The organism is Streptomyces sp. NBC_00078 (assembly GCF_026343335.1).
GTDB lineage: Bacteria > Actinomycetota > Actinomycetes > Streptomycetales > Streptomycetaceae > Streptomyces.
On sequence record NZ_JAPELX010000001.1, the window covers coordinates 3,775,227 to 3,831,674 of the forward strand.

Here is a 56,448-nt window from a genome sequence, read left to right on the forward strand (position 1 = left end):
GGTGAAGGTGCTCCCGCGCAGGCGCCGCTCGATCACGGTCGCCTCCTTCGTCGCCGCGCTCCTGTCCGTCCCGGCCGCCGCGGTCTGCTTCACGCTGATCTACGCCGTCGGCGGCACCACGGACGTCTCCATCGGCAAGGTCGCCACCGCGATGATCGGCGTACACGTACTGATCGGGATCGGCGAGGCGGCGATCACGGGGCTGACCGTGGGTGCGGTGATCGCCGTACGCCCCGATCTCGTGTACGGCGCGCGCGGCCTGGAGCAGAAACTCAAGCTGCGGGTGAACGGCGAACTCGTGGACGCTCCCCCGTCCGGCCCGGCGCCCGTCGCGGCGCGCACCTCCCGCCGCGCGCTGTGGGTCACCGGCCTTGTCACCTCCCTCGTACTGGCCGGCTTCGTCAGCTTCTACGCCTCCTCGAACCCCGACGGCCTGATGAAGGTCGCCCATGACAAGGGCATCGACAGCAGGGAACAGAAGCACGCGTCGGACGGCTCCCCGCTCGCCGGCTACGGCGTCAAGGACATCACCGACGCGGGCCTCTCCCGCGGCCTCGCGGGCGTGATCGGCGTCGGTGTGACCGTCGTCGCGGGCAGCACCGTGTTCTGGGCGGTGCGCAGGCGCCGTACGGGCGACGTGTCCCCCACCAGCACGGGCGCCGTCTGACGTGGGCGCCGGACACGCGCACAAGCTCTACCGGCACGGGCACTCGCCGGTGCACGCCCTGCCGCCGCACACCAAGCTGGCCGCCGCGTTCGCGTTCGTGGTGGTCGTGGTGTCGACGCCGCGGGAGGCGGTGTGGGCGTTCGGCCTGTACGCCGTACTGCTCGCCGTGGTCGCGTACCTCGCGCGCGTGCCGGCCGGTTTCCTGCTGAAGCGGCTGCTGATCGAGGTGCCGTTCGTCGCGTTCGCGGTACTGATGCCGTTCGTGGCGGAGGGCGAGCGGGTGGATTTCCTGAACCTGTCGCTGAGCGTGAACGGCCTGTGGGGCGCGTGGAACGTGCTCGCCAAGGGCACGCTGGGCGTCGCCGCCTCGGTGCTGCTCGCCTCCACCACGGAGCTGCGCGAACTCCTGCTGGGACTGCAGCGGCTGAAGCTCCCGCCGCTGCTCGTGCAGATCGCGTCCTTCATGATCCGCTACGGCGATGTCATCACCGACGAGATGCGGCGGATGCGGATCGCCCGGGAGTCGCGGGGCTTCGAGGCGCGGGGCGTGCGGCACTGGGGCGTGCTGGCGAAGTCGGCCGGCGCCCTGTTCATCCGCTCCTACGAGCGCGGGGAGCGCGTGCACCTGGCCATGGTCAGCCGCGGTTACGCCGGTTCGATGCCGGTGATCGACGAGGTGACCGCGGACCGGGCGCAGTGGTCGTACGCTCTCGCGCTCCCCTGCGCCGCCCTCGTCGTCTGCCTGCTGGGATGGACCCTGTGACTACTGACCGTGCTGCTTCCCTGGAGGTCTCGGGCCTCGCGTTCGCCTACCCAGACGGCCACCAGGCCCTGTTCGGCGTGGACTTCTCCCTCGCGCGCGGCGAGCGGGTCGCGCTGCTCGGCCCGAACGGAGCCGGCAAGACGACCCTCGTGCTCCACCTCAACGGCATCCTGACCGGCGGCGCGGGCTCGGTGCACGTCGCCGGACTGCCCGTCGGGAAACAGCACATGGCCGAGATCCGGCGCCGGGTCGGCATCGTCTTCCAGGACCCGGACGACCAGCTGTTCATGCCGACGGTCCGCGAGGACGTGGCGTTCGGCCCGGCCGCGGCCGGGCTGACGGGCCCGGCACTGGAGGAGCGGGTCGACCGGGCGCTGGCCCGGGTGGGCATGGCGGAGTTCAAGGACCGGCCCCCGCACCACCTCTCCTTCGGGCAGCGGCGCCGGGTGGCCGTGGCGACCGTGCTCGCGATGGAGCCGGAGATCCTCGTGCTGGACGAGCCCTCCTCCAACCTCGACCCGGCCTCCCGTCGCGAACTGGCCGACATCCTGCGCTCGTTGGACGTCACCGTCCTCATGGTCACCCACGACCTGCCGTACGCCCTTGAGCTGTGCCCCCGCTCCATGATCCTCAGCGGGGGCGTGATCGCGGCGGATGGCAGGACGGCCGAGCTGCTGGCCGACGAGGACCTGATGCGCGCCCACCGCCTGGAGCTGCCCTTCGGTTTCGACCCGCGGTCCGTGACAATGGGCGCGTGACGAACGAGGACCACACGGCGGCCTCTCTGCTGCTCGACGACCAGTTGTGCTTCGCGCTGTACGCGGCCCAGCGGGCGGTGACGTCCTCCTACCGTCCGCTCCTCGACGAACTCGGCCTCACCTACCCGCAGTACCTGGTCCTGCTCGTCCTGTGGGAGCGCGGCGAGAGCACGGTCAAGGCACTGGCGGCCGCCCTGCGGCTCGACTACGGCACGCTCTCGCCACTGCTGAAGCGGCTGGAGTCGGCGGGACTGGTGCGCCGGGAGCGCGCGGCGCACGACGAGCGCTCGGTGCTGGTCGCGTGCACGGGGCGCGGGGAGGAACTGCGGAAGCGCGCGGCCTGCGTACCGGGAGCGCTGCTCGCGGCGACCGGGCTCGACGCGCGGGAGGTCGCGCGTCTGCGCGAGGAGCTGTGGCGGCTGGCGGCGCGGGCCGAAGCGGCGTCGAACCGCTGATCTCGCGTTACCCGCGGTTGCTACCCCCTGGTAAGAGCAGTATCCCTACCGGTCAGTACCTTGTGCACGATGTATTTGCGCGCACTCGTTCTGGGGGGCAGTCATGAGCGACGACACCACCGTCGACACCCGGCCGACGAAAATCATGTACGTCGCCGAGGCGACCGCACATGGCGGCCGGGACGGCTACGTCACCAGCCAGGACGGCCAGATCGAGCTGAAGGTCGCGATGCCCCGGGCGCTCGGCGGCGACGGGAACGGCACCAACCCGGAGCAGCTCTTCGCCGCCGGGTACAGCTCCTGCTTCCACAACGCGCTGGTGCTGGTCGGCCGCCGTTTCGGCTTCGACCTCACCGGCTCCACCGTCGCGGCGAAGGTCGGCATCGGCCCGAACGGGCAGCGCGGCTACGGCCTCGCGGTCGCCCTCAGCGTCTCGCTGCCCGTGCTGGACGCCGATGTCGCGGCGAAGCTCGTGGACGCGGCGCACGAGGTGTGCCCGTACTCGAACGCGACGCGCGGCAACATCGACGTAACGATCCTGTTGGGCTAGCGACACCGGGGAATCGCAGGCTGAGTGGGGGCGTTGCCCACACAGTCGCAGGTCATCCGGAAGGAAGTACGGGCGTGGACGTGAACGGTGCGGTGGCCGAGGGCTTCGAGCCGGTCAGGCAGGCGTTCGTGCGGAACTTCGAGGTGCTCGGAGACCGGGGCGCGGCCGTCGCCGTCTACCGGGACGGGCACAAGGTCGTCGACCTGTGGGGCGGCACGAAGCACGTAGACGGTGCCGCCGGTGCCGCCGGTGCCGAGCCGTGGCAGCAGGGCACCGCCCAGATCGTGCGCTCGGCGACCAAGGGCGTCGCCGCCGCCGTACTCCTGCTGCTGTGCCAGCGCGGGGAGCTGGACCTGGACGCGCCTGTCGGCGATCACTGGCCGGAGTTCAAGGCGGCGGGCAAGGAGCGGACGCGGGTGTGGCACCTGCTCGCGCACCGGGCGGGCGTGCCCGTGCTGGACCGCCCGCTGACCCCCGCCGAGGCCGCGGACCCCGCTCTGGGTGCCGCGGCGGTCGCCGCGCAGGCTCCGGTGTGGGAGCCCGGCACGGACCACGGGTACCACGCGCAGACGTACAGCTGGCTGACGGGCGAGCTGGTGCGGCGGGTCACCGGGCGGGGCATCGGCGAGTGGATCGCGGAGGAGATCGCGGGCCGGATCGGCGCGGACCTGTGGCTCGGGCTGCCGCAGTCCGAGGTCTCACGCGTGGGCCGGGTGGCCCAGGTCGAGCCGCCTGCGGACCTCAGCGGCCTGAAGACACGCCCCACGCGGGCGGTCGCCGACGCCTACGCGGACAGGACCTCCCTCACGCGCCGCGCCTTCGCCGCGATCACCCCGCTGCCCGACGAGAACGACCCCGCCTACCGCGCCGCCGCCCTGCCCGCCTCCAACGGCATCGCGACGGCGGAGGGGCTGGCGCGCTTCTACGCCTCCCTGATCGGCGAAGTGGACGGCGGGACACGCCTGTTCACGCCGGAGACGGTGGAACTGGCGCGCGGCGAACGCAGTGCGGGAACGGACCGGGTGCTCGTGGTGAACACCCGGTTCGGCCTCGGCTACATGCTGCACGGAACGGCGTCCCCGCTCCTCGCGCCCACCTCCTTCGGCCACCCCGGCCGCGGCGGCGCCCTCGGCTTCGCCGACCCCGAATCCGGCATCGCCTTCGGCTATGTGACGAACGGCTTCAGGAAGAGCGTGACGGCGGATCCACGGGCGCAGGCGCTGGTACGGGCGGTACGCCAGTCCCTCTAGACGTTGATCGAGTGCGAGGTCCGCCCGGACGCCGAGTCGATCTCGCCGTGCGCCTTGGCGAGCATCTGCATCGCGAGTTCGTTCAGTGCCCGCGCGCCTGCGATCTCCTCACCCACCCTCGGCTGACGTGCGTCGGTGTGGTGGCGGCTCGCGTGACCGTGGGCGCGTACCTCGGTCCCGTCGGGCAGCCGCACCATCGCGACCGCCCGCGTGTGCGTCTCGTCCTCCTGGAACTCCAGCTCGACGTGCCATCCCACTGCGGTGTGCATCATGACGATCACCTCCGGAAGACCTGCTTCCAGAGTGCTCCTCGGCGCGTCCGCACGCACCACTGCCGGCCCGGCTGCCGGCCCTGCGGCTATCGGCCCCTCCGGACTATCCGTCCTTCCGAAGCCGTGGGGCAGCGCACTGCGCCACGGCGTTCGGAAGGCCGCCCGGAGCCGGGGCTCAGGCCCGCACCAGCTCCCGGTCCTCGTCCGGGTCCGTTTCCCTGGAACCGCCGTCGCCCGGGGACTTCAGCCCCTCGCCCTCGATGTCCACGTTGGGCACGGCCCGGTCCAGCCACTTCGGCAGCCACCAGGCCTTCTTGCCGAGCAGCGCCAGCACCGCCGGGACGATCGCCATCCGGACGACGAACGCGTCGAAGAAGACCGCGATCGCGAGTCCGAAGCCGATCATCTTGATCATGGACTCGCCGGAGGTGATGAAGCCGCCGAAGACGGCGATCATGATGGCCGCGGCAGCGGCCACGACCCGCGCGCTGTGCCGGAAGCCGGTCACGATGGCCTGGGCCGGCGACTCACCGTGGACGTACGCCTCCCGCATGCGGGTCACCAGGAACACCTCGTAGTCCATCGCGAGACCGAAGACCACGCCCACCATGAAGATCGGCATCATCGACATGATCGGGCCGGTCTGCTCGACGCCGATCAGTCCGCCGAGCCAGCCCCACTGGAAGACCGCGACCACGGCACCGAGCGCGGCGAGCACGCTGAGCAGGAAGCCGAGGGCGGCCTTCAGCGGGACCAGGACGGAGCGGAAGACCGCGATCAGGAGGAGGAAGGCGAGGCCCACCACCAGGCCCAGATACGGGGTCAACGCGTCGTTGAGCTTCTGGGAGAAGTCGATGTTCATCGCCGTGGTGCCGGTCACCAGCACCTTCGCGCCGGTGTCCGCCCTGATGTCTGCGCCCTTGTCACGGATGGCGTGCACCAGGTCCTCGGTCTGCACCGAGGACGGCTTGGACGAGGGGATCACGGTGATCGTCGCGGTGTCGCCGGCCTTGTTGAACAGCGCCGGGGTCACCGTCCCGACATCCTTCAGGCCCTTGATCCGGTCGGTCACCGTGGTGGCCGCGGCCTTGGGGGCGTCGCTGCCCTTGGCGTCGACGACCATCATCAGCGGCCCGTTGAAGCCCGGGCCGAAGCCCTCCGAGAGCAGGTCGTAGGCCCGGCGCTGGGTCGTGGACGTCGGCTGCGAGCCGTCGTCGGGCAGGCCCAGCTCCAGTTGGGAGGCCGGGACGGCTATCGTCCCCAGGCCGACCACACCGAGCAGCAGCACGGCGGCCGGCCGGCGGATGACGAAGCTCGCCCAGCGGGCACCCAGGCCGGGCCTGGCCGGCTTCCCTGACGTGCCGTCGTTTCCGACGGCGCCGCGCTTCCCGCGCTTCTCGCCCGCCGCCCTGATCCGCTTGCCCGCATATCCGAGGAGCGCCGGGACCATGGTCAGCGCGATGAGGACGGCCACCACGACCGTGCCGGCCGCCGCGAGGCCCATCTTCGTCAGCATCGGGACGTTGACGACCGCGAGGCCGGCCAGGGCGATCACCACAGTGAGCCCCGCGAAGACCACCGCCGAGCCGGCCGTGCCGGTGGCCCGGCCGATGGCCTCCTCGCGGTCACGGCCCTCGGCGAGCTCGCTGCGGTAGCGGGAGACGATGAACAGCGCGTAGTCGATACCGACCGCGAGACCGATCATCAAGGCCAGCGTGGACGTGGTGTCACCGAGGTCGAGTGTCTTGGCGAGGGCGGTGATGGTGGAGACGCCGATACCGACGCCGATGACCGCGGTCAGCAGCGGCAGTCCGGCCGCGACCAGCGAGCCCAGGGTGATGACAAGGACGACCGCGGCGATGGCGAGGCCGACGATCTCGCCGGCCGCACCCGGCCCGGCCCCGGCCTGCAGCGCGTCACCGCCGATCTCGACGGTCAGGCCGGCCTTCCGCGCATGCTTCCCGGCGTCCTCCAGGGCGTCCCGGGAGGTGTCCTTCAGTTCCATGCCGGAGACCTTGTACTTCACCGACGTATAGGCGACCGTGCCGTCCTTGCTGACGGCGTGCGCCTGGTAGGGGTCGGTGACGGAGACGACCTCGGAGCCGTCTCCCAGCTCCTTCGCCGTCCTCTCGACGGTCGCCCTGCTGTCGGCGTCGGTCATCTTCCCGCCGACGGGCGCCTTGAACACGATGCGCGCGGTCGCACCGTCGGCACTCATCCCCGGGAAGCGCTGTTCCAGCAGGTCGAAGGCCTTCTGGGCCTCGGTGCCGGGGATGGAGAAGGACGTCGAGCCCGCGGCGGGGGCGCCGGCCGCGCCGACTCCGGCGAGGGTCAGCAGCGCCACCCATATCAGGGCGACGAAATGGCGTCGCCTGAAGGCGAGCCGGCCGAGTTTGTAGAGGAACGTGGCCACGTGGGCGTACTCCCGGTCAGGTCGTGGGTCAGTCAGAGCAGGGGTGGTCAGCCCGGCGGGGAGGCAGGGGTGACCGTCCCGACGACGTGAGCGGTGACGTCAGGTGGTGAGGTGGAGGCGGGGATCGATCAGGTGGTGGGCACGCCGAGGGCGGGGAGGACCACGGCGTCGATGTACGAGAGGAGGAACTCCTGTGTCGGCGGCAGCTCGTCGAGCATGGTGCGGGCGGCGAACCCGCCGAGCATCATGTGCATCATGTAGTCGATCGCCGGGTTGTCCGCACGGACCTCACCCCGGTCGACCGCCCGCTGCACGATTCGACGGAACTCCACCATCTCCGGCTCGACGAGATGTTCCTTGAACGCCTTCAGGAGATCCGGGTTGCTGTGCACTGCCATGGCCAGACCCCGCATCAGCGCGGAGTTCTGCTCCATCTCGCAGTCGTCCGAACGCATCGTGAGGGCGTGCAGGTCGCCCTTGAGCGACCCGGTGTCGATGCCACCGAGCCCGATGCCGCCCGGCTTGGTGTGCCGCACCGCCTTGGCCACCAGCTCGGCCTTGCCGCCCCACTGGCGGTAGAGGGTCGCCTTGCTGGACTTGGTGCGGGCGGCCACGGCGTCCATGGTGAGGGCGTCGTAGCCGACTTCCCTGAGCAGGTCGAGCACGGCCTCGTACAGCTCGGCCTCGCGCTCGGGCGTGATCCGACTGCGACGCGCTGTTGCGACCTCAGTCATGCCACTCACCTTCCGGCTCGGGGTGCGTCCTTCTCGTATGCCCACGAAGATACCCTGAATGCAAACGAAACGAAACCGTTTCGTACGTGTGGTGGCTCACGTGTGTGAAGGACCCATAAGTTGCTGGGCCCCATTCACCGGAAAAGCATGGGGAGGTGAGCTATCTGCGCCTGCCGCACCTGAGCGGCGACCACTTGTGCTTCGTGGCCGAGGACGACCTCTGGCTGGCCCCCCTCGACGGCCCGGGACGCGCCTGGCGCCTGACCGTCGACCGTACGAAGATCGGCCACCCCCGCTTCTCGCCGGACGGCACCACGATCGCGTACACGAGCTGGCGGAGTCTGGTCCCCGAGATCCATGTGGTGCCGGTGGACGGCGGACCCGGCCGGCAGCTCACCTACTGGGGCTCGGCCGACACCCAGGTCTGCGGCTGGGACCCGGGCGGCACCATCCTCGCCGTCGCCTCCCACGGCGAGCCCTTCTCCTATTTCACCTGGGCCTACAAGGTGTCCCCCGACGGCGACGCCGGGCGCAAGCTGCCCTGGGGCCCGGTCTCCGACATCCAGGTCGCCGAGATCGACGGCGAGCGCAGGACCCTCCTCCTCACGGGCACCCCGCCGCACGAGCCCGCCGCCTGGAAGCGCTACCGGGGCGGGGCGACGGGCCGGCTGTGGCTGCACGGCGAGCGGCTGCTGCCCGACCTCGAAGGCCACCTCCACTCCCCCATGTTCGTCGGCGGCCGTATCGCCTTCCTGTCCGACCACGAGGGCGTCGGCAACCTCTACTCCTGCGCCCACGACGGCTCCGGCCTGCGCCGCCACACCGACCATGACGCGTTCTACGCCCGGCACGCCGCGAGCGACGGCACCCGGGTGGTGTACCAGTGCGCCGGCGATCTGTGGATCGTCGACGACCTCGCCGCCGACTCCGTACCGCGCCGCGTGGACGTACGGCTGAGCGGGCCGCGCGCGGGCCGCCGCAGCTACCAGGTCCCGGCATCCCAGCACGTGGACGGCATCTCGGTGGACGAGACGGGCCGCGCGAGCGCCGTTGTCGTACGCGGCAGCCTGTACTGGCTCACCCACCGCGACGGCCCGGCCCGAACGATCACCGACACCCCGGGGGTACGGGTCCGGCTCCCGGAGATGCTCGGCTCGGCCGGCCAGGTCGCGTATGTGACGGACGCGGAGGGCCAGGACGCGATCGAGATCGCCTACCTCCCGCGGGCCACCGGCGACCGCGAGCCCCGGCGGCTGGCCTCCGGCGAGCTGGGCCGCGTCCTGGAGCTGGTGTCCGACCCGAAGGGCGAGCGCCTCGCCATCGCCTCGCACGACGGACGGCTGCTGCTCATCACCGTGCCCGACGATGCGGCTGCCGCCGCGGGGACCGAGGATTCGGGCGGCGAGGTGACCGAGCTGATCCACTCGGTCAACGGGCCGGTGCGGGACCTCGCCTTCTCGCCGGACGGGGCGTGGCTGACGTGGTCGCACCCGGGGATCGGCAGGTCGCTGAGGCAGATCAAGATGGCCCGGATCTCCGCAACCGGCACAGGGGACCCTCTGATCGTCGACGTCACCAACGGCCGCTTCGAGGACGAGAACCCGGTGTTCACGAGAGACGGCCGCTATCTGGCGTTCCTGTCCTGGCGCGGCTTCGACCCGGTCTACGACGTCCACACCGGGGACCTGTCCTTCCCGCTCGGCTGCCGGCCCTATCTGGTGCCGTTGAGTTCGGCCACCCCCTCCCCCTTCGCCCTGAACCCCGAAGGACGGCCGGCCGCCGGAGGCCTGGACCCGGTGGAGGACGAGGAGGGCGGCGACGGCGCGGTCACGGTCGAGGTCGAGGGGCTGGAAAGCCGGGTCACCCCCTTCCCGGTGCCCGCCTCCAAGTACTCGGCGCTGTTTCCGGTGGCGGGCGGCGGGCTGGTCTGGCTGCGCTGGCCGATCTCGGGGGCGCTCGGCGAGACGTTCGCCCATCCGGACGACACCACCGGCCGCCCGACCCTCGAACACTTCAACATCAGCAAGGCGAAGAAGTCCGAACTCGTCGAGCACCTGGACTGGTTCGCGATCAGCGGCGACGGAAGCCGGCTGGTCGTGGTCGACGAGGGCGACCTGCGGGCCGTCCCGGCCGGCGAGTCCGGGGACGGCGACACGACGGTCTGGATCGACCTGCGCCGCATCCTGCACGAGGTCTGCCCGGCCGCCGAGTGGCGCCAGTCGTACGAGGAGGCCGGGCGTCTCATCCGCGCGTACTTCTGGGACCCGGGGATGTGCGGCATCGACTGGGACGCGGTGCTCGACCAGTACCGTCCGCTGCTCGAACGGGTCGCGTCCCCGGACGAGTTCGCCGACCTCCTGCGCGAAGTCCTGGGCGAGCTGGGCACCTCCCACGCCTACGTCACCGCCGCACGCCGCAACGAGGGCCCACCGCACTACCAGCGTCTGCAGGGCCTGCTCGGCGCCAACCTCGTACGCAGGGACGAGGGTTGGTTGGTCAAGCGGATCCTGCCGGGCGAATCGTCGGACTCCAAGGCGCGCTCACCGCTGGCGGGCACGGGGATCCGGGAGGGGGCCGTGCTGACCCACGTCGACGGCCGCCCGGTGGACCCGGCGAGGGGCCCGTACCCGCTCCTGGCCGGTTCGGGAGGCACCACGGTGGAGCTGACGTTCACGCCGGCCCAGGGCGAGGCGGGCCGCGCGCGCCGGGTGGCGGTCGTCCCGCTGATCGACGAGCGCCCCCTGCGCTACCAGGACTGGGTGGCCAAACGCCGGGCGGTCGTACGGGAGTTGAGCGGCGGCCGGTGCGGCTATCTGCACATCCCGGACATGGGCGGCTCGGGCTGGGCCCAGTTCAACCGGGACCTGCGGCTGGAGGTGTCGAGGCCCGCCCTCATCGTCGACGTACGCGGCAACGCGGGCGGCCACATCAGTGAGCTCGTCGTGGAGAAGCTGACCCGCACGATCCTGGGCTGGGACCTGACCCGCAACGCCCAGCCGGTGTCGTACGCCTCGAACGCGCCGAGAGGTCCGGTGGTGGCGTTGGCGGACGAGGCGACGTCCTCCGACGGCGACATGATCACCGCGGCCATCAAGCTCCTCGAACTCGGCCCCGTCATCGGCCAGCGCACCTGGGGCGGAGTGGTAGGCATGACCGGCCGCCACCGGCTCGGCGACGGCACGGTCATCACGGTCCCGATGAACGCGGCCTGGTTCGACGCGTACGGCTGGGGCGTCGAGAACCGGGGCGTGACACCCGACCTGGAGATCCTGCGCACCCCGCTGGACTGGGCCGAGGGCCGCCACGCCCAACTGGACGACGCGGTCCAGCTGGCCGTGGAACTACTGGAGTCGAACCCCCCGGCGACGCCCCCGGACTACAGCGACGTCCCCGACCGTTCAAGGCCGAAGCTCCCCCCGCGCCGCTGACGGAGCGGCGCCGGCAACGCACCCCGCACCGGACGGGCAAAAGTGGGGTGCCCCAGAAGTCAGGGCACCCCACTCTCATCGGCTCAGGCCGGTGCTACATGTCGTAGTCCGGGTCGAGCCGGTCCTGCTCCTCACGCCGCATCCGCTCCGTCTCCTCGTCACGCATGCGCTCCTGACCCGGCCGGCCAGGCTCCTGGCCCTGTCGGCCATGCTCCTGGCCCTGTCGGCCGCGCTCCTGACCCGTCCGGCCAGGCTCCTGGCTCTGCCGGCCACGCTCCTGACCCTGCTCCCGCGCCTGCTGGGCCTTCTGCTTGGCCTGCTGCTGCCACTGCTCCGACTTGTCCTGGAACTGGTCCTTCATACCCATGTGGGTTCACTCCCGTGGTGGGTGAGGGGAAGGCCCTTGACCGGGCCTCGACCAGATTCACACGGGCGGACACAGTGCGCATTTCGATCAACTACGGTGCGTAGCGCGGAACTCCTCGTCCGCCGCCCCACCTGCACCGACGAGCCCCGATCGCATGCCCTCCAACCGCGCCCCGAACCGCTTCATCTCCCGCTGGCCCACCGTCCCGATCAAGCCCGGCAGATATCCCCGCACGCCCTGCATCCCGCGCAGCCACCACTGCCCGTACACATGACTCGACCGCCGCTCGATCCCGGCGACGAGCCGGTCCACCGCGGGCCCCAGCGGATACGTCCTGTTGGACGGCCACGGCAGCCGCTGCCGCAGCTCCCGCATGACCTCGTCCTGATCGGCGCCCCGCACCATGTCCGTGTCGGTCCATGACAGGTAACCGACGCCGACCCGCACGCCCTTGTGGCCGACCTCGGCCCGCAGGCTGTGCGCGTACGCCTCCACACCGGACTTGGAGGCGCAGTACGCGGTCATCATGGGCGCCGGGGTGATCGCGGCGAGCGACGCGATCTGCAGCAGATAGCCGCGGCTCTCCATCAGCACCGGCAAGAACGCCCGCGCCGTGACCGCCGACCCGATCAGATTGACCTCGATCACCCGCCGCCAGGCCTCCGGATCGGAGTCGACGAAGGGACCGCCGGTCGCGACACCCGCGTTCGCGACCACGAGGTCGACCTTCCCGAACCGCTCCTTGACCTCGCGCGCCACCCGCGTCATCGCCTCATGGTCCGTCACATCGGCGTACCAGTGGCCGCTGTCGCCGTGCAGCCGCTCGGCGACCTGCTTGAGGGCGTCCGGCTCCAGCCCGACCAGCGCCACCTTGGCCCCGCGCGCGGACAGTTTGCGGGCGAGCAGCTCCCCGACACCGCGCGCGGCACCGGTGACGACCGCGACCTGCCCCTCCAGACTCACCCTGCTCATGCGCCCTCCTTGGTGGTCGCGTACGTCGTCACGAGGTCCCGGATCCGGCCCGTGACCAGCTCCGGCGCCTCCACCGGGGTCATATGGCCGAGCCCCGGCAGTTCGGTGCTGCCCACACAGTTCGGCAGCGCGGCGACCAGCGCCCGCGCCTGCACGGGCGGCGTGAGCCGGTCGGCTGTTCCGACGACGACGATTGTCGGCACCCTCAACTCCCGTACGCCATGGTCGAGATCGAGCAGGTGGAGCACCTTCGACCAGGTGTGCCGCACCTTGCGGGGACACGCGTGCACGATCCGCGCGCACGCCTCCACCATGTGCGGCGCCGAACCCGGCCCCATCGTCCCGTACTTGAGGATCCGCCGCGCGAGAGGCGTGACCGGCCCGAGCGGGGCCCGCGCGCCGAGGATGTGCCTGGTCAGCCAGGTCCGCAGCCGACCGGGCCGGAGGGGGACGACCGTCGACTCGGCGACCAGCCGCGAGGAACCCGTGCTGCACAGCAGGACGGCGGCCGCGTGTTCCCGGAAGACGGCTCTCCCGGACGCCGCCATCACCGTCATGCCGCCCATGGAATGGCCGACGACCACGGCCTTCTCCCCGGGCGCCAGGGTCGCTTCCAGTACGGCTTCGAGGTCGTCCGCGAGGGCCTCCGTACTGCACGCCGGGCTCGCCGGGCTGCGTCCGTGGCCGCGCTGGTCGTAGGCGATCACGCGATGGTCGGCCGCGAGGTCCCGTATCTGCGCGGCCCAGAAGGCGGTGGAGCAGGTCCAGCCGTGAGCGAGGACGACGGCGGGCGCACCGTCGGGCCCGTGCACCTCGACGTGCAGACGGGCACCGTCGGCCGATTCGGCGACGAGCTCACGGGCGGGGGCGGGCGGGGCGTACGGCCCGGACGAAACGTTCATGAGCCGGCTCACGCGTCCACCCCCACGCTCTTCGCACTCTCCCCGCTGCCCCCACTGCCCCCACTGCCCCCGCTGTCCCCGTCCCCGCTCTTGGCGGGCACGCGCAGGAGTTCGTACTCCGTAAGGTCCACCTGCCGGGTTGCCCGCCGGAACTCGGTCGTCGTACCGGGCCAGATGGTGGTGTTACGGCCGCTCGCGTCGAGGTACCAGCTGGTGCAGCCGCCGGTGTTCCACACCGTCCGCTTCATGCGCTCGTGCACCCGCCGGTTCCAGGCGGCGACGGCACCGGGCCGGGCGTCGAGGGCCGCGCGTCCCCCGAGGACGCCCAACTGCCGTACGAAATCCGCCATGTAGTTGAGCTGCGACTCGATCATCAGGATCATCGACGAGTTCCCGAGCCCGGTGTTGGGTCCGATGATGGTCATCCAGTTGGGGAACCCGGCCGCGGAGGCGCCGCGCAGGGCCTCCATGCCGCCCTTCCAGGCCTCGGCGAGAGTCCTGCCGTCGGCGCCCACGACCCGGTCGGCGATCGGCATGTCGGTGACGTGGAACCCCGTACCGAAGATGATCGCGTCGACCTCGGCCTCACTCCCGTCGGCGGCGACGACGGTCGAACCGCGGATCTCGCTCAAGCCGCTCGCCACGACGTCGACGTTCGGACGGGCGAGCGCCGGATAGTACGCGCTGCTCAGCAGGATCCGCTTGCAGCCGATGCGGTAGTCGGGGGTGAGCTTGGCGCGCAGGGCCGGGTCCTTGATGGCCCGCGCCATGTTCCGCTTGGCCAACCGCTCCACGAAACCCAGCTCGTCGGGGTGCTTGGTGAAGGCCTGGACCTGCAACTCCCGTATGCCCCAGAGCAGTCCGCGCCGGGCCTGCGCGGTGAAGGGCAGCGCGCGGTGCAGCGCCCGCTCGGCACCGGTGATGGCGCGGTCGACGCGGGGCATGACCCAGGGCGGGGTGCGCTGGAAGAGGGTCAGCCGGGCGACGTCCGGCTGGATGCTGGGCACGATCTGGATGGCGGAGGCGCCGGTCCCCACCATCGCGACGCGCTTGCCGCGCAGGTCGTGGTCGTGGTCCCAGCGGGCGGAGTGGAAGACCTTGCCCGGGAAGGAGTCGAGCCCCGGAATCTCGGGGATCCTGGGGTCGGAGAGCGGCCCGGTGGCGGAGACGACGATGTCCGCGGACAGCCGCCCGCCGCTGGTCTCGATCTCCCAGCGCAGCCGCTCACCGTCCCAGGTCATCACCTTCACTTCGGAGTTGAAGCGAAGGTGCGGCCTGAGGTGGAAGACGTCCGTGACGTGCTCCAGATAGGCCCGGATGTGCTGCTGCCCGGAGAAGGTGCGCGGCCAGTCGGGATTGGGCGCGAAGGAGAACGAGTACAGATGGGACGGCACATCGCACGCACACCCCGGATAGCTGTTGTCCCGCCAGGTCCCGCCGACACTGTCGGCCCGCTCCAGCACGACGAAGTCGGTGATCCCCTCGCGCCGCAGCCGCACGGCGGCCCCCAGCCCGCCGAATCCGGACCCGATCACCGCCACGCGTACATGTTCGTGCTCGGCCATCCCGTAGCCTCCACGCCTCGCTCTTCGGACTCCGCCAGTGAACACTGGCGCAATGGGGAGCGTAGAGCAGCTCCGTACCGATGGGTAGGGGTCGGGGGAAAGCGTTCACATCAGCGGCTGCCGCCGCGGGTACCGGCGGTACAACATAGGCTGCGTCACGTGGCAGGGGACGACGGACGACGCGAGTACCGCATGGAGGAGCTGGCCGGGCTGGCCGGCATCACGGTGCGCACCCTGCGCTTCTACCGCGAACGCAAGCTGATCCCGCCGCCCCGCCGCGAGGGCCGCATCGCCTGGTACGACGATCACCACCTGGCCCGCCTGCGCACGATCGCGGCGCTCCTGGAACGCGGCCACACCCTCACCGGCATCGCGGAACTGGCGGAGGCCCTCGACCACGGCCGCGACATGGCCGCCGTCCTCGGCGTCACTCCCACCGAGGAGGAGCCCGTCCGCCTCACCCCCGAGGAACTCGCCGCCCGCTTCGAGGGCGAGGTCACCCCTGAGAACCTCGCGGCCGCGATGGCGCTCGGCTACCTCGGCACCGACGGCGACGAGATCGTCCACATCAGCCGCCGCCTCCTGGACGTCTCCTCGGCCCTGGTCCGCGAGGGCATCCCCCTCGCGGAGGTCCTCAAGGCGGGCGCCCGCGTCCGCGAACATGTCGACGCCCTGGCAGAGATGTTCGCCGAACTCGTCCTGCACCACGCCCACGAGGACGACCTCCAGCGCCTGCGCCCCCTGGCCCGGAGCGTGGTGGAGGCGGAGCTTTCGCTGGCGCTGGACCGGCGGTTGCGCAAGCGGGACCCGAGCCGGGACTGACGGAACGGCTCGCCTACAGGTCGTACACCGCGGTCACGGGCGCATGGTCCGACCACCGCTCGTCATGCGTGGCCGCCCGCTCGACGTAGGCCTTGACGGCCCTGGCTGCGAGACCGGGCGTCGAGACCTGGTAGTCGATCCGCCATCCTGAATCGTTGTCGAAAGCCCGCCCCCGGTAAGACCACCAGGTGTACGGCCCCTCGACATCGGGATGCAGCGCCCGCACCACATCCACATACCCTGCGCCCTCGTCCCCGTCCGCCGCGTCGAAGACCCGCCCCAGCCACTCCCGTTCCTCCGGCAGGAAGCCGGAGTTCTTGGTGTTGCCACGCCAGTTCTTGAGGTCGGCCCGCTGGTGGGCGATGTTCCAGTCGCCGCAGACGACCACCTCGCGCCCGTCGGCGGCGGCCCGCCGTCGCAGCGTCTTCAGATGGGCGAGGAACTCGTCCATGAAGCGGAGCTTCTCGTCCTGGCGCTCGGTGCCGACCTCGCCGGAGGGGAGGTAGAGGGAGGCGACCGTGACGCCCGGCAGGTCGACCTCGACGTACCGCCCGGCGGCGTCGAACTCGGCGGACCCGAAGCCGACCTGGATGCGGTCGGGTTCGCGCCGGGTATAGAGGGAGACGCCGGCGCGGCCCTTGGCGGCGGCCGGCGCGTGCACCACGTGCCAGCCGTCGGGCGTGCGCACATGCTCGGGCAGCTGCCCCGGCTCGGCGCGCACCTCCTGCAGGCAGAGCACATCGGCGGAGGTCCCGGCGAACCACTCCACGAAGCCCTTCTTCGCGGCGGCGCGCAGTCCATTGACGTTGACGGAGGTCACAGTGAGCACGCGGGCACGATACCGGCACACTGGACGGAGTCCGGATTCCACAGTATGCATAGGTGTACGATCTCCGACATGAATATACGCCGCGTCTCTTTCGAGCACCCGGACGCCGTGAAGCTGAACGACCAGGTCCAGGCCGAGTACCACGTGCGCTACGGCGACGGCGGAGACGCGACCTCCCTGGACCCGGCGGACTTCGAGCCGCCGAACGGCGTGTACTTCATCGTGTACGACGAGAACGACAGCCCCGTCGCCACGGGCGGCTGGCGTGCCCAGGACACGAACGACGAGGGCAACCGCGACGGCGATGCCGAGGTCAAGCGGATGTACGTGGTGGACGGCGCCCGCGGACGCGGCCTCGCCCGGCGCATCCTGGCCGCTCTGGAGGAGGACGCCTCCAGAGCCGGCCGGCTGCGCATGGTCCTGGAGACGGGCACGAAGCAGCCGGAGGCCATTGCCCTCTACACGTCCAGCGGTTACGAGCCGTGCGAGAAGTTCGGTTACTACCGGCACTACGACTCCAGCCGGTGCTTCGCCAAGCAGCTGGGCGCGATCGGCTCCTGAGGCCGGCCAGTGGGCCGGTACCGCCGGGGCACGGGGGCCACCCGCTGACGGAACATCAACCGAAACCATCGGCCAAAACAAAGATCCCGTCCGATCAACCGATCGGACGGGATCTCCTCAACTCCCCCGAGTCTCCTCGGGATAGTTGTTGCGGTGGACCTGAGGGGATTCGAACCCCTGGCCCCCTCGATGCGAACGAGGTGCGCTACCGGACTGCGCCACAGGCCCTTGCAACGAGAGAAACTCTAGCACCCCGATCCGCGTGCTTGAAAATCCGTTCCGGCCCGGCTGAGGGCAGCGGCACAGGTGGGGGCGGGGACTACTCGTTGGCGGCCCGCCGCCGGTCGCCTTCCTCGTACTGATCGAACAGCGGTGTACGACCGCGCTCCCGTGCCCGCCGCGCGGAAGCCGCACGGCGGGCGTCACAGCGCCCGTCGTCGTCGGCCCTCTCCTCCGCGGGGGCCTCCGCGCCCGGCTCCGCGACGTCCCGGTGCTCGGCGCCGGGGCCCGTCTGTGCCTCCTGGTCCCGGGCGACGGAACTCGACCGGGCCGAGCTCCACGCGTCAGGGGCTCCGAGGTCCACCTCCGCGGTGGCCCGCGGCGCGACCGGCGCGGTCACGTACGTCGGCAGCGGCACCGGCACCGGGTCCCAGCTGTCGCCGCGCCCTGGCCGTCGCTGCCGCTCGCGCTGCTGGTCGACCCACTCGGCGTGGTCGGTCTGCTCGACGAGGGCGCGGCGGTCGGCGGCGAGCGCGGACAGCCCGGGGTCGGTTTCCTGCTCTGGCCCCTCCTCCGGTTCGTCGGCGTCCACCTCGGCGGCGGCAGCGCGCCGGCGCGGCTGACGCGAGCGCTCCCGGAGCCGCTGTGCGGCGGCCTCGGCGTGGCGCCGGTCCATCTGGTAGGCGAAACGGCGTCGCTCCTGGGAGCGCAGGTACGCGATGTAGCCGCTGAGCAGCACGGCGGGTACGCCGGGCGCCCAGAGGAACGCGAGGCCTCCGACCGCGGCGACGATCGTGCCGAACGTGAACGCGATGAAGAGCATCACGGTGGTACGCCGGCGGCGCGCGAGCACCTTGGTACGCCGGGCACGCGCCGCGGCCGCTTCCTCCGAGGGCGTGCGCCGAGGGGCGGGTGCCCGCTTGCGTACAGGCGCGGGGGCCGCTGCGGGCGCCGGTGCTTCCACCTGTTCGCGTGCTGGTTTGGGATGTCCTGGCGCCTGCGCCGGTGCCTCCGCGCGCACCTCGGCGCGTGCCTGCGGGCGGGCCGGAGGCATGGCGAAGGCCCGGACGTCCACCGAATCGGTGACGGCGTCCGGTCGACGGGCGCTGGGCTCCTCCTCTTCGGTGGAGCGCGCCTGCAGGTCCTTGGCGTATCGGCGCTCCATACCCGCCCGTCCGGACAGGAGCCGGATGGCGGTGCTGAAGCGTTCCGTCGGACGGGCCTCGTTCAGCTCGTCCTGCCTACGGAGCCACATCGGCACCAAGTAGGCGGCCCAGGCCCCGACAATGACTGCGTAGATGAGGCCGCTGCTGCTCACGCCTCACACGGTAGAGGGGTTTGCGTGAGGCCATCTGCCAATTGAGCCGGTGTGTCGCACGATCTGGCTGATATTTCGAACTTTTTTTGTGACCGATGCGATCAGCGGCCCACCGAGGGCGTGAATTTAATGCCCCGAGGTGGTCGCCGCCCGATCAATTTCGAACACTTATTCAATTCTACGAACGCGCCAAGGACGGGCTATGCGGGATTCCCCCGCGTGCGTGCCCGTTGCCAGCGGCTCAGCAGCCCGTCCGGAACCTCTTCCGCGGTCAGTGCGAAGACCAGGTGGTCGCGCCAGGCTCCGTCGATGTGGAGATAACGCGGCCTGAGGCCCTCGTCACGGAATCCGAGTTTCTCCACGACCCGGCGGCTGGGCCCGTTCTCGGGTCGAATGCAGACCTCGATGCGGTGCAGACCGACGGCCCGGAAACAGTGGTCCACGACGAGTGCCACGGCCGTCGGCATCACGCCGCGGCCGGCCACCGACTCGTCCACCCAGTAACCGATGTGGCCCGAGCACATCGAACCCCAGGTGATTCCGGCGACCGTCAACTGCCCGACCAGCCGCCCCTGGTACTCGATGACGAACGGCAGCATCCGGCCGGAGTTGGCCTCGGCCCGAAGGTGGCGGACCATCTGCCGGTAGGTCGGCCGGTGCGCGATCGGCCCGCTCGGCGTGGGCGGCGGAATCGTCGCCTCCCAGGGGCGCAGCCAGTCCCGGTTGCGCCGGTTGACCTCGCGCCAGGCCCGCTGGTCGCGCAGCTTTATCGGCCTGAGGACGACGTCTCCGTCCGTCAGCACGACGGGCCAGGATGGGCTGTTCAGCTCGCACCCCCAGTGGTGACGCCGGGTCTGGGGTGGTCGCCGCCGCGGATCTGGTCGACGGCGTGCATCAGCAGGGGTTCCAGGACGGCCAGTCCGTCCTTCACCCCGCCGGTGGAACCCGGCAGATTGACGATCAGCGTCCTTCCCGCCACTCCGGCCAGGCCCCGGGAGAGCGCGGCGGTGGGCACCTTCTCCCGTCCGAACGCCCTGATGGCCTCCGCGATGCCCGGCACCTCGTAGTCGATCACCGCGCTCGTCGCTTCGGGTGTGCGGTCGGTGGGTGAGATGCCGGTGCCGCCGGTCGTCACGATCACGTCGTACCCCGCCTCGGCACCCGCACGCAGCGCGGCCTCCACCGGGTCGCCGTCGGGGACGACCCGTGGACCGTCGACGGCGAAGCCGAGACCTTCGAGGCCGGCGGCGACCCGCGGGCCGCCCTTGTCCTCGTAGACCCCTGAGGCCGCCCTGTTGGAGGCGGTGACCACCAGAGCGCGATACGTCATGGCCGGCTCCAGTCGCCCGACTTGCCGCCGGTCTTCTCCTCCACCCGCACGTCCGTGATGACCGCTCCCTTGTCGACCGCCTTGACCATGTCGATCACGGTGAGCGCGGCGACGGAGACCGCGGTGAGGGCCTCCATCTCGACGCCCGTGCGGTCCGTGGTCTTCACCGTGGCGAGGATCTCCACGGCGTCGTCCGCGACCGACAGGTCCAGTTTCACACCGGACACCGACAACGGGTGGCAGAGCGGGATGAGGTCCGGGGTGCGCTTGGCGCCCATGATGCCCGCGATGCGTGCGGTGGCCAGGGCGTCGCCCTTGGGGACCCCCTCGCCGCGCAGCAGTTCGACCACACGGGGTGAGACGAGGACGCGGCCGCTGGCGCGGGCGGTCCGCGCGGTGACGTCCTTGCCGGACACGTCGACCATACGGGCGGCGCCCGCGTCGTCGATGTGCGTCAGTCGGTCCTGCGTGTTCATCTGTGAGGCGCTCCCGGTCCCGGCCCGGCGCGGTGCGGCGCACGGGTCTGCTGTGCGCGACACGGTACCGCCAACCAGGAGCCCTCAGCCGAGCAGGACGACCTCGACCTCGGTGCCGGGCTCGACCGACTCCACGTCCTCGGGGACGACGATCAGCGCGTCGGCGCGCGCGAGGGCCGCGACCAGGTGTGATCCGGCGCCGCCGACCGGAGTCACGGAGCCGTCGGCGTACGTCCCGCGCAGGAACTGTCTGCGGCCCTTCGGCGAGGTCAGCGCCTTGCCGGTGGTCAGGGTCGCGCGGGTGCGCGGCCGGTGGACGTCGTCGAGGCCCATGAGGGTGCGGATCGCGGGGCGGACGAACAACTCGAAGGAGACGTACGACGACACCGGGTTGCCGGGGAGCGCCAGCAGCGGGGTGTGCTCGGGGCCGATGGTGCCGAAGCCCTGGGGCTTGCCGGGCTGCATGGCGAGCTTGCGGAACTCGATGCCGCTGCCCGCCTCGTCCTCGTCACCGACGTGCGAGAGCGCCTCCTTGACGACGTCGTACGCCCCGACGCTCACCCCGCCGGTCGTGACCATGAGGTCGGCGCGGACGAGCTGGTCCTCGATGGTGGAGCGGAGGGTCTCGGCCTCGTCCGGGACTGCGCCCACGCGGTAGGCGATGGCCCCGGCGTCGCGGGCGCAGGCGGTGAGGGCGAAGCTGTTGGAGTCGTAGATCTGGCCGCTGCGCAGTTCCTCGTCGGGCTGGACGAGTTCGCTGCCGGTGGACATGACGACCACGCGTGGGCGCGGGCGCACGCGGACCGTGCCGCGGCCGATCGCGGCGAGCAGGGCGATCTGGGGCGGTCCGAGGATCGTGCCGGCTTCGAGGGCACGGTCCCCGGACCGCACGTCGCTGCCCTTCGCCCGCACGTGCGCGCGTGCCTCGGCGGAGCGGTACACGTGTACGTGGCCCTCGGCGCCCTCGGGGGCCAGGGCCCGGGCACGCATGCCGGACACCGGACCCTCGCCGAGGCCCCCGTCGGTCCACTCGACGGGGACGACGGTCTCGGCGCCGGGCGGGAGCGGGGCGCCGGTCATGATGCGGGCGGCCTGGCCGGGGCCCACCTGCAGCAGGTCGGCCTGGCCCGCCGCGACGTCCCCGATGACATCCAGGACGGCCGGGAACTCCTCGCTCGCGCCCGCGACATCCGCGACCCGCACCGCGTACCCGTCCATGGAGCTGTTGTCGAACGGTGGCAGCGAGAGCGGCACCGTGACGTCCTCGACCAGGACACAGCCCTGTGCGTCCATGAGGTTCAACTCGATGGGTTCCAGGGGGCGGACGGTCGCGAGGATGTCCTCCAGGTGCTCGTCCACCGACCAGAGGTGGTCCTGGCCGGTGGCGCGGGGCGCGGCGCTGCTCAACGTGCTACATCTCCTCGGCTACGTAACTGCGAAGCCAGGTCCGGAAGTCCGGGCCCAGGTCTTCACGTTCGCACGCGAGCCTGACAATGGCACGCAGATAGTCACCGCGGTCGCCGGTGTCATAGCGGCGGCCCTTGAAGACGACTCCGTGCACCGGGCCGCCGACCTTCTCGTCCTGCGCGAGCTGCTGGAGGGCGTCGGTGAGCTGGATCTCGCCGCCGCGGCCGGGCTCGGTCTCGCGCAGGATGCCGAAGACGTGCGGGTCGAGGACGTAGCGGCCGATGATGGCGTAGTTCGAGGGGGCGTCCGCCGCGTCCGGCTTCTCGACCATGCCGGTCACCTTGACGACGTCGCCGTCCTCGGTGGCCTCGACGGCCGCGCATCCGTAGAGGTGGATCTGCTCCGGCGCGACCTCCATGAGCGCGATGACACTGCCGCCGCGCTGCTCCTGGACGTCCACCATGCGCGCGAGCAGCGGGTCGCGCGGGTCGATCAGGTCGTCGCCGAGCAGGACGGCGAAGGGCTCGTGGCCGACGTGCGGGGCGGCGCACAGCACGGCGTGACCGAGCCCCCGGGGGTCACCCTGTCGCACGTAGTGCATGGTCGCGAGGTCGCTGGACTCCTGGACCTTGGCGAGCCGGCCCGCGTCGCCCTTCTTCTGGAGGGCGGACTCCAGCTCGTAGTTGCGGTCGAAGTGGTCCTCTAGGGGGCGCTTGTTGCGGCCCGTGATCATGAGGACGTCGTCGAGGCCCGCGGACACGGCCTCCTCGACCACGTACTGGATCGCCGGCTTGTCGACGACCGGCAGCATCTCCTTGGGAGTGGCCTTGGTGGCCGGCAGGAACCGGGTGCCGAGGCCTGCTGCGGGGATGACAGCCTTACTGATCCTTGGGTGCGACTGGGTCATGCCGCAACCCTATCCGGTGCGTTTGTTGGGAATCTGTGGCTCCGATTAATTGGCTCTCATATGAGTGCATTGGGAAGGGTACGGGTGCGACCTATGAGTCACCTCGGACGTGCGGCCGAGCCTGACAAGCGAATGTTGCGGCGAGGGTTCCTCGCGGTGAGAAGCAGGTTGACGGTCGATGACGTGCGGGAGGCCGCGACCGCGCTGGCCGGGCGCGCGCTCCGGCTGCCCGAGCTGGCGCAGGCCCGCACGGTGGCGGCGTACGTCTCCGTGGGCAGCGAGCCGGGGACGCTCACGCTGCTGGACGCGCTGCGCGCGCGGGGCGTGCGCGTGCTGCTCCCCGCGCTGCTTCCGGACAACGACCTCGACTGGGGCGCGTACGCCGGAGAGGGCTCCCTCGCGCGGGTCCAACACGGCGGGAAAATGGCTCTCTTCGAGCCGTCCGGGGAGCGTCTCGGCCCGGACGCCGTGACCGGGGCGGACGTCGTGCTGCTGCCCGGGCTCGCGGTCGACGCGCGCGGGATGCGGCTGGGGCGCGGCGGAGGGTCGTACGACCGCGTCCTCGCACGTCTGGAGCGCGCGGGCTCGCATCCCGCGCTCGTGGTGCTGCTGTACGACTCGGAGGTCGTCGAGCACGTACCGGAGGAGGCGCACGACCGGCCGGTGCAGGCGGTGGTGACGCCTTCGGGAATGCGCCGCTTCGGGAGCGGCTGATCCGCCCTGTCATGCGAAATGGCCTTCCACGCGCGCGTGGAAGGCCATTTCACTGCCGTTGCCGGGCCCTTGCGTTCAGCGGCTCACGGCTTCAGCACGAGGGTGTCGCTCGTGCCCTGGTCCACGGCCTTGTCGGTGAAGCTCCAGTCGAGCAGTTCACCCTTGACCCACTTGCTCGTCTGGTCGGTGTAGTGGGCACTGTAGGCGTGCCCCGAGGCGCCGGTGAGGTTGATCCACTTCGACTTGTCGAGGTCGCCGAGGTTGACCACCATCCGCATCGACGGCACCCACACGACACCGTAGCCGCCGGCGGCGTTCCAGCCGGTGGCGTTGACCGTCGCCTCGCCGCCGCTGAGCTTCCAGGGTCCGCGGTTGAGGATGTACTTCACGAAGGCGGGGCCGTCGGTGCCGAGGGTCTGGTTCTTCAGGAACAGGCGGTGCAGCCGGCCCCAGCTCCAGGTGTCGATGTCCTTGCCGAGCTTGGCGGTCAGCTCCCAGCGGGCGTCGATCATGGCGCGCGCGAACAGATCGTCACGGTTGTCGTTCGCGCCGGGCCGGGTGAGCGACTTGGGCGTGGTCCACCAGTCGCTCTTCTGGTCGTTCATGAGGGTGCGCACGACCTCGAACCAGCGGTCGCCGCCGTCCGGCTGTGCCTGGTCGGCGTCGCGCTGACCGCACTCACGGACCTTGTTCGTGTCGTCCGCGGGCCCGGTGCTACTGACGGGATCGACCCACAGGCACTGGCCTTCGACCCGCAGTTCCTTGGGCAGCTTGTTGCCGAAGGCGAGCTTGAGGACGTTGCGCCAGACCGCGTTGAAGTAGGCGGCGGCAGCCGAGTCGGCGTCCTGGGTGTAGTCCCAGCCCTCCAGCAGTTCCTGCGCCTGGCGGACGTCCTTGTCCTTGATGTCGATCTTCAGCAGCTTGGGGACGAGCAGCTTGGCGATCTCGCTGCTGTTGTCCAGCTGCATCTGGCGCATGTCGTCGGTGGAGACCTTGCCGCCGCCCTTGATCTTCGACTCGATGAGGTCGGTGATGCGCTGGCTTCGGGTGCCGTAGCCCCAGTCCGTGGTGAGCGTGTAGGGGTACTTGTCCGGGTCGACCACGGCCTGGTTGGCGGTGACGATGTAGCCGCGCTTCGGGTTGTACTCGTAGGGCAGCGCGTCCTGCGGGATGTACCCGGTCCACTTGTAGCCGGAGTCCCAGCCGGGCGCGGGGATGGAGCCGTCGGCCTTCTTCGCGCGCGTGGGGATCTTCCCGGGCAGCGTGTAGCCGATGTTGGTCCTGTCGGCGTAGACGAGGTTCTGCGAGGGCACGTCGAACAGTTTGGCCGCGGAGCGGAACCCGCTCCAGTTCGAGGCCCTGTCCATCGCGAAGACGGCGTCCATGGAGGTGCCGGGGTCGAGGGCGGTCCAGCGCAGCGCGATGCCGTAGCCGTCGCCGCGGTCGGGCGCGGCCGTGTCGACGGTGGCCTTCTTGCCGACCTTGACGAGCTCGTCGTCCCGGTCGGACAGCAGTGGCATGCCGTCGGCGGTCTGGCGGACGATGATCTTCTTGGCGGAGCCGCCGGCGACCTTGATGGTCTCCTCACGCGTGGTGAGGGGCTTGACGGTGCCGTCGTACAGGTATCCGTCGCCGCTGAGCTTCTCCAGGTAGAGGTCGGTGACGTCGACACCGGAGTTGGTCATGCCCCAGGCGATGTCCTGGTTGTGGCCGATGACCACGCCGGGCATGCCCGCGAAGGTGTAACCGGTGACGTCGTACTGACACTTGCTGGAGACGGTGCGGCAGTGCAGGCCCATCTGGTACCAGACGGACGGCAGCGAGGCCGACAGGTGCGGGTCGTTGGCCAGCAGGGGGTGGCCGGTGATGGTGTGACTTCCGGCGACGACCCAGGAGTTGGAGCCGATGCCCTGGCCGTTCACGCCGACGGCCGTGGGCACGTCATCCAGGACGTTGTAGAGACCCGACAGCTGGCTCTGCAGGGCCGAGCCCGTCGACGTCGAGGACGTGCCCGTCGTGCCGCTCGTGGACGTGCCACTGCCGGACGTGCCGCCGTTCTGCTCGAACGTCTTGGTGAGCTCGTCGTACTGGCCCTCCTGGACGATCGCCTTGTTGCGGCTGTAGGGGTAGTCCGGGTACAGGTCGGCGATCTGCTTGGGGCCGAGCCGACTGGTCATCAGGGCGCGGTCGATCTCGTCCTGCATGTTGCCGCGCAGGTCCCAGGCCATCGCCTTCAGCCACGAGACCGAGTCGACGGGGGTCCACTGCGCGGGCTTGTAGTCGTTGGTGAAGCCCAGCGCCGCGTACTCCAGGGAGATGTCCTTGCCGTCCTTGCCCTGCAGGTAGGCGTTGACTCCCTTGGCGTAGGCCTGGAGGTTCTTCTTGGTGGAGGCCGACAGTTTTGTGTCGTACTCCTGCTTCGCGACGCGGTCCCAGCCCAGGGTCCGCAGGAACTCGTCGTTCTTGACCTGGCCCTTGCCGAACATCTCCGACAGGCGCCCGGAGGTCATGTGGCGGCGCACGTCCATCTCGTAGAACCGGTCCTGCGCCTGGACGTAGCCCTGCGCCATGAACAGGTCCGCGTCGGAGGAGGCGTAGATCTGCGGGATGCCGTTGCCGTCGCGCTTGACGTCGACGGGGCCTGACAGACCGTCGAGAGTGATCGAGCCCTTCGTCTGCGGGAACGACGCCCGGACGGTGCTGATGGACCAGTACGCCCCGAAGGCGATGCCGCCGATGATGGCCAGCACCAGGACGAGCACGACCAATCGGGCTTTGCGCCCCTTCTTCCTGCCGGACTTGCCGGGCTTGTCACCCGTTGTGGCGGTGGTGTTGGGGGGCATCGCTGTCCTTGCTGTCCTCACGCGAGCGGCAGGCGGGTCGTGACGTTTGAATGAGCGCTGGAGCAACCATAGGCGCAGGGCCTTGCGGCCCTTGACGCGGAGTCGGGAACGAGCGGGGGCGGGCATTCGATCTCGCCACCGGGAGTGTCAAGAAATCGTCAAGAGTTAGGTAAGGTAACGAAGTACCTGGGTGCGGAGTTCACCGGCTTCGTGTCCTATGTACGTGAGCTCCCGCGCGGGATGCGTGTGAGCCAGGGAAGGGAACGGCCGCTGACTGTCCACCATCTCAACCAGCTTCTGCTCGTCTGCTCGCTCGTCCTGCTCGTCGCTGTGGCAGCGGTCCGGATCTCCTCGCGCAGCGGGCTCCCCAGCCTGCTCGTGTACCTGGGGATCGGCATCGCCATGGGACAGGACGGCATCGGCGACGTCCGCTTCGACAACGCCGAACTCACTCAGGTCATCGGATACGCGGCCCTCGTCGTGATCCTGGCCGAAGGTGGACTGAGCACGAAGTGGAAGGAGATCAGGCCCGCCCTGCCGGCCGCCTCCGCGCTGGCAGTGGTCGGCGTCGCGGTGAGCGTCGGAGTCACGGCCACGGCCGCCCACCATCTGATCGGGCTGGAGTGGCGTCAGGCGCTCATCATCGGGGCCGTCGTCTCCTCGACGGACGCGGCGGCGGTCTTCTCGGTCCTGCGGAAGATCCCTCTGCCCGCGCGCGTGACGGGCACCCTGGAGGCCGAGTCCGGTTTCAACGACGCACCCGTGGTCATCCTGGTCGTCGCCTTCTCCACGGTGGGTCCGGTCGAACACTGGTACGCACTGCTGGGCGAGATAGCCCTGGAGCTGGCCATCGGCGCAGCCATCGGCCTCGCGGTGGGCTGGCTCGGCTCCTGGGGCCTCAGGCACGTGGCGCTGCCCGCCTCCGGCCTCTATCCGATCGCCGTCATGGCGATCGCGGTCACGGCATACGCGGGCGGTGCACTGGCGCACGGCAGCGGCTTCCTGGGCGTCTACCTCGCCTCGATGGTGATGGGCAACGCGAAGCTGCCCCACTGGCCCGCGACGCGCGGCTTCGCCGACGGGCTCGGCTGGATCGCCCAGATCGGCATGTTCGTCCTGCTCGGTCTCCTGGTCACTCCGCACGAGCTGGGCGACGACGTGTGGCCCGCGCTCGTCATCGGCCTGGTACTGACGATGGTGGCGCGGCCCCTGGGCGTGATGCTGTGCCTGACGCCGTTCCGGGTGCCCTGGCAGGAGCAGACCCTGATGTCCTGGGCCGGGCTGCGCGGCGCGGTCCCCATCATTCTCGCGACCATCCCGATGGTGCAGGGCATGGACGCCAGCCGCCGCATCTTCAACATCGTCTTCGTCCTGGTCGTCGTCTACACCCTGGTCCAGGGGCCGACGCTGCCGTGGCTCGCCCGCACGCTGCGCCTGGGGGAGGACCAGGAGGCCGCCGACCTCGGCGTCGAGTCCGCTCCGCTGGAGCGGCTGCGCGGGCATCTGCTGTCGGTCGCGATCCCCGAGGGGTCGAGGATGCACGGCGTCGAGGTCAACGAGCTGCGGCTGCCGGCCGGGGCCGCCGTCACCCTCGTCGTACGCGAAGGAAAATCGTTTGTCCCGCTGCCCACGACGGTCCTGCGGCACGGCGACGAGTTGCTCGTCGTCGCCACGGATCCGGTGCGGGACGCGGCGGAGCGGCGACTGCGCGCCGTGGGCCACGGCGGCAAGCTGGCCGGGTGGCTCGGGACGAACGGGGCGCGGCCGGGGCGCTGAGGCGCGCGCGGCACCGAGGCGCGGGTGACAGTGAGGCGTGACGCTGATGCGCGCCCGGCGCGTGGGAGTGAATGGCATGTTTCGTACCGTTCACACCTCGGGCAATCCCAGGTGAACGGCGGCATGGTGCTCGTTTTCACAGGCGCCCCGACCGTTGACCCCTGTACGATGAAGGCGCACTTTGATCGAACCAACTCTGCCTGACGCAGAACTGGCGCGACCGCATGGCGGCCGTGGCGCCCTCGCAGTGGGCGGCCCCCGGTATCTACCGCAGTTCCGCGCAAGAGGACAGCTCTCGGCGCGGCCCGCACAAGCGGCGCGCTACCAGGCGGCAGAAAGGCACGGGCCGTGGCATCCACGGTCACCTCCCGCCCGGGCTACGGACAGCTGCTGCGCACCCGCGGCGCCTGGACGTTCCTGCTCCCCGGCTTCGCGGCACGCCAGCCGTTCGCGATGCTCACCATCTCGATCGTGCTGCTCGTGCAGCACACCACCGGCTCCTTCGGCGCGGCGGGCGCCGCGGCGGCCGTAACCGGTGTCTCCATGGCGCTGTTCGCGCCCTACAGCGGCCGTCTCGCCGACCGCCACGGACAGCGCGCCGTACTCATCCCCGGCGTGCTGCTGCACTCACTGTCGGGCCTGACCCTGACGGCACTCGCGCTGGCCCACGCGCCCCTGTGGGCGCTGTTCGCGGCGGCCGTTCCGACGGGCGCCTCGGTACCGCAGGTCGGGCCCATGGTGCGCGCCCGCTGGGGCGGGAAGCTCCAGGGCACGCCCCTGATGACCACCGCGGCCGCCTTCGAGTCCGTCACGGACGAGCTGACCTTCGTCTTCGGCCCGCTGCTCGCCACCGCCCTGTGCACCACCGTCGCCCCGGCCGCGGGCCTGGTGACGGAGGCGTCACTGACGCTGCTCGGCGGTCTGCTGTTCGCGGCACAGAAGGGCACTCAGCCGCCCGGCACCGTCGCCGGGCACGCGCGCGTGGAGCACGTTTCCGCACTGCGCGTCCCTGGTGTCCGCGTGCTGATCGTGGCCTTCCTCGGCATCGGCTCCGTCTTCGGCGGCATGCAGGTCTCGCTCGCCGCGTTCACCGAGTCGATCGGCGAGCCCGGCCTGAACGGTGTCCTGTACGGCGTCTTCGCCGCGGGCAACATGCTCTCCGGCATCGTCTGCGGCGCCGTCGCCTGGAAGGTGGCCCCGCAGCGGCGCCTGGTCCTCGGGTACGGCGGCCTCGCCCTGGCTGCCTCCGGCCTGTGGGCCGCGCACTCGGTACTCCTGCTGGCCGGCCTCGGTCTCGTCGTCGGCATGTGCATCGCGCCCGCGCTGATCACCGGCTACACGCTGGTCGAGGACCTGGTCCCGGCCGGCGCCCGTACCGAGGCCTTCACCTGGCTGACCGGCGCGGTGGCGCTCGGCCAGGCGGCGGCCGTCACGGTCGCCGGACAGCTGGAGGACCACTTCTGGGGCGGCGCCGGATTCCTGGTGCCCGCGGGCGGCACCGTGCTCGCCCTCGCCACGCTCGTGGCCCTCCGGACTCGGCTGGCCGCACGACCCCGCAGCCGGACCGTCGCACGTGGCGTCGGTCACCGCGTGCCGGTGACGGTGGACTGATCCTCGGGAATACGTCAGTATGGACCCTCGTTAGCACTCAATGAGTGAGAGTGCCAGGAGGAAGACAGTGCCGACCTACCAGTACCAGTGCACCGAGTGCGGCGAGGGCCTCGAGGCGGTGCAGAAGTTCACCGATGACGCCCTGACCGAGTGCCCCAACTGCAGTGGCCGCCTGAAGAAGGTGTTCTCCGCGGTAGGCATTGTCTTCAAGGGCTCCGGCTTCTACCGCAACGACAGCCGCGGCTCCTCGTCGAGCAGCGCGCCGGCGTCGTCGAAGCCGTCGACGTCCACTTCGTCGTCGGAGCCGTCCTCGTCGTCGTCCTCTTCGAGTTCGTCGTCGTCTTCGTCGTCTTCGTCGTCCTCGGACTCGAAGTCGTCGAGCGCCGGCTCGTCGTCCAGCAGCGCCGCGTAGCACTCGCTCACTGACCCTGTCGTCGTAGGACGGCAGGGTCTTCGGCATCTCCTGGGCCCCCGCTCGGCCCGCCGCCCGGGCCGGATACTGTGCGGGCCATGGCGAACGCAGAGATCGGTGTAATCGGCGGCTCGGGCTTCTACTCGTTCCTCGACGACGTGACCGAGGTCGAGGTGGACACCCCGTACGGGCCGCCCAGCGACTCCCTCTTCCTCGGCGAGATCGCCGGCCGACGGGTCGCGTTCCTGCCCCGCCACGGGCGTGGCCATCACCTGCCGCCGCACCGGATCAACTATCGGGCCAATCTCTGGGCGCTGCGGTCGGTCGGCGTGCGCCAGGTGCTCGGACCCTGCGCGGTGGGCGGCCTGCGCCCCGAGTACGGGCCGGGCACGCTGCTCGTGCCGGACCAGCTGGTCGACCGTACGAAGTCCCGTGTGGGCACGTATTTCGACGGGCTGCCGCTGCCTGGCGGAAACATCCCGAACGTGGTGCACGTGTCCCTGGCGGACCCCTACTGCCCTGTCGGACGTGCGGCCGCCCTCAAGGCCGCGCGCGGGAGCGGCTGGGAGCCCGTGGACGGCGGCACCCTGGTCGTGGTCGAGGGGCCGCGCTTCTCCACTCGCGCCGAATCGCTCTGGCATCAGGCGCAGGGCTGGTCGGTGGTCGGCATGACCGGCCACCCCGAGGCGGCCCTCGCCCGTGAACTGGAGCTCTGCTACTCGTCGATGACGCTGGTCACCGACCTCGACGCGGGTGCCGAGACCGGTGAGGGCGTCTCGCACGACGAGGTACTGCAGGTGTTCGCGGCGAACGTGGACCGGCTGCGGGGCGTGTTGTTCGACGCGGTGGCCGCCCTGCCGGCGAACGAGGACCGGGACTGCCTCTGCACGGAGGCACTGGGCGGGATGGATCCGGGGTTCGAGCTGCCGTAACGGGGCAGCGACGGGGGCGAGGAGGGCGGAACTTCCCGTTCGGGTGAGGGAGTTGTCCACAACCCGTCGGTAGTCCACCGGCCTCGGCAGGAATCGGCGCAGAGCCTCATCGTGGGTCTGCAAGCAGATTCCCCGACGCAGGTGGTGACCCGAATGTCTCTCCCCCCGCCCCTCTTCCCTTCCCCTGCCTCCCCGTTCCGCTCCCCCTCCCCCTCTCTCTTCCCCTCTCCCGCCCCCGCGTCTCCGCACCCGCCCGGCACCGACGCTCCAGCCACGTGCGAGGTTCCGCACTTCGCTCCCGTGCGGGTGCGCGGCGGGCGCTACCAGCTACAGCGGCTCGTACGACACCGGAGGCGCGCTGTGGCCGCAGGCCTCGCCGTGACCGCGGCCGCACTGGTGGCGGCGGGTCCGAGGGACACCGACCGGGCGCGCGGGCATCCGGTGGCTGAGCCCGTACGAAAGCACCGGGCCGTCGAGATGGTGGCCGCTCCCGTGCGGATCGCCGACGGGGCCACGGTCCGGCTGCTGCGACCCGGGGACCGAGTGGACGTCGTCGCCGCGCAGGAGACGGCGACGGGCGGCGATGCCCGCGTGGTCGCGCGCGGGGCGCGGGTGACCAAAGTGCCGGAGCCCTTGGACGAGACGGGCGGCAGTGGGGCGCTGGTCGTGCTCTCGGTCCCCCGTTCCACCGCGGCGCACCTCGCGGGTGCGGGCGCCACGGCACGGCTGGCGGTGACCGTGTGCTGATCCGCGCCGCCCGATTCCTGCGCGACTTCCTGTCAAGTCCCTCGTCTGTGCCACCCGATTGGACAGGGCGCTCTCGCATTGACGTAAGTTGCGGAACTGTTTGTTCCCCGACTTGCGTGTGTGAGAAGAGGCCCCGAGGTGAGCGAGAAGAAGGAACCGAGCGTCTGGCAGGGCTTCAAGGCCTTCCTGATGCGCGGGAACGTCGTCGATCTGGCGGTGGCGGTGGTCATCGGCGCCGCGTTCACCAACATCGTGAACGCGGTGGTGAAGGGGATCATCAACCCGCTGGTCGGGACGATCGGAACCCAGAACCTCGACGCCTACAAGGCCTGCCTGAGCGAGAAGTGCGAGGGCAACCAGGGCATCCAGATCCTGTGGGGCTCGGTCCTCGGCGCCACCCTCACGTTCGTGATCACCGCGGCCGTCGTGTACTTCCTGATGGTGCTGCCGATGTCGAAGTACCTGGCCCGGCAGGAGGCCCGCAGGAAGGCGCGGGAGGGCACGCACGAGGTGCTGGAGGTGACCGAGCTGGAGGTGCTCAAGGAGATCCGCGACGCACTGGTCGCACAGCGTGGTTCCGGGCACAGCGAGCACTAGCGGCACGAGCCTGCCGGCGCCCGTGGGCGGCGGCCGGTACGGCTCAGACGTGGTGGGGCGGCTTCTCGTCGAGGAAGCGCTTCAGGTCGGCCGCGGCGTCGCCGGCGGCGCCCGGTCGCTCGCCCCAGCCGCGGTCCGTGTCGTCCGAGGACCGCTGGTCCAGCGGGTCGTCGAAGATCAGCGCGGGCTTCGGGGCAGGCGGCTCGGGGGCGGGGGCGGAGGTCATGCCTCCAGGGTACGGGGCCGGGGGCGCGCGGCCTCCCGGTCGGGTCGGTGGATCACACGCCGTGCGGGGCCGTACACCGCTGGGCCGCTCACAAGATTTTCGGCCGCTTATCTGGTGTGCTGGAACACATGACGAGCAGTTCGACTCCCCCGTCGGCGTCCGCCGGCGAGCCCGCGGACCACAGACCGCTGCGCAGGCTCAGGGCCCGCGGCCGCGACGAGGCGCATCGCGTCGCGTCACCGCTGGAGCTCTTCTTCGACCTTTGCTTCGTAGTGGCCATCGCCCAGGCCGGCGCCCAGCTGGTGCATGCCATGGCCGAGGGGCACGCGGGCGTGGGGATCCTCAACTACGCGATGATCTTCTTCGCCATCTGGTGGGCGTGGATGAACTTCACCTGGTTCGCCTCGGCGTACGACAACGACGACGCGCTCTACCGGGTGGTCACACTGGTCCAGATCGCCGGTGTGCTGGTCCTCGCGGCCGGGGTCTCGCGGGCGTTCGAGGAGCACGACTACCTGGCCGTGTGGCTGGGCTACGTGATCATGCGGCTCGCCATGGCGTCGCAGTGGCTGCGCGTGGCGCGGTCGACCGAGGGCGCCGAGCGAACGATGGCGTATCGGTACGCCGGCGGCGTGCTGCTGTGCCTGATCGGCTGGCTGGGGCTGGTGCTGCTGCCGGAGGACGCCCGGGCGTGGGTGTTCCTGGTGATGGTGTTCGCGGAGTTGGGCGTGCCGCTGTTCGCGGAGAAGGACCACCCCACGTCCTGGCACCCGCACCACATCGCCGAGCGGTACGGACTGTTCACGATCATCGTGCTCGGCGAGACCATCGCGGCGGCCACCGTCGCCATGAAGTCGGGCGTGGACGAGCACGACGCCCTGGGCGACCTGTTGCCGATCGCGGCGGGCGGACTGCTGATCATCTTCGCCGCCTGGTGGATCTACTTCGTGGTGCCGATCCACGGTCATCTCCGCTCCAACCGGCAGTCCTTTCTCTGGGGTTACGGCCACTACCTGATCTTCGCTTCGGCGGCCGCCATCGGCGCCGGCCTGGAGGTGGGGGTGGAGCAGGCGGTCGGCAAGGCCCACATCTCCACGCTGGCCGCGTCTGCTGCGGTGACCCTGCCGACGGCGCTGTTCCTGCTCACGGTCTGGGCGTTGCACTCCCGCTTCTACAAGGTGGGCATCGCGCAGCAGCTGGTGCTGCCGACCACTGCCCTGCTGGTGATCGCATGCACGTTCCTCGGCGACTGGGCGGTGTTCGCGGCGGGGCTGGTGTCGGCGCTGGCCGTGGCCACCGGGACGACGCTGACGGCGCGGACGGCCGCCGCGGAGCGCGGGGCGAGCGGCTCCGGCGGAGAGCGCGCCACCACCCCGTTGGCGTGAGCCGGGCCGAGCCCGGAAGCCCGTCATGTCCCGCGGGCGGGGCAGAGCGGGAAAGCCCCTCACGTCCCGCGCGGGGCGAGACTAAGGGCATGACAACCGAGCCCAGGACAGTTGACGCTCTGACGGACGTCGCCGGGGTGCGGGTGGGGCACGCGACGCGCATCGGCGACGGTTGGCTCACCGGCACCACCGTCGTACTCGCCCCGGAGGGCGGGGCCGTGGCCGCCGTGGATGTGCGCGGCGGCGGCCCCGGCACGAAGGAGACCGACGCCCTCGACCCGCGCAACCTCGTGAGCAGGGTCGACGCGATCGTGCTGACCGGCGGCAGTGCCTACGGGCTCGACGCGGCGTCCGGGGTGATGGCCTGGCTGGAGGAGCAGGGGCGGGGTGTGCGCGTCGGCGTGGACCCGGCACACGTGGTGCCGGTGGTACCGGCCGCCTGCGTCTTCGACCTGGGGCGGGGAGGAAGGTTCTCCGCGCGGCCGGACGCGAGCACCGGCCGGGCCGCGGTGGAAGCGGCCGCGGCGAGCGCGGTCGGGGCACCCGTGCCGGAAGGGTGCGTGGGCGCCGGTACGGGGGCCGTTGTGGGACCGGTGAAAGGCGGGGTCGGCAGCGCGAGCACCGTTCTCGGCTCGGGGATCACGGTCGCCGCGCTGGTGGTGGCCAACGCGGTCGGTTCGGCGATGGATCCGGAAACGGGCGTCCTGTACGGGGAGTTGTTCCAGGGACGGGCTGCCTACCCGGATTCACACATCCACGAGGCCGCGCGCAGGCGCCTGGACGAGAGTGCCGCCGCGAACGGGGTCCCCCCGCTGAACACGACACTCGCCGTCGTCGCCACCGACGCGGAACTGTCCAAGGCCCAGGCGCAGAAGCTGGCCGGCACAGCGCACGACGGCATCGCCCGCGCCGTGCGACCGGTGCACCTCCTCAACGACGGTGACACCGTGTTCGTCCTGGCGACAGGGACGCGCCCACTCGACGCCGAGCACCCCCTGGCCCTGAACGAAGTCCTCGCGGCAGGCGGGGAGGTGGTCACCCGCGCGATCGTACGAGCCGTGCGCGCCGCAGAGCCGGTGTCCGGCGCGGGCGCGGAGTGGCCGTCGTACGAGGAGTTGTACGGAGCTCGCTGAGGAGACCGCCGCCAGGTGGGTGCGGGGCCGTCGCGCCGAACACGCACCTCGGCACCCCACACTCCACACCCCTCATCCGGTACCCGACGCCCGCGCCTCGAACCCCGCGCCCCGCGCCCGCGCCCGCGCCCACCAGCCAGCACCGCCACCCATCACCCATCACCCATCACCCAATTGTCGCGGTTCTGTCACGCGATGGCGTTCGTGGCTGTCGGCGGGAACCTCAGTGGTCGTTGATTGCCTCTTTGTCCACGCACTGGAGCGGATCACTCACATCACACGAACCTGGAGCAGCCCGTGACAACGGCGGACATTGCAGCGCGGCGAGTACTGGGGGCCTGTGCCGCCCTGATGGTCGGCGCCCTCACCCTCACCGGCTGCGGTGGCAACGCCGATGCCAGTTCGACCTCCGACAGCGGCAAGGACGGCGGCGGCTCGGCCAAGACGTCCACGGCGAAGATCGTCATCTCGGCGAAGGACGGCTCGACCGACGCGTCGATCAACTCGACCGGCGTGAAGGTCAGCAACGGCAAGCTGACCGACGTGAAGATGACCGTGGCGGGATCGGGGCAGGCCGTACCGGGTTCGATATCCGGGGACGGCGCTGCCTGGAAGCCGAAGGAGCAGCTGGAGCGCGGGACGAAGTACCAGCTCTCGGCGACCGCCAAGGACTCGGGCGGTCGTACGGCTGCCGCCAACTCCATCTTCACGACCGTCACTTCGGCCAACAGCTTCATCGGGACGTACACCCCGGACAACGGGACGACGGTCGGCGTCGGGATGCCGGTGTCGTTCAACTTCGACAAGGTGATCTCCGACAGGAAGGCCGTGCAGTCGCACATCACCGTCAGCTCCAACAGCGGGCAGAAGGTGGTCGGACACTGGTTCGGCGCGCAGCGGCTCGACTTCAGGCCCGAGGAGTACTGGAAGGCCGGCTCCAAGGTCACGATGAACATCGACCTGGACGGCGTCGAGGGCGCGAACGGTGTCTACGGGGTGCAGAAGAAGACCGTCACGTTCACGGTCGGGCGCTCGCAGGTGTCCACGGTCGACGTGAACACGCAGACCATGACGGTCGTGCGCGACGGCAAGACGCTCAAGACGATCCCGATCTCCTCGGGCAGCCCGGAGCACACGACGTACAACGGGCAGATGGTCATCTCGGAGAAGTTCGTGCAGACGCGCATGAACAGCCAGACGGTGGGCCTGGGCGGCGAGTACGACATCCCGGACGTGCCGCACGCGATGCGGCTGACCTCGTCGGGGACCTTCATCCATGGCAACTACTGGTACAGCAAGAGCAATCCGCCCTTCGGCAACCAGGGCACCAGCCACGGCTGCGTCGGACTCGCGGACGTGCAGGGCGCACAGGGTGCCACGCCCGCCAAGTGGTTCTACGACAACTCGCTCATCGGGGACGTCGTGATCGTCAAGAACTCCCCCGACAAGACCGTCGCGCCGGACAACGGGCTCAACGGCTGGAACCTGGCGTGGAGCGAGTGGGTCGCGGGCAGCGCCGCCTGATCGTCGCGGGCAGCGCCGCCTGATCGTCGCGGGCAGCGCCGCCTGATCGTCGCGGGCAGCAGGGCTGTCCCGATCGCCTCAAGGCCCGCCTGAGCAGGTGCTTCTGACGGATCATCGGGCCGTGTGGGAACGTCTCGCACGGCCCGGGCGTTTTCCGGGCGTACGTTTTCTCGGTTCCCGGACATGATGTCCGACCGAGGGGCTACGGTATGCACCCACAAGGTGACATGCAGCAACGCCGGGAGAAACCTTGAGCGTTCCGTACGAGACGGCAGCGTACGAACCACCCGAGTCGCCCGAGTCTCCGGAGGAGCACCTCGCGCGACTGCTCGGCCGTGCCCTGAACTCCTTCGAGCTGCCGGACGAGGCGATACAGCGGCTCGACTGCGCGCTGGCGCACGACAGTTCACTGCACTCCGCGCACCACAGCGCGGGGCTGCACCGCGAGACGTACCGGCACACCTGGCTGCTCGCCGACGGTTCGGCGCTGACGCTGTGGGAGCTCGTGCACAACACCACGCGCGGCGGCGACCCGCAGCACGAGGTGTACGTCGACGAGGAGGAGCTGCGCGCCGCGACCGGGCGCCTGCCGCTGCCACAGGACGAACCGGACTTCGAACTGCCGGTGACGGTACAGCTGTCGCCGATCCCCGCGCCCCGGCACGCGTATGTGCCGGACGACTCGGCGGATCACGCGCGCCGGCTGCTGCGGCGTGCGGAGAACGCGGACCGGCCGGGGTCGGAGACGGCCGCGCTGCTCGCCACGGCGTTCGCGCACCAGATCACACAGGCCTTCGGGCGCCCGTGCCGCGCGGGCCGCGCGGCACTCTGCTTCTCGCTCTACGAGCACGCCTTCCTGCTGCGTGACGGCGAGGAGGTCTCCCTCTGGGAGGTCGAGCACACGGCGACGCCCGACGGGCGGCACATGTGCGAGGTGTACGTCAGCGAGGACGCTGCCCGGGATGCGATGGAGCGGCGGGCAGCACAGGTTTCCTGAACGGCTGGCCCCCTGGTCAGTGCTGGTGCCCGCCCGGCCCCGCCTTGCCCGCCCGGCCTGCTCCGCCCGCCCCGCCCGGCCCGCGCGGCTTCTCAGCTGCCGTCGCTGAGCCGTCGTACGAGACCCGCGAACGCGTCCCTCTCCGCCGGGGTCAGCTCGACGTTCTCCAGCGTTGGCGCCGACCGGCGCTGACGCCGGAGAACGCGCGGCGTGCGGCCGGTGGACCGCACGACCGGTCCGAAGTAGCCGCGACGGGCGAGGCCGATCAGGACGAACACCCAGAAGGCGGCGGCGAAAAGGAGTATCGCCGCGCCCATCGACTGGAGAACCGGGACGTGCTCATCAGGCATGCGCCCCAGTAGACACCACGGTCCGGGCCTTCGGCCCGGACCGTGACGTATCTCGCAGTTGCCGTGAACAGGTCACAGCCCATCAAACAGCACCTCAAAGGGACAAGCCGAGCCCTACGCCGCCACCGGCTGCTTCGCCTCGGCCGACGCGGTGGCCGTGTCCCCGGCCGTGCCGGGGCTCACCGCGCCCGGTGCCGGCTTGCGCATCCCCTTCAGGACCACCACCAGTGCGGTCGTGACGCACACGCCCACCGCGATGGCGATCAGGTACAGGAACGGGTTGCCGATCAGCGGGACCACGAAGATGCCGCCGTGCGGGGCGCGCAGGGTGGTGCTGAAGGCCATCGACAGGGCGCCGGTGATCGCGCCGCCCACCATCGAGGAGGGGATGACCCGCAGGGGGTCGGCGGCGGCGAACGGAATGGCGCCCTCGGAGATGAAGGAGGCGCCCAGGACCCAGGCGGCCTTGCCGTTCTCGCGCTCGGTCTGTGTGAAGAGCTTGCCGCGGACCGTGGTGGCCAGGGCCATCGCGAGCGGGGGGACCATGCCGGCCGCCATGACCGCGGCCATGATCTTCATCGCGGAGTCACTCGGGTTGGAGACCGCGATGCCGGCGGTGGCGAAGGTGTACGCGACCTTGTTGACGGGACCGCCCAGGTCGAAGCACATCATCAGGCCGAGCAGGGCGCCGAGCAGGATGGCGTTGGAGCCGGAGAGGCCGTTCAGCCAGTCGGTCATGCCCTTCTGGGCGGAGGCGATGGGCTTGCCGACGACGACGAACATCAGGAAGCCGACGATCGCCGAGGAGATCAGCGGGATCACCACCACCGGCATGATGCCGCGTACCGGCGCCGGGATCTTCACCTTCTGGATCGACAGCACCACACCGCCGGCGAGCAGGCCGGCCACCAGGCCACCGAGGAAGCCCGCGTTGATCGTGGATGCGATCATGCCGCCGACGAACCCGGGCACCAGGCCCGGCCGGTCCGCCATGCCGTAGGCGATGTAACCGGCCAGGACCGGGACCAGGAAGCCGAAGGCCACGGCGCCGATCTGGAACAGCAGGGCGGCCCAGCTGTCCGTCTGGGTCCAGACGAAGTGGTTCATGACCGAGGGCGCGGACTTGATCTCGTATCCGCCGATCGCGAAGCCGAGGGCGATCAGCAGACCGCCTGCCGCGACGAACGGGACCATGTAACTCACGCCGGACATCAGCCACTTGCGCAGCTTGGTGCCGTAGCCCTCGCCGGACTCACCGGCGCGCTCGACCGGCGTGCCCGCGCCCGGGGCGGCGCCCGCGCTCACCTCACCGCGCTCCGCCTTCCCGCGCACCTCGGTGATCAGCTCGCCGGGGCGGTTGATGCCGGCCTTCACACCGACGTCGACGGTCGGCTTGCCGGCGAAGCGGTCCTTTTCCCGTACGGAGACGTCGTGCGCGAAGATCACGCCGTCCGCCGCCGCGATGACGGCCGGGTCGAGCCGGGTGAAGCCGGCCGAGCCCTGGGTCTCGACGACGACCTCGACGCCCGCCTCGCGGCCCGCGTTCTCCAGGGACTCGGCCGCCATGTACGTGTGGGCGATGCCGGTCGGGCAGGAGGTGACGGCGACGATACGGAACGGGCGCTCGTCCGGGGAGGGGGCGTCCGGTGCCGGGGGCGGTGCCGGGGCCGTGCTGCCCGCTGCGGCTTCGGAGGAGGCCGCCTCCGAAGCCGCAGCGGAGTCTTCTGCACCGGCCGCCGCCGGCTCGTCCCCGCGGATCAGTGCCGCCGCGGCCGTCGCGTCGCCCACCGAGCGCAGCGCGTCCGTGAACTCGGCGTTCATGAGCTGGCGGGCCAGCGACGACAGGATCGTCAGATGGGCGTCGTCGGCGCCGGCGGGCGCGGCGATAAGGAAGATCAGGTCGGCGGGGCCGTCGGCCGCGCCGAAGTCGATGCCGGCGGCGCTGCGCCCGAAGGCGAGCGTCGGCTCGGTGACGTGCTCGCTGCGGCAGTGCGGGATGCCGATGCCGCCGTCCAGGCCGGTGGGCATCTGTGCCTCGCGGGCGGCCACGTCGGCGAGGAAGCCCTCCAGGTCGGTCACCCGGCCCAGGGCCACCATGCGCTCGGCGAGGGCACGTGCCGCCGCATCCTTGGTGTCGGCGGACAGGTCGAGATCGACCAGGTCCGCGGTGATCATGTCGCTCATCGCGGGCTCCTTAGCACGCGTATCGCCCGGAGAGTGCCGTGGGCGGGGGTGGGGACGGGAGTGGGGAGGGGGGTGGGGAGGGGGGTGGGATCAGGGGTGATGGGGGCGGGGACGGGGAAACCTCGCCCCCATCGGGCGGCAGGGCGGCTCAGGTGGTCCTGCCTGCCGTCGGCCGCGGCGAGTAACCAGGAACCCGGCCGCTTCGGAGCCGGCCCGCACGGCGTGGGTCCGCACAGTACGTGACGCGTCATGAGACCGGCTCCTTCAGTACGCGATCCACCGGTACGTCGGCCGTGACCGTCACCGCCGCCGGGTCCAGGTCGGAGGGGGTCGGCATCACGCTGCCCGGCAGCTGGACGGCCGCCGCTCCGTGCGCGACCGCGGAGGCCAGCGCCTTCGGCCCCCTGCCGCCCGCGATCAGGAAGCCCGCGAGGGAGGAGTCACCGGCGCCCACGTTGCTGCGTACGGCACTCGCGTGGGCGCTGCCGTACCAGGTGCCCGCGGCGTCCACGAGCAGCTGACCGTCGGCGCCCAGGCTGGCGAGCACGGCGCGCGCGCCCATTCCGCGCAGTTCCTCGGCGGCCTTCGCCGCGTCGCCCACGGTCGCCAGGGGGCGCCCGACGGCCTCCGCGAGTTCCTCGGCGTTCGGCTTCACCACGTCGGGACGCTCGCGCAGCGCCGCGAGCAGCGCCGGCCCGGAGGTGTCCAGGGCGATCCGGACGCCCGCGGCGTGGGCCCGCGCGACCAGGTCGGCGTACCACTCGGGCGCGAGTCCGCGCGGCAGGCTGCCGCAGCAGGCGATCCAGTCCGCGTCGCGCGCCTGGGCCCGCACCGTCTCGAAGAGCAGCTCCTGCTCCTCGGCCGACAGCTCGGGACCCGGTGCGTTGATCTTCGTCAGCACCCCGTCCGCCTCGGCGAGCGCGATGTTCGAACGGGTGGCTCCGGCGATCGGCACCGGCGCGACCTCGATGCCCTGCGCGTCGAGCAGATCGGCGACGAGCGCCCCCGGAGCACCGCCCAGCGGCAGGACAGCGACCGTGCGCTGCCCCGCGGCCGCGACGGCGCGCGAGACGTTGACGCCCTTGCCGCCCGGGTCCATGCGTTCGCCGGTGGCCCTGATGACCTCGCCGCGCTCCAGCGACGGCACCTCGTACGTGCGGTCCAGGGACGGGTTCGGGGTGACGGTGAGGATCATGCGCGCACTACTTCCGTGCCGCCGCGCTCGATGGCGATGGCGTCTTCCGGGCTCAGCCCGCTGTCGGTGATCAGCAGGTCCACGTCGCTCAGGTCGCCGAAGCGGGCGAAGTGCTCCTGGCCGTGCTTGGCGGAGTCCGCGAGCAGCACGACGCGGCGGGCCGCGGCGACCGCCGCGCGCTTCACCGCGGCCTCGGCGAGGTCGGGGGTGGTCAGACCGTGGTCGGCGGAGAAGCCGTTGGCCGCGATGAAGAGGACGTCCGCGCGGATCTCGCCGTACGCGCGCAGCGCCCAGGCGTCCACGGCGGCGCGGGTGCGGTTGCGTACGCGCCCGCCGACGAGGTGGAGCTGGATGCCCGGGTGGTCGGCGAGGCGGGCCGCGATCGGCAGGCTGTGCGTGACGACGGTGAGCGAGAACTCCAGCGGGATGGCGGCCGCCAGGCGCGCCACCGTGGTTCCGGCGTCGAGGATCATCGTGCCCTCGCTCGGCAGTTCCGCGAGGGCTGCCTTGGCGATGCGGTCCTTCTCGTCGGCGGAGGTGCCCTCGCGCTCGGCGAGGTCCGGCTCGAAGTCGAGGCGTCCGGCCGGTATGGCACCGCCGTGCACCCTGCGGAGCAGGCCGGCGCGGTCGAGGGCCTTCAGGTCGCGGCGGATCGTCTCCGCCGTCACCTGGAACTCCTCGGCCAGCGACATCACGTCCACCCTGCCGCCGTCGCGGGCGAGCCGGAGGATCTCCTGCTGCCGCTCAGGTGCGTACATGTCCGTTCACCTCCGACTCATGCCCGAACTTGTGGTTTCGCTCGGAGGCTACGCCCGGATTTCCGAAAAGTAAACGGGTTCGGACGCCAGTCAGACATAAACGGGCGTCGTTGGGGAGAACGCAGCCGGAAGCAGCAGGGCCGTGCACAAACCCTGACGCCGTGCCACCGCGTCCGTAACCCGGACCGTGGGACCCAGCTTCACGGGGGGGGTGTCGTGGACGACAGGGACGACGACCCGCGCCTCCGCCCCGGCCGCCCGGATCATGAATGGCAGCGCGTCGTGGTCCAGGCGTTGACCGCTTCGCCGGTACTGGCGGACCGGAGCGCGCGAGCGACGCTGGTCGAACTGGTCGGGGACACGCTCGGGCGGCCGGTGCACCCTGCGCGAGCAGGCGACCGTACCGCTGCTGGAGCTGTTCCGGTTCTGCACCCGGCACCAGGACGGGCTGTCGGTGCTGGCGCGGCAGTTGCCGACGGTGGAACCGGGGTGCACCCAGGCGCCCTTCGTGCAGCGGCTCGCCGACGAGTGGACGGCAGTGGACGCGCTGGACGGACTCGCCGGGGTTCCAAGAGGTGCACGGGAACGCTCGCGCCCGCGCGGGACAGGATTCAGCACGCTGACTACAGGGTGCCCGCCGCCCGCACATCGCGGGAGGCGGGCGACGCCTTCCCGGTCACCCCACCAGCTCGGGAGCACCCTCGGACGCCGGCTCGCGCGCGGGCCCGCCGACGGTTTCTCCGGCGTCCGCGCCGTGGTCGGCCTCCGGCTGCGCGCCCGCCTCGGCGTGCTGCGCCGCCCGCCTCGGCAAGGCGAACATCAGCAGGAAGATGACACCCATCACGCCCGCGACCCAACCCAGCGCGTGCTGGAAGGCGTTCACGAACGCCGGCCCCAACTGAGCCCGCGTCAGCCGGTCGCCGATCTCGCCGAAGAACACCACCGAGACCAGCCCCAGCCCCAGCGCGTTGCCCATCTGCTGCACCGTGTTGATGAGCCCCGAGGCCGACCCGGCGTGCTCGCGCGGCACGTCCGACAGCACCGCGTCCGTCAGCGGGGCGACGATAAGGCCCATACCCACGCCCATCACGACCAGCGGCAGCGCCATCTGCCAGGAGGCGATCGCCATGCCGTAGCGGTCGGACTCCCCGATGTAGAGCAGGACGCCGACGGCCATGAGCAGTGCACCCGCCTGGAGCACCCGGCGGCCGAAGCGCGGCACCAGCTGCTGCACGGACAGACCGGCAGCCGTGGAGACGGCGATCGAGAACGGTACGCCGGTCAGCCCCGCCCGCAGCGGGCTCCAGCCAAGGCCGGTCTGCATGTACAGCGTCCACACCAGGAAGAACACGCCGAGCGCGACCCCGAAGACGGTCTGTACGGCGATCCCGGCCGCGAAGCTCTTCACACGGAACAGGGAGAGCTCGACCAGCGGGGAACCGTCCCGCGCCGCCTTTCGCTTCTCGTACGCCACCAGCGCCGCGAAGACGACGAGCGCGCCGGCCATCGACAGGTGGCCCCACAGCGGCCAGCCCAGCTCACGGCCGCGGGTCAGGGGATAGAGCAGCATCGTCAGGCCGAGGGTGACGAGGACGACCCCGACCAGGTCGAGCTTCAGCGCCCGCGGGGCCTTCGACTCGGTGATGAAGCGGCTGCCGAGGACCAGTCCCGCGATGCCGACGGGGAGGTTGATGAGGAAGATGGGCCGCCACTGAAGACCCCACAGGTTCCACTCCGTCAGCAGCGCGCCGAGCAGCGGGCCGGAGACGGCTCCCAGCCCCACGATCGCGCCGAACAGGCCGAACACCTTCCCCCGCTCGTGCGCCGGGAACGTGGCGTGCACGATCGACAGGACCTGCGGCACCATCATCGCCGCCATCCCGCCCTGCAGGATGCGGGAGGCGACCAGCATCTCCGGGTTGGCGGCGAAGCCGCACAGCGCCGACGCGGCGGTGAAGCCTCCGATGCCGATGAGGAACAGCCGCTTGCGGCCGTGGATGTCACCGAGCCGTCCCCCGGTGATCAGACCGGCGGCGAAGGCGAGCGCGTAACCGGCCGTGATCCACTGGATCTGGCTGACGGACGCGCCGGCGTCGCGCTGGATCGACGGGATCGCGATGTTGACGATCGTGACGTCGACGAGGTCCATGAAGGCCGCGGTCATCACGATCGCGAGAGCGAACCAGCGGCGGCGGTCCGCCACGGGGGCCGTACTCGGTACTGGTGTTTCTGTGGAGGTCATGTCCTGAACCTACGGCCTCACTAGGTCAGATCGTGTCCTAGTTGTGCGGCATCCTCGAACTCATGACGACGGACACCCCGGCCCGGCTGCTGCAGCTCCTCTCCCTCCTCCAGACGCCCCGCGAATGGCCCGGCGGTGAGCTCGCCGACCGGCTCGGGGTGTCCCGGCGCACAGTGCGTCGCGACATCGACCGGCTGCGTGAGATCGGCTATCCCGTGCAGGCCACGATGGGCGCGGACGGCGGCTACCGGCTGGTCGCGGGCAAGGCGATGCCGCCGCTCGTGCTCGACGACGAGGAGGCGGTGGCGATCGCCATCGGGCTGCGGGCGGGGGCCGGACACGCACTCGAAGGCGTGGACGAGGCGTCCGTGCGTGCCCTCGCCAAGCTGGAACAGGTCCTGCCCTCCCGGCTGCGCCACCGCGTCTCCACGCTGCAGGCCGCGACCACGCCGCTGACCAGCGGGGACGGGGCGAGCATCGCGCCCGAGACGCTGACCGCCATGGCGTCCACGGTGGCGGGGCGGGAACGGCTGCGGTTCGCCTACCGCGCCGGTGACGGGACCGAGTCACGGCGCCTGACGGAGCCCTACCGGCTCGTCTCGACCGGGCGTCGCTGGTATCTCGTCGCGTACGACCTCGATCGCGCCGACTGGCGGACCTTCCGCGTCGACCGGGTGCGCGAGCCGTTCGCGACCGGCGCACGGTTCGCCCCACGAGAACTGCCGACGGGCAGCGCGGCGGAGTATCTGCGGCGTTCGATGCAACGGCACCAGGAGTCGTACGACTTCGAGGTCACCTTCGCCGCCTCCGCGGAGGCCGTCGCGGCGCGCGTCCCGTCGTGGCTGGGCAGGCCGGAGCCACTCGACGCGGATTCCTGCCGGCTGCGCGGGCGGACCGGAGACGCGGTGGAGTGGCTGGCGGCCCGCCTCGCCCTCCTGGGCTTCGACTTCACGGTGCGCGAACCGGCGGAACTGGTGCAGTCCGTACGGGAGTTGGGCGCCCGGTTGGCCCGAGCGACGGGCGACTGACCCGCGCCTGCGCCAGACCGCCACGCCGCCATCCCGTCACAGCCGTCAGGGCTGTCAGACGTCAGGCCGCCATCCCGTCAGGACCGTCAACGCCGTCAAGCCACGACGCCCGCAAGGTCCGTCCACGGGAAGTCCCGTAGCGCGTCCAGGTTGCGCAGCGCCAGCGCGGCCGGTCCCCCGGGGCCGCTCGCCGGTGCCGTGCCTGCCGCCCAGCTCTCGACCGCCACGCGTACGGCGGCGCTGGCGACGGCTGCGGAGAAGCGCTGCGTGGAGGAGTGCCCGGAGCTTGCGGCCGCGTGCTTGCCAACGTTGTCGGAGCCGTCGGACCCACCCCGTCCTGCCAGTACCTCCGCCAGCCTCCCCTCCGTCGTGTGGCACACCTCCGCCCACACCTTGCCCAGCGCGGGGCTGGTGTCGCTCAGGCGGATCAGGGTGCGGACCAGTTCCCAGGAGGCCGCGGAGGCTCCCCGGCCGGGTGTCAGCGTGTGGCGTACGGCGAGCTCCAGGGCCTGCGGGAGGGGCAGGTCCGCGAGGGCTGCGGCCACCGCTTCGGTCCAGCGCTGGGCACCCACCGCATAGAGGGGCGCGACGGCCTCCTCCTTCGACGCGAAATAGCGGTAGAAGGTGCGCGGGGCCACTCCTGCGGCCTGGGCGATGTCCTCGGCGCGGGTGGCGCGAAGTCCCTGTTTCACGAACAGTCCCGCGGCCGCGCGGGCGATGTCCATACGGGTCGCGGCCTTACGTCGCTCGGTGAGGGAGACCTGCGCCGCCTGGGGGGAAGTACGGGGGTTCGATGCGGGGGTGGGGCTGCTCACACCGGCAGGCTATGCCCATGTGGCACAATCTGCCATCCGGCGGGCCACCCCGGCGTTCAGGTACGGGGTGCCCCGCCCATCAGCATGCCCGCGCGAAGAGAACCGGGCCCCGGCACCCGGGGGGAAGGGCGCCGAAGCCCGGCTCAGGGAAAGTCCCGGCACCGGGGGGGTGTGCGACGGGACTTGGTTCAGGGGGCCAACGGGGGGCCTGGACGGGATGGAACGGCGTGGGAGCGCGCGGGACAGCGAGTGACACAGGGCCCGAACTCCTGTGCCCTGAAGTCTTGTTCCCTCGGCTCTGACAGTTGAAGCGGCGTTACATCGCCATGTTTGCGCCGTCTTTCGCCACCCGGCGTGCGCCGCGCCCGGGCGTCGTACGCCACCCGGTCCCCACCGAGCACCGTACGAGCCCCGTCACCGCCCCTGGGCTCACCGCTCCCGGGCCGGCCGCTCTCGGCCTCGGCGGCGCTCCCGAGGCCGATCCCCGCCCCTCGGATTCCCGCCGCCCCTCAGGCCGCCGCCTCGAAGCCCGTGGACCGGGCCAGCTTCTTCAGCTCCAGCAGGGCGTGCTTCTCGATCTGGCGGATGCGCTCGCGGGTCAGGCCGTGCTTCTTGCCGACCTCCGTCAGGGTGCGCTCGCGGCCGTCGTCGATGCCGTAGCGCATCTTGATGATGGAGGCCGTGCGGGGGTCGAGGCGGCCGATGAGGTGGTCGAGTTCCTCGCTGCGCAGCAGGGTCAGGACGGACTGCTCGGGGGAGACCGCCGAGGTGTCCTCCAGGAGGTCGCCGAACTGGGTCTCACCCTCGTCGTCCACCGCCATGTTCAGGGAGACCGGGTCGCGGGCCCAGTCCAGGACGTCGATCACGCGGTCCGGCTTCGTGTCGAGCTCCTTGGCGATCTCCGCGGGCTCCGGGTCACGGCCGTGCTCGCGGTTGAACTCGCGCTGCACACGGCGGATCCGGCCCAGCTCCTCCACCAGGTGGACGGGCAGGCGGATGGTGCGCGACTGGTCCGCTATCGAGCGGGTGATCGCCTGACGGATCCACCAGGTCGCGTACGTCGAGAACTTGAAGCCCTTGGCGTAGTCGAACTTCTCGACCGCGCGCACCAGTCCGGCGTTGCCCTCCTGGATCAGGTCGAGGAGGGGGAGGCCGCTGCGCGGGTAACGCCGGGCCACGGCCACGACCAGGCGGAGGTTGGAGCGGATGAAGACGTCCTTCGCCCGCTCACCGTCGTCGACCAGGGCCTGAAGCTCCTCGCGGGAGGCCTCGGCCTTGGACTCCTCGTCTCCGTCGAGGACCTGTCGCGCGAACACACCCGCCTCGATGATCTGTGACAGCTCGACCTCCTTGGCGGCGTCGAGCAGCGGCGTGCGCGCGATCTCGTCGAGGTACATGCCGACCAGGTCACGGTCGGCGATCTCGCCGGCGTGAGCGCGAACACTGCTTGCCCTGTCGGCCGTCTCGCCGGTGGCGGACTTGCGACGGGCGACGGCACGGGTTGCCATGCGTGCTCCCTTGCGATGGTGGGCTGGCGGGTCATCTTCCAGAGGCCGGGCACTCGCCTGCGAGTACCACTGAGCACCTTGGTCGGGTGCCCTGCTTCCGAAGGAAACAACGACTGGAATCCGGACAGAATTCCCAAGCCGCCCTCCGATTTTTCTGATCTTGCAGTACCCTGTCCGGCCACACGAGGAGGCCCGATGTCGTCGAAACGTACAGAGGTGCAGGTCAGGCCGGGAGGCGAGGGAGACCTCGGCACTCTCACCGACCTCTACAACCACTATGTACGTGAGACGCCCATCACATTCGATACCGCCGTCTTCACTCCGGAAGAGCGCCGCCCTTGGCTGCTCTCTCACCCTGAAGACGGCCCGCACCGCCTGATGGTTGCCACAGAGGCGGACACACAGGAAATTCTGGGTTACGCCACATCCAGCCCTTATCGCGCCAAGCGCGCCTACGACACCTCGGTCGAGGTGACGGTGTACGTCGCCCCGAGCGCGGGCGGGCGCGGCATCGGCACGCTGCTGTACAAGGCGCTTTTCGAGGCCCTGGCCGACGAGGACCTGCACCGCGCCTACGCGGGCATCGCCCAGCCCAACGAAGCGTCCACGCGGTTGCACGAACGCTTCGGGTTCCGGTACGTCGGCACCTATCGGGAAGTGGGCCGCAAGTTCGGGCGGTACTGGGACGTGGCCTGGTACGAGAAGGACCTCTAGCCCACCCGTGGCCCGTAGCCCGTAGCCCCTTCCGGCCCTCGGCCCCCGGCCCCCGGCCCCCGCAAGCGGTCATCCGGCGGCCTTCAGCCGCGAACCGTCAGCCGAACTGTACGGACCTCTTGGCCATGCCCATCCAGAAGCCGTCGATCACGGACTCCTGCGCGTCCAGCTCGCCGGTCACGTCCGCCGCGCCCATGGTCACGAACAGCGGGGCGAAGTGCTCGGTGCGCGGGTGGGCGTAGCGGCCGGCCGGGGCCTTGTGGAGAAAGTCGAGCAGGCTGTCCCAGTCCCGCGCCTCCAGCGCCTTCCTGCCCCAGTCGTCGAACTCCGACGACCAGCTGGGCACTCCCGCGCCGGTGTGCCGCAGCGCGGCCAGGTTGTGGGTGAAGAAGCCGGAGCCGACGATCAGCACGCCCTCGTCGCGCAGCGGCGCCAGCTTGCGGCCGATGTCCATCAGCCTCACCGGGTCGAGGGTCGGCATGGAGATCTGCAGGACCGGGATGTCGGCGGCCGGGAACATCTCGACGAGCGGGACGTAGGCGCCGTGGTCGAGGCCGCGGTCCGGGATGTCCTGCACAGGGATGCCGGGGGCGCGCAGCAACTTCCGTACGGACTCGGCGAGTTCGGGAGCGCCCGGCGCCTCGTAGGTCACCTGGTAGTAGTGCTCGGGGAAGCCCCAGAAGTCGTAGACGAGCGGGATCGTGTCGACCGCTCCCAGCGCGAGGGGGGCTTCCTCCCAGTGGGCGGAGACCATGAGGATCGCCTTGGGGCGGGGCAGGCCCGCGGACCAGGCGGCGAGTTCACCGGGCCAGATCGGGTCGTCCGCGAGCGGTGGGGCGCCGTGGCTGAGATAGAGGGCGGGCATGCGCTCCCGGGTGGCGGCGGACATGGCGGCGACTCCCTTCGGAGAGCAGTTGTTTCAAGCTTGTTCAAGTCGCTTCAAGTCGCTTCAGGTTGCTTTAACTCTAAAGCGTCTGTCGTTCAAAAGCGTACGCGCCATTTGTTTAAGTTTCAAGGAGAGCCTCGTACAGTGGATGTATGAACACTGCATCCACATCCGCGCCCGACCGGGAGACCCCCGCCGGGGAACCGCGCTGGCTCAGTGATGACGAGCAGCGCGTCTGGCGCTCCTACCTGCACGCGACCACGCTCCTGGAGGACCACCTCGACCGCCAGCTCCAGCGGGACGCGGGCATGCCGCACGTCTACTACGGGCTGCTGGTCGGACTCGCCGAGTCCCCGCAGCAGCGGCTGCGGATGACCGAGCTGGCGATGAAGTCGAAGATCACCCGTTCCCGCCTCTCGCACGCCATAGCGCGTCTGGAGAAGAACGGCTGGGTGCGCCGCGAGGACTGCCCCTCCGACAAGCGGGGCCAGTTCGCCGTGCTGACCGACGCGGGCGCCGAGGTACTGGCCCGGACCGCGCCGGGCCATGTGGCCGCGGTGCGGCAGGCGCTGTTCGAGCGGCTGACGCCACAACAGCAGGAGTCCCTCGGCGAGATCATGGAGATCGTCACCGAGGGACTCCAGCCGAGCGAAGCGGGTGCGGACCTGCCCTGGCTCCGCTGAGCCGCTCACTCAGGGAGCCAGGGCACAGGCCCTGGGGTCGTACGTGGGAGGCGTCCCCTTCCTCTCACGTACGGATGGTTCCGAAGGGGTATGACCGGGCGGTCGCCGTCAGTGGGCGACTACCGGGACGGCCAGCTCCTCACCGGCGTCCTCGCCGGAGGACGAGCCGGACACGACCGAGGTGTCCGGACGGCCGGCGTTGACGAGGGTCACGACGATCACCGCGGCCAGCGCCAGCATGCCCACCGCGAACCAGATCGCGTTGGTGTAGCCGTGCACCTGACCCTGCAGCTGGACCAGCTGCGCCTGCGACTTGGAGGTCGCGCCGGCGATGTGGTCCTTGATGTACGCGGTCGTCGCGGAGGCGGCGATCGTGTTCAGCAGGGCGGTGCCGATCGCGCCGCCCACCTGCTGCGAGGTGTTGACCATCGCGGAGGCGACACCGGCGTCCCGGGGCTCGACGCCCAGGGTGGCCAGGGACATGGCCGGCATGAACGCCGTACCCATGCCGAGACCGAGCAGCAGCATCGAGGGCAGGATCGTCGAGGAGTACGACGAGCCGATCTCCAGCTGCGTCATCAGCAGCATGCCGACCGCTGCGACCAGGAAGCCGGGGCCCATCAGCAGCCGGGCCGGGACCCGGGTCATCAGGCGAGCACCGATCTGGGTGGAGCCGACCATCATGCCCGCGATCATCGGCAGGAAGGCGAAGCCGGTCTTGATCGGCGAGAAGCCCTGGACGACCTGCAGGTAGTAGGTCAGGAAGAGGAACGTGCCGAACATCGCGATGATCGCGATACCGAGCGAGAGGTAGATGCCGCCGCGGTTGCGGTCGGTGACCACGCGCAGGGGCAGCAGCGGCGCCTTGACCTTGGTCTCGGTGACGACGAACGCGATCAGCAGGACCACGGAGGCGACGAACAGGGAGATGGTCGTGGTGTCGCCCCAGCCGTCGGACTCGGCGCGGGTGAAGCCGTAGACCAGCGAGACCAGGCCGAGGGTGGACAGGAGCACGCCCGGGATGTCGAGCGGGTTGCGGTTGCGGCCGCCCTCCGGCTCACGGATGACGAAGTACGCGCCCAGCGCGGCCACGATGGCGAACGGGATGTTGACGAAGAACGTCCAGCGCCAGTCCAGGTACTCGGTGAGCACACCACCGAGGATGAAGCCGACGGCGCCGCCGCCACCGGCGATCGCGCCGTAGATGCCGAACGCCTTGGCGCGCTCCTTGGCGTCCGTGAACATCACGGCGAGCAGGGAGAGCGCGGCGGGCGCGAGCAGTGCGCCGAAGGCGCCCTGCAGAGCACGGGCGCCGAACATCATGGCGCCGGTCGTGGCCGCTCCGCCGAGCGCGGAGGCGGCGGCGAAGCCGGTCAGACCGATGACGAAGGCACGCTTGCGGCCCCACAGGTCGGCGATCCGGCCGCCGAACAGGAGGAGTCCGCCGAACGCGAGGGCGTAGGCCGTGACGACCCACTGCCGGTTGCCGTCGGAGATGCCCAGGTCGCTCTGGGCGGACGGCAGAGCGATGTTCACGATGGTCGCGTCGAGCACGACCATCAGCTGGGCGAGCGCTATGAAGACGAGCGCTTTCCAGCGGTTGGCGTCGCCGCTCTTGTCGACGGCGCCTGGAGCCTTTGCGGCTGTTTCAGACATGGGTCTACCCACTTCGGGACTTCGTGACGGAAAAAGGTGTTGGTACGGGGACGGCTCACCCAGGGGGACGGCCGGTAAGTCGTAGTAGTTGACTGGCTTGGAGCGATGAACTAATCGGTGCAGGACCGGCGCAGATCCTCGACGGTCACGGCCGTGCCCGGCAGGACCGACGGGGCCGGGGCCCGCAGTCCGTCCAGGAACAGCTGCAGATGGCGGTGTACGAAGCGGTCGTTGACGATGCAGTCGGTGCCGGCCGGGGGCCGGCTGAGCTGGGCCACGACGATCATCAGGTCACCGACGCCGACGTCGGGGCGGAGTTGGCCGGCCTGCTTGGCGCGGTCCATGAGTTCCGCCACGAGTTCCTCGATGCGTTCGCGCGACGCTTCCAGGTCGGGGTGGTTCTGGTCGAAGGTGGTCTGGATCATCGGGCACAGCGCGCTGATCCGCTCGTCGGCGGAGGTGTGCACGAATCGTTCGAGCGCCTCGAAGGCGTCCCCGGTCTCGGCGAGCGCACGCTCGGCCGCCTCGGACGTACGGTCCATGACGGAGCAGACGACCTCGCGGACGAGTGCGTCGCGGTCGGGGAAGTTGCGGTACACCGTGGCGTTGCCCACGCCCGCCCGGCGGGCGATCTCGTCGAGCGGCACTTCGGGGCCGAACTCGGTGAACATCTCCCGGGCGGCGGTGACGATCCGCTCCCGGTTGCGCAGGGCGTCGGCGCGCGGCCGGGCCACCTTGCGCTGCACGGGGTCCGGCGCGGTCGTCGTGGCGGTCACGGCGCGCTCCTCGTAAATCGGTGGGTTCCGCGATCCGGGGAGGCAGTCCCCGTTTCGCTCGGACGCCTGGTTAAACGGGGAAACGCTCCCCGGTTATTTCCCGGACTCGAAGAACTTTTATGTGACCTGGGTCACACTGCTCCACTGGCCTTTCCGCCGGCCAGCCCTGCCCGAGAAACCCACGTTCGGGCCCATCCAGCGCGCGCCCGCGCAGCCCCCGAACCAGGGTGATCGAAAGGGCGCAGCCCGAGGACCGGCGGCTGCCACGACGAAGGGCCCGTGCATGCAGCTCAGCCGTCGGATACGCCCGCGCCGCACGGCCGCCCTCGCCTTCGTGACCGCCCTGGTCCTCGCGGTCGGCACCTCGGCCGGCAGCGGGCATCCGACGGTACGTTCCACCGCGGCCGGAGCGGGACCGGTCGCACCGGCCCGCACCGCGGCGCTCAACCCCTGCCTGATCAGGGGCGGCCATGCCATCCAGCTGTCGGAGGGCGTCCCGACCGGCGCCGGCTACTCCCGGTCCACGGGCACCGTCCACGCCCTGACCCTGATGGTCGACTTCTCCGACGCACCCGGCCCGGGCAAAGCGCTCGACCGCTTCCACGAGTTCTTCCCCAGGACCCAGCAGTGGTTCCGCACCTCCTCCTACGGCCGCCTGGACTACCGCCCCGAGACCCCGATCCCGCACTGGTTGCGCATGCCGAAAACGTTCAAGGCTTACGGCATAGAGCGCGGCGCCCCCTTCGACTCCGGCTACCGCGACCTCGTCCAGGACATCGTGAGCGCCGCCGACCCCGAGGTGGACTTCCGCGACTACGACTTCCTGAACGTGCTGATGACGCCGAACGCCGGGCCGTCCGCCCTGGACACGGTCCTGTCGGTGACCTTCGCCGGAAACCCGGACGCCCCGGTCGCCGACGGCGTCCCCGTCGCCAACGCGTCCTTCGTCTACTCCCGCCAGGACGACGGCTCCGGCTCCTACGACCGCACCGGCTACCGGGTGCTGCCGCACGAGAACGGCCATGTCTTCGGCCTGCCCGACCTCTACACCCAGGAGGGCGGCGGCGCGGTCGGGCACTGGGACATCATGAGCGAGGACTGGGGGGCCAACAACGACCTGCTCGGCTGGCACAAGTGGAAGCTCGGCTGGCTGGACGCGTCCCAGGTCAGCTGCGCGTCGGCGCACGGCGCCACGGAGTACACGCTGACACCGCTGGAGCGTGCCGGCGGCCCGAAGATGGTCTTCGTCCCGCTCAGCGACCGGTCCGGATACGCCGTCGAGGTACGCATCCGCGCGGGCAACGACGAGGCCGTGTGCCGGCCGGGCGTGCTCGTCTACAAGGTCGACGCGGACGTGGACACCGGCATGGGACCGGTCACGGTGTACGACTCCCGGCGCGACAGCGGCGGCTGCACCCGCAGCCCCAACGTCCACGCGGAACTCTCCGACGCCCCCTTCACGGCGGGCGAGGTCTTCAAGGACCCCAGGAAGGGGATCAGGATCGCGGTGATGGGCGCCAACGCGACCGGAAACTACCGGGTGCTGGTGACCCGGGGGTGAGCAGGCCGAAGTGACGGTGGGCCCGCGCATTACGGTAGGCGTGCCCCGACCGCCGTACCGGAGATCCGATGCCCGCGAAGCCCACGACGGCCCCCGCCGCCGCTCCTGCCGCCGTACCGGCCGAAGCGGTCACGCCCCTCATCCGTGGGGTCGCCGTCCTGCGACGGCTGACCGAAGCGGGCGGGACGCTGAGCCCGAGCGCGCTGGAACGGGCCACGGGCCTCGCCCGCTCCACGGTCGACCGGATCACCGCCACCCTCGCCCGCATGGGATACGTCCGCCTCGACGGCCGTGACGTGCTGCTGGCCCCCCGCCTGATGGAGCTGGGCAACGCCTACCTCTCCGCGCTGCGCCTGCCCGCACTGCTGGACTCGCGCGCCGACGCCCTCGCCGACGAGCTGGACGAATCCGTATCCCTTGCGGTCGCCGACCGCGACGGCATCCGCTTCATCCACCAGGCCACCCGCCGCCGCGCGATGTCCCTCAGCTTCCGCATCGGCGACCTGCTGCCGGCCGAACGCACCGCGCCAGGTTCGCTGTTCGCGGCGGAGTGGACCAACGAGGAGTGGGGGGCGTGGCGGGAGCGCAGGGCGGCGGACCCTAGGGCGACGGCCTTCTTGGCCGTACCGTCGCCCCAACGCCCGGAAACGGACCAGGAGTTCGAGCGCCGGGCCGCCGGATCGGCCGCGGACGGCTGGGCGTTGGACGACCAGCTGATCGAACCGGGACTGGTGGCCGTCTCGGTGCCGGTACGGGATCCGCGTACCGGCAGGACCGCCTGCGCGGTGAGCGTGGTGAGCCACACCAGCCGGCACACGGCGACGGGCCTGCGCGACACCCTGCTCCCCCGGCTGCGGGCGGCGGTGCGGGCGATGGAGGACGACCTGCGCGAGGCGCCGCCCGCGGAGCCGGCCGCCGCACCCTCCGGGCTCGCGACCTGGACCGGCGCGTCCAAGCAGGAACTGGGCAGGGAGTTCGTCGAGTCCCTGGCGCGCGGCCTGACAGTGCTGACCGCCTTCGGGGAGGGGCGCGCCGAACCGACCCTCACGGAGGTGGCGAAGGCGACGGGACTGGCACGGGCGACGGCACGCAGGGCGCTGATCACCTACGAGCACCTCGGGCTGGTGCGGGCGCGGGAGCGCACCTTCGAGCTGACGCCACGCGTTCTGGAGCTGGGTTTTCCGCCCCTGTCCCGTATCTCCCTGCCCGAGATCGCCGCCCCGCACTTGGCCGAACTGGCCCACCGGGTCCACGAGTCGACCTCACTGTCCGTCCTGTCGGGGGACGAGATCCAGTACACGGCGCGGGTCGCCACCAGCCGCGTCATGAGCGTGAACATCACGGTGGGCACGCGACTGCCGGCTTACGCGACCTCGATGGGCCGCGTCCTCCTGGCGGACCTGCCACCGGCGACCCGCCGGCTGCCGCTCCCACTCCAACCCCTGACCCCGCACACCCTCACCGACCCCGAGGCTCTCACCCGCCTCCTCGACGACGTACACACCAAGGGCCACGCCCTGGTCGACGAGGAGCTGGAGGAGGGCCTGCGCTCGATCGCGGTCCCGGTCCACGACCGCACCGGCCGCGTGGTCGCCGCCCTGAACGTCGCCATGCACGCGGCCCGCCACACGGCCGAGGGGTGCGAGCGGGACATCCTGCCCCACCTGCGAGCCACGGCCGACCGGATCGAGGCGGAGCTGCGGGTGGCGGGCCGCTTCACGCGGGTGGAGGTGTCCTGACCCGCCGCGCCATGACCAGCCGGCAGCCCGGCCACCGCACCGGCGGCCCTGAACCGGCAGGCCCTTGACCTGCCGGTGCCATGACCCGCCGGTGCCATGACCGCCACCCCGGCACGAAACAGATCCGGTACGCCGACGCCAGGGCCGTACGGCTCCCGCGCGAACCGCGCCCTGTGACCAGCACTCTTGAGATGCACGTCAGGGCTCCGCCCGCCCGCTCAGGCACGGTCATCGCCCTCCGCGCTCTCGGGGTCAGGACGCGGTGCAGGAGAGCGTGCCGAGGTCTCGGTCGTCGCCGTTGAGCGTCATCCCCCAGGTCGTCGACGTGCCCGGCGCCAGGGAGCCGTTGTAGGAGGCGTTGTGGACGGTGGTGGCGGGGCGGGACGGATCCACCACCGCGTTCCAGAGGTTCGCCACGGTCACGCCGCCCGGCAGGGTGTGGTGCACCGACCAGCCGGCGACCGGCCCGGACCCGGTGTCGGTGACCGTGA

General features: G+C 70.9%; 53 protein-coding genes and 1 tRNA gene (2 of these 54 running past the window's edge). 25 read left to right on the plus strand and 29 right to left on the minus strand.

The window, feature by feature from the left end; genetic code table 11:
* The 6 genes from OOK07_RS17540 to OOK07_RS17565 all read left to right on the plus strand — a co-directional run.
* Positions 1–667: the 3' portion of an energy-coupling factor ABC transporter permease gene (locus tag OOK07_RS17540; protein ID WP_266681286.1), read on the plus strand. Its footprint begins 383 nt before the window's first position; only the last 667 of its 1,050 coding nucleotides appear in the window; its start codon lies beyond the left edge, outside the window; the stop codon is at positions 665–667.
* Between the two features lies 1 nt (position 668).
* Positions 669–1,430: a cobalt ECF transporter T component CbiQ gene (gene cbiQ, locus OOK07_RS17545; RefSeq protein WP_266681288.1), complete on the plus strand. Its 762-nt coding sequence runs from the start codon at positions 669–671 to the stop codon at positions 1,428–1,430.
* Entirely contained in the window at positions 1,418–2,188 is a 771-nt protein-coding gene (locus OOK07_RS17550; RefSeq protein ID WP_266797313.1) for an energy-coupling factor ABC transporter ATP-binding protein, read from the plus strand. The genes cbiQ and OOK07_RS17550 overlap by 13 nt, the downstream gene beginning before the upstream one ends.
* Entirely contained in the window at positions 2,185–2,643 is a 459-nt protein-coding gene (locus tag OOK07_RS17555) for a MarR family winged helix-turn-helix transcriptional regulator (protein WP_266797314.1), read from the plus strand. The genes OOK07_RS17550 and OOK07_RS17555 overlap by 4 nt, the downstream gene beginning before the upstream one ends.
* A gap of 103 nt (positions 2,644–2,746) precedes the next feature.
* Positions 2,747–3,193 (plus strand): organic hydroperoxide resistance protein, encoded by a 447-nt coding sequence (locus OOK07_RS17560; RefSeq protein WP_266583927.1) that lies wholly within the window; start codon positions 2,747–2,749, stop codon positions 3,191–3,193.
* 74 nt (positions 3,194–3,267) lie between these two features.
* Positions 3,268–4,443: a serine hydrolase domain-containing protein gene (locus OOK07_RS17565; protein ID WP_266797316.1), complete on the plus strand. Its 1,176-nt coding sequence runs from the start codon at positions 3,268–3,270 to the stop codon at positions 4,441–4,443.
* Here the strand turns inward: OOK07_RS17565 and OOK07_RS17570 are convergent.
* The 3 genes from OOK07_RS17570 to OOK07_RS17580 form a co-directional block, all read right to left on the minus strand.
* The gene (locus OOK07_RS17570; protein ID WP_266515920.1) at positions 4,440–4,715 is read right to left on the minus strand and encodes a DUF1876 domain-containing protein; all 276 of its coding nucleotides are present in this window, start codon (positions 4,713–4,715) and stop codon (positions 4,440–4,442) included. The two genes, OOK07_RS17565 and OOK07_RS17570, sit on opposite strands and share 4 nt — an antisense overlap.
* Before the next feature lie 175 nt (positions 4,716–4,890).
* A complete protein-coding gene (locus OOK07_RS17575) occupies positions 4,891–7,128 on the minus strand; it encodes an MMPL family transporter (RefSeq protein WP_266797318.1) in 2,238 nt (745 codons plus the stop codon).
* A gap of 128 nt (positions 7,129–7,256) precedes the next feature.
* The gene (locus OOK07_RS17580; protein ID WP_266797320.1) at positions 7,257–7,862 is read right to left on the minus strand and encodes a TetR/AcrR family transcriptional regulator; all 606 of its coding nucleotides are present in this window, start codon (positions 7,860–7,862) and stop codon (positions 7,257–7,259) included.
* Between the two features lie 155 nt (positions 7,863–8,017).
* Between OOK07_RS17580 and OOK07_RS17585 the strand changes: the two genes are divergently transcribed.
* The gene (locus OOK07_RS17585) at positions 8,018–11,290 is read left to right on the plus strand and encodes a S41 family peptidase (RefSeq protein WP_266797322.1); all 3,273 of its coding nucleotides are present in this window, start codon (positions 8,018–8,020) and stop codon (positions 11,288–11,290) included.
* A gap of 94 nt (positions 11,291–11,384) precedes the next feature.
* On the opposite strand, the gene OOK07_RS17590 is transcribed toward OOK07_RS17585, so the two are convergent.
* From OOK07_RS17590 to OOK07_RS17605, 4 genes are all read right to left on the minus strand, one after another.
* Positions 11,385–11,657 carry a hypothetical protein gene (locus OOK07_RS17590; protein ID WP_266681307.1) on the minus strand — a complete coding sequence of 91 codons (273 nt, stop codon included), beginning with the start codon at positions 11,655–11,657 and terminating at the stop codon, positions 11,385–11,387.
* Positions 11,658–11,744: 87 nt separating this feature from the next.
* Positions 11,745–12,629, minus strand: a complete 885-nt coding sequence (locus tag OOK07_RS17595) for an SDR family oxidoreductase (protein WP_266681309.1) — start codon at positions 12,627–12,629, stop codon at positions 11,745–11,747.
* Positions 12,626–13,543 carry an alpha/beta fold hydrolase gene (locus tag OOK07_RS17600; RefSeq protein WP_266797324.1) on the minus strand — a complete coding sequence of 306 codons (918 nt, stop codon included), beginning with the start codon at positions 13,541–13,543 and terminating at the stop codon, positions 12,626–12,628. Before OOK07_RS17600 ends, OOK07_RS17595 begins: the two co-directional genes overlap by 4 nt.
* Entirely contained in the window at positions 13,540–15,096 is a 1,557-nt protein-coding gene (locus OOK07_RS17605) for a flavin-containing monooxygenase (protein WP_266797326.1), read from the minus strand. Before OOK07_RS17605 ends, OOK07_RS17600 begins: the two co-directional genes overlap by 4 nt.
* Positions 15,097–15,288: 192 nt before the next feature.
* Here OOK07_RS17605 and OOK07_RS17610 point away from each other — a divergent pair, with 192 nt between their 5' ends.
* Entirely contained in the window at positions 15,289–15,918 is a 630-nt protein-coding gene (locus OOK07_RS17610; RefSeq protein ID WP_266801968.1) for a MerR family transcriptional regulator, read from the plus strand.
* Positions 15,919–15,931: 13 nt separating this feature from the next.
* On the opposite strand, the gene OOK07_RS17615 is transcribed toward OOK07_RS17610, so the two are convergent.
* Positions 15,932–16,747 (minus strand): exodeoxyribonuclease III, encoded by an 816-nt coding sequence (locus OOK07_RS17615; RefSeq protein WP_266681315.1) that lies wholly within the window; start codon positions 16,745–16,747, stop codon positions 15,932–15,934.
* Between the two features lie 69 nt (positions 16,748–16,816).
* Here OOK07_RS17615 and OOK07_RS17620 point away from each other — a divergent pair, with 69 nt between their 5' ends.
* Positions 16,817–17,308 (plus strand): GNAT family N-acetyltransferase, encoded by a 492-nt coding sequence (locus OOK07_RS17620; RefSeq protein WP_266681317.1) that lies wholly within the window; start codon positions 16,817–16,819, stop codon positions 17,306–17,308.
* 154 nt (positions 17,309–17,462) lie between these two features.
* Here OOK07_RS17620 and OOK07_RS17625 read toward each other — a convergent pair.
* The 7 genes from OOK07_RS17625 to galU form a co-directional block, all read right to left on the minus strand.
* Positions 17,463–17,536, minus strand: a tRNA-Ala gene (locus OOK07_RS17625).
* 91 nt (positions 17,537–17,627) lie between these two features.
* A complete protein-coding gene (gene sepX, locus OOK07_RS17630; protein ID WP_266797328.1) occupies positions 17,628–18,845 on the minus strand; it encodes a divisome protein SepX/GlpR in 1,218 nt (405 codons plus the stop codon).
* A 200-nt stretch (positions 18,846–19,045) separates the two neighbouring features.
* Complete coding sequence (locus OOK07_RS17635) at positions 19,046–19,648, minus strand: GNAT family N-acetyltransferase (RefSeq protein ID WP_266681321.1); 603 nt, start codon at positions 19,646–19,648, stop codon at positions 19,046–19,048.
* A 20-nt stretch (positions 19,649–19,668) separates the two neighbouring features.
* Positions 19,669–20,175: a MogA/MoaB family molybdenum cofactor biosynthesis protein gene (locus tag OOK07_RS17640; RefSeq protein WP_266797330.1), complete on the minus strand. Its 507-nt coding sequence runs from the start codon at positions 20,173–20,175 to the stop codon at positions 19,669–19,671.
* Entirely contained in the window at positions 20,172–20,651 is a 480-nt protein-coding gene (moaC, locus tag OOK07_RS17645; RefSeq protein ID WP_266681325.1) for a cyclic pyranopterin monophosphate synthase MoaC, read from the minus strand. The genes OOK07_RS17640 and moaC overlap by 4 nt, the downstream gene beginning before the upstream one ends.
* An 84-nt stretch (positions 20,652–20,735) precedes the next feature.
* Positions 20,736–22,058 (minus strand): molybdotransferase-like divisome protein Glp, encoded by a 1,323-nt coding sequence (gene glp / locus OOK07_RS17650; protein WP_266681327.1) that lies wholly within the window; start codon positions 22,056–22,058, stop codon positions 20,736–20,738.
* Positions 22,059–22,062: 4 nt separating this feature from the next.
* On the minus strand, positions 22,063–22,965 hold the full coding sequence (gene galU, locus OOK07_RS17655; RefSeq protein ID WP_266681329.1) for a UTP--glucose-1-phosphate uridylyltransferase GalU: 903 nt from the start codon (positions 22,963–22,965) through the stop codon (positions 22,063–22,065).
* A 93-nt stretch (positions 22,966–23,058) separates the two neighbouring features.
* Between galU and OOK07_RS17660 the strand changes: the two genes are divergently transcribed.
* On the plus strand, positions 23,059–23,679 hold the full coding sequence (locus OOK07_RS17660; RefSeq protein ID WP_266797332.1) for a 5-formyltetrahydrofolate cyclo-ligase: 621 nt from the start codon (positions 23,059–23,061) through the stop codon (positions 23,677–23,679).
* Between the two features lie 83 nt (positions 23,680–23,762).
* Here the strand turns inward: OOK07_RS17660 and OOK07_RS17665 are convergent, their stop codons facing one another.
* On the minus strand, positions 23,763–26,522 hold the full coding sequence (locus tag OOK07_RS17665) for a penicillin acylase family protein (protein WP_266797334.1): 2,760 nt from the start codon (positions 26,520–26,522) through the stop codon (positions 23,763–23,765).
* 240 nt (positions 26,523–26,762) lie between these two features.
* On the opposite strand from OOK07_RS17665, the gene OOK07_RS17670 reads away from it, so the two are divergent.
* The 6 genes from OOK07_RS17670 (at position 26,763) to mscL (ending at position 32,597) form a co-directional block, all read left to right on the plus strand.
* Complete coding sequence (locus tag OOK07_RS17670; protein ID WP_266801969.1) at positions 26,763–28,298, plus strand: potassium/proton antiporter; 1,536 nt, start codon at positions 26,763–26,765, stop codon at positions 28,296–28,298.
* Positions 28,299–28,646: 348 nt separating this feature from the next.
* The gene (locus OOK07_RS17675) at positions 28,647–29,909 is read left to right on the plus strand and encodes an MFS transporter (protein ID WP_266797336.1); all 1,263 of its coding nucleotides are present in this window, start codon (positions 28,647–28,649) and stop codon (positions 29,907–29,909) included.
* A 67-nt stretch (positions 29,910–29,976) separates the two neighbouring features.
* Positions 29,977–30,321: an FmdB family zinc ribbon protein gene (locus OOK07_RS17680; protein WP_266797338.1), complete on the plus strand. Its 345-nt coding sequence runs from the start codon at positions 29,977–29,979 to the stop codon at positions 30,319–30,321.
* Positions 30,322–30,419: 98 nt separating this feature from the next.
* Positions 30,420–31,253 (plus strand): S-methyl-5'-thioadenosine phosphorylase, encoded by an 834-nt coding sequence (locus OOK07_RS17685; RefSeq protein WP_266797340.1) that lies wholly within the window; start codon positions 30,420–30,422, stop codon positions 31,251–31,253.
* A gap of 153 nt (positions 31,254–31,406) precedes the next feature.
* Positions 31,407–32,000, plus strand: a complete 594-nt coding sequence (locus OOK07_RS17690) for a hypothetical protein (protein WP_266797341.1) — start codon at positions 31,407–31,409, stop codon at positions 31,998–32,000.
* 138 nt (positions 32,001–32,138) lie between these two features.
* Positions 32,139–32,597 (plus strand): large conductance mechanosensitive channel protein MscL, encoded by a 459-nt coding sequence (mscL, locus tag OOK07_RS17695; protein ID WP_266681341.1) that lies wholly within the window; start codon positions 32,139–32,141, stop codon positions 32,595–32,597.
* Between the two features lie 43 nt (positions 32,598–32,640).
* Here the strand turns inward: mscL and OOK07_RS17700 are convergent, their stop codons facing one another.
* Positions 32,641–32,823, minus strand: coding sequence for a hypothetical protein (locus tag OOK07_RS17700; RefSeq protein WP_266681343.1), 183 nt, complete (start codon positions 32,821–32,823; stop codon positions 32,641–32,643).
* A 128-nt stretch (positions 32,824–32,951) separates the two neighbouring features.
* On the opposite strand from OOK07_RS17700, the gene OOK07_RS17705 reads away from it, so the two are divergent.
* The 4 genes from OOK07_RS17705 (at position 32,952) to OOK07_RS17720 (ending at position 37,862) form a co-directional block, all read left to right on the plus strand.
* Positions 32,952–34,208, plus strand: coding sequence for a low temperature requirement protein A (locus OOK07_RS17705; RefSeq protein ID WP_266681345.1), 1,257 nt, complete (start codon positions 32,952–32,954; stop codon positions 34,206–34,208).
* A gap of 89 nt (positions 34,209–34,297) precedes the next feature.
* Positions 34,298–35,341: a P1 family peptidase gene (locus OOK07_RS17710; protein WP_266681347.1), complete on the plus strand. Its 1,044-nt coding sequence runs from the start codon at positions 34,298–34,300 to the stop codon at positions 35,339–35,341.
* A gap of 297 nt (positions 35,342–35,638) precedes the next feature.
* Positions 35,639–36,865, plus strand: coding sequence for a L,D-transpeptidase (locus OOK07_RS17715; RefSeq protein WP_266681387.1), 1,227 nt, complete (start codon positions 35,639–35,641; stop codon positions 36,863–36,865).
* 250 nt (positions 36,866–37,115) lie between these two features.
* Entirely contained in the window at positions 37,116–37,862 is a 747-nt protein-coding gene (locus OOK07_RS17720) for a DUF6227 family protein (protein WP_266681389.1), read from the plus strand.
* Between the two features lie 92 nt (positions 37,863–37,954).
* On the opposite strand, the gene OOK07_RS17725 is transcribed toward OOK07_RS17720, so the two are convergent.
* From OOK07_RS17725 to OOK07_RS17750, 6 genes are all read right to left on the minus strand, one after another.
* Complete coding sequence (locus OOK07_RS17725) at positions 37,955–38,212, minus strand: hypothetical protein (RefSeq protein WP_266681391.1); 258 nt, start codon at positions 38,210–38,212, stop codon at positions 37,955–37,957.
* A gap of 114 nt (positions 38,213–38,326) precedes the next feature.
* The gene (locus tag OOK07_RS17730; RefSeq protein WP_266681393.1) at positions 38,327–40,396 is read right to left on the minus strand and encodes a PTS fructose transporter subunit IIABC; all 2,070 of its coding nucleotides are present in this window, start codon (positions 40,394–40,396) and stop codon (positions 38,327–38,329) included.
* A 247-nt stretch (positions 40,397–40,643) separates the two neighbouring features.
* Positions 40,644–41,591, minus strand: a complete 948-nt coding sequence (pfkB, locus tag OOK07_RS17735) for a 1-phosphofructokinase (protein WP_266797344.1) — start codon at positions 41,589–41,591, stop codon at positions 40,644–40,646.
* Complete coding sequence (locus OOK07_RS17740) at positions 41,588–42,349, minus strand: DeoR/GlpR family DNA-binding transcription regulator (RefSeq protein ID WP_266681397.1); 762 nt, start codon at positions 42,347–42,349, stop codon at positions 41,588–41,590. The genes pfkB and OOK07_RS17740 overlap by 4 nt, the downstream gene beginning before the upstream one ends.
* A 90-nt stretch (positions 42,350–42,439) precedes the next feature.
* Positions 42,440–42,844 carry a hypothetical protein gene (locus OOK07_RS17745; RefSeq protein ID WP_266797346.1) on the minus strand — a complete coding sequence of 135 codons (405 nt, stop codon included), beginning with the start codon at positions 42,842–42,844 and terminating at the stop codon, positions 42,440–42,442.
* 181 nt (positions 42,845–43,025) lie between these two features.
* Complete coding sequence (locus tag OOK07_RS17750) at positions 43,026–44,591, minus strand: MFS transporter (protein WP_266797347.1); 1,566 nt, start codon at positions 44,589–44,591, stop codon at positions 43,026–43,028.
* A gap of 62 nt (positions 44,592–44,653) precedes the next feature.
* Between OOK07_RS17750 and OOK07_RS17755 the strand changes: the two genes are divergently transcribed.
* Entirely contained in the window at positions 44,654–45,619 is a 966-nt protein-coding gene (locus tag OOK07_RS17755) for a helix-turn-helix transcriptional regulator (protein ID WP_266681401.1), read from the plus strand.
* Between the two features lie 95 nt (positions 45,620–45,714).
* On the opposite strand, the gene OOK07_RS17760 is transcribed toward OOK07_RS17755, so the two are convergent.
* Together OOK07_RS17760 and OOK07_RS17765 are read right to left on the minus strand one after the other, a co-directional pair.
* Positions 45,715–46,434 carry a TetR/AcrR family transcriptional regulator gene (locus OOK07_RS17760; protein WP_266681403.1) on the minus strand — a complete coding sequence of 240 codons (720 nt, stop codon included), beginning with the start codon at positions 46,432–46,434 and terminating at the stop codon, positions 45,715–45,717.
* Between the two features lie 509 nt (positions 46,435–46,943).
* Positions 46,944–47,942 (minus strand): sigma-70 family RNA polymerase sigma factor, encoded by a 999-nt coding sequence (locus OOK07_RS17765; protein WP_266681405.1) that lies wholly within the window; start codon positions 47,940–47,942, stop codon positions 46,944–46,946.
* A gap of 195 nt (positions 47,943–48,137) precedes the next feature.
* Between OOK07_RS17765 and OOK07_RS17770 the strand changes: the two genes are divergently transcribed.
* Positions 48,138–48,656, plus strand: a complete 519-nt coding sequence (locus OOK07_RS17770; protein WP_266681407.1) for a GNAT family N-acetyltransferase — start codon at positions 48,138–48,140, stop codon at positions 48,654–48,656.
* Between the two features lie 97 nt (positions 48,657–48,753).
* On the opposite strand, the gene OOK07_RS17775 is transcribed toward OOK07_RS17770, so the two are convergent.
* On the minus strand, positions 48,754–49,545 hold the full coding sequence (locus OOK07_RS17775; RefSeq protein ID WP_266681409.1) for a dioxygenase family protein: 792 nt from the start codon (positions 49,543–49,545) through the stop codon (positions 48,754–48,756).
* Between the two features lie 149 nt (positions 49,546–49,694).
* On the opposite strand from OOK07_RS17775, the gene OOK07_RS17780 reads away from it, so the two are divergent.
* Entirely contained in the window at positions 49,695–50,225 is a 531-nt protein-coding gene (locus OOK07_RS17780) for a MarR family winged helix-turn-helix transcriptional regulator (RefSeq protein WP_266797350.1), read from the plus strand.
* 108 nt (positions 50,226–50,333) lie between these two features.
* On the opposite strand, the gene OOK07_RS17785 is transcribed toward OOK07_RS17780, so the two are convergent.
* Positions 50,334–51,881 carry an MFS transporter gene (locus OOK07_RS17785; RefSeq protein WP_266681413.1) on the minus strand — a complete coding sequence of 516 codons (1,548 nt, stop codon included), beginning with the start codon at positions 51,879–51,881 and terminating at the stop codon, positions 50,334–50,336.
* A gap of 110 nt (positions 51,882–51,991) precedes the next feature.
* On the minus strand, positions 51,992–52,657 hold the full coding sequence (locus tag OOK07_RS17790; RefSeq protein WP_266681415.1) for a TetR/AcrR family transcriptional regulator: 666 nt from the start codon (positions 52,655–52,657) through the stop codon (positions 51,992–51,994).
* Between the two features lie 283 nt (positions 52,658–52,940).
* Between OOK07_RS17790 and OOK07_RS17795 the strand changes: the two genes are divergently transcribed.
* Entirely contained in the window at positions 52,941–54,218 is a 1,278-nt protein-coding gene (locus OOK07_RS17795; protein ID WP_266797352.1) for a M6 family metalloprotease domain-containing protein, read from the plus strand.
* 68 nt (positions 54,219–54,286) lie between these two features.
* Positions 54,287–55,957 (plus strand): IclR family transcriptional regulator domain-containing protein, encoded by a 1,671-nt coding sequence (locus OOK07_RS17800; protein ID WP_266797354.1) that lies wholly within the window; start codon positions 54,287–54,289, stop codon positions 55,955–55,957.
* Between the two features lie 252 nt (positions 55,958–56,209).
* Here the strand turns inward: OOK07_RS17800 and OOK07_RS17805 are convergent, their stop codons facing one another.
* A protein-coding gene (locus OOK07_RS17805; protein WP_266681421.1) for a cellulose binding domain-containing protein crosses the window boundary here: on the minus strand, positions 56,210–56,448 show its final stretch. Its footprint extends 1,072 nt past the window's final position; 239 of the gene's 1,311 nt are visible here — the last part of the coding sequence; its start codon lies beyond the right edge, outside the window; it ends in the stop codon at positions 56,210–56,212.

What these genes read in the sequence shown, in the direction of transcription:
- OOK07_RS17795 (WP_266797352.1), top strand. Translation starts at nt 52,941, where the DNA reads ATGCAGCTCAGCCGTCGGATACGCCCGCGCCGCACGGCCGCCCTCGCC.
- OOK07_RS17595 (WP_266681309.1), bottom strand. Translation starts at nt 12,629, where the DNA reads ATGAGCAGGGTGAGTCTGGAGGGGCAGGTCGCGGTCGTCACCGGTGCC.
- moaC (WP_266681325.1), bottom strand. Translation starts at nt 20,651, where the DNA reads ATGAACACGCAGGACCGACTGACGCACATCGACGACGCGGGCGCCGCC.
- OOK07_RS17590 (WP_266681307.1), bottom strand. Translation starts at nt 11,657, where the DNA reads ATGGGTATGAAGGACCAGTTCCAGGACAAGTCGGAGCAGTGGCAGCAG.
- OOK07_RS17775 (WP_266681409.1), bottom strand. Translation starts at nt 49,545, where the DNA reads ATGTCCGCCGCCACCCGGGAGCGCATGCCCGCCCTCTATCTCAGCCAC.
- OOK07_RS17700 (WP_266681343.1), bottom strand. Translation starts at nt 32,823, where the DNA reads ATGACCTCCGCCCCCGCCCCCGAGCCGCCTGCCCCGAAGCCCGCGCTG.
- OOK07_RS17800 (WP_266797354.1), top strand. Translation starts at nt 54,287, where the DNA reads ATGCCCGCGAAGCCCACGACGGCCCCCGCCGCCGCTCCTGCCGCCGTA.
- OOK07_RS17560 (WP_266583927.1), top strand. Translation starts at nt 2,747, where the DNA reads ATGAGCGACGACACCACCGTCGACACCCGGCCGACGAAAATCATGTAC.
- OOK07_RS17670 (WP_266801969.1), top strand. Translation starts at nt 26,763, where the DNA reads ATGCGTGTGAGCCAGGGAAGGGAACGGCCGCTGACTGTCCACCATCTC.
- OOK07_RS17740 (WP_266681397.1), bottom strand. Translation starts at nt 42,349, where the DNA reads ATGTACGCACCTGAGCGGCAGCAGGAGATCCTCCGGCTCGCCCGCGAC.
- OOK07_RS17550 (WP_266797313.1), top strand. Translation starts at nt 1,418, where the DNA reads ATGGACCCTGTGACTACTGACCGTGCTGCTTCCCTGGAGGTCTCGGGC.
- OOK07_RS17610 (WP_266801968.1), top strand. Translation starts at nt 15,289, where the DNA reads ATGGAGGAGCTGGCCGGGCTGGCCGGCATCACGGTGCGCACCCTGCGC.
- OOK07_RS17785 (WP_266681413.1), bottom strand. Translation starts at nt 51,881, where the DNA reads ATGTCTGAAACAGCCGCAAAGGCTCCAGGCGCCGTCGACAAGAGCGGC.
- OOK07_RS17725 (WP_266681391.1), bottom strand. Translation starts at nt 38,212, where the DNA reads ATGCCTGATGAGCACGTCCCGGTTCTCCAGTCGATGGGCGCGGCGATA.
- OOK07_RS17755 (WP_266681401.1), top strand. Translation starts at nt 44,654, where the DNA reads ATGACGACGGACACCCCGGCCCGGCTGCTGCAGCTCCTCTCCCTCCTC.
- OOK07_RS17685 (WP_266797340.1), top strand. Translation starts at nt 30,420, where the DNA reads ATGGCGAACGCAGAGATCGGTGTAATCGGCGGCTCGGGCTTCTACTCG.
- OOK07_RS17620 (WP_266681317.1), top strand. Translation starts at nt 16,817, where the DNA reads ATGAATATACGCCGCGTCTCTTTCGAGCACCCGGACGCCGTGAAGCTG.
- OOK07_RS17710 (WP_266681347.1), top strand. Translation starts at nt 34,298, where the DNA reads ATGACAACCGAGCCCAGGACAGTTGACGCTCTGACGGACGTCGCCGGG.
- OOK07_RS17780 (WP_266797350.1), top strand. Translation starts at nt 49,695, where the DNA reads ATGAACACTGCATCCACATCCGCGCCCGACCGGGAGACCCCCGCCGGG.
- OOK07_RS17640 (WP_266797330.1), bottom strand. Translation starts at nt 20,175, where the DNA reads ATGACGTATCGCGCTCTGGTGGTCACCGCCTCCAACAGGGCGGCCTCA.
- OOK07_RS17730 (WP_266681393.1), bottom strand. Translation starts at nt 40,396, where the DNA reads ATGAGCGACATGATCACCGCGGACCTGGTCGATCTCGACCTGTCCGCC.
- OOK07_RS17580 (WP_266797320.1), bottom strand. Translation starts at nt 7,862, where the DNA reads ATGACTGAGGTCGCAACAGCGCGTCGCAGTCGGATCACGCCCGAGCGC.
- OOK07_RS17765 (WP_266681405.1), bottom strand. Translation starts at nt 47,942, where the DNA reads ATGGCAACCCGTGCCGTCGCCCGTCGCAAGTCCGCCACCGGCGAGACG.
- OOK07_RS17605 (WP_266797326.1), bottom strand. Translation starts at nt 15,096, where the DNA reads ATGGCCGAGCACGAACATGTACGCGTGGCGGTGATCGGGTCCGGATTC.
- OOK07_RS17665 (WP_266797334.1), bottom strand. Translation starts at nt 26,522, where the DNA reads ATGCCCCCCAACACCACCGCCACAACGGGTGACAAGCCCGGCAAGTCC.
- OOK07_RS17750 (WP_266797347.1), bottom strand. Translation starts at nt 44,591, where the DNA reads ATGACCTCCACAGAAACACCAGTACCGAGTACGGCCCCCGTGGCGGAC.
- OOK07_RS17770 (WP_266681407.1), top strand. Translation starts at nt 48,138, where the DNA reads ATGTCGTCGAAACGTACAGAGGTGCAGGTCAGGCCGGGAGGCGAGGGA.
- galU (WP_266681329.1), bottom strand. Translation starts at nt 22,965, where the DNA reads ATGACCCAGTCGCACCCAAGGATCAGTAAGGCTGTCATCCCCGCAGCA.
- OOK07_RS17660 (WP_266797332.1), top strand. Translation starts at nt 23,059, where the DNA reads ATGAGTCACCTCGGACGTGCGGCCGAGCCTGACAAGCGAATGTTGCGG.
- pfkB (WP_266797344.1), bottom strand. Translation starts at nt 41,591, where the DNA reads ATGATCCTCACCGTCACCCCGAACCCGTCCCTGGACCGCACGTACGAG.
- OOK07_RS17570 (WP_266515920.1), bottom strand. Translation starts at nt 4,715, where the DNA reads ATGATGCACACCGCAGTGGGATGGCACGTCGAGCTGGAGTTCCAGGAG.
- OOK07_RS17690 (WP_266797341.1), top strand. Translation starts at nt 31,407, where the DNA reads ATGTCTCTCCCCCCGCCCCTCTTCCCTTCCCCTGCCTCCCCGTTCCGC.
- OOK07_RS17705 (WP_266681345.1), top strand. Translation starts at nt 32,952, where the DNA reads ATGACGAGCAGTTCGACTCCCCCGTCGGCGTCCGCCGGCGAGCCCGCG.